The organism is uncultured Duncaniella sp., from assembly GCF_910577345.1.
GTDB lineage: Bacteria > Bacteroidota > Bacteroidia > Bacteroidales > Muribaculaceae > Duncaniella.
The window spans coordinates 1-42,690 of the sequence record NZ_CAJTMT010000028.1; the positions used below are offsets into that span (position 1 = coordinate 1).

Annotated in this window: 29 protein-coding genes, 2 rRNA genes and 1 pseudogene; 18 read left to right on the forward strand and 14 right to left on the reverse strand. The window is 53.8% G+C overall.

The genetic code is table 11. The annotated features are described in order from the left end of the window. The first annotated feature begins 384 nt into the window (after positions 1-384). The 11 genes from recJ (at position 385) to QZ310_RS11020 (ending at position 21,221) form a co-directional block, all read left to right on the forward strand. Positions 385-2,106 (forward strand): single-stranded-DNA-specific exonuclease RecJ, encoded by a 1,722-nt coding sequence (recJ, locus tag QZ310_RS10970; protein WP_297072733.1) that lies wholly within the window; start codon positions 385-387, stop codon positions 2,104-2,106. A gap of 32 nt (positions 2,107-2,138) precedes the next feature. Next, positions 2,139-4,037 (forward strand): ATP-dependent DNA helicase RecQ, encoded by a 1,899-nt coding sequence (locus QZ310_RS10975; protein WP_297072735.1) that lies wholly within the window; start codon positions 2,139-2,141, stop codon positions 4,035-4,037. A gap of 1,072 nt (positions 4,038-5,109) precedes the next feature. Next, positions 5,110-8,262, forward strand: a complete 3,153-nt coding sequence (locus tag QZ310_RS10980) for a TonB-dependent receptor (RefSeq protein ID WP_297072736.1) — start codon at positions 5,110-5,112, stop codon at positions 8,260-8,262. A gap of 21 nt (positions 8,263-8,283) precedes the next feature. Continuing rightward, positions 8,284-9,966: a RagB/SusD family nutrient uptake outer membrane protein gene (locus QZ310_RS10985; protein WP_297072738.1), complete on the forward strand. Its 1,683-nt coding sequence runs from the start codon at positions 8,284-8,286 to the stop codon at positions 9,964-9,966. 29 nt (positions 9,967-9,995) lie between these two features. Continuing rightward, a complete protein-coding gene (locus QZ310_RS10990; RefSeq protein WP_297072740.1) occupies positions 9,996-11,444 on the forward strand; it encodes a glycan-binding surface protein in 1,449 nt (482 codons plus the stop codon). A 21-nt stretch (positions 11,445-11,465) separates the two neighbouring features. Next, positions 11,466-13,772, forward strand: coding sequence for an endo-1,4-beta-xylanase (locus QZ310_RS10995; RefSeq protein ID WP_297072743.1), 2,307 nt, complete (start codon positions 11,466-11,468; stop codon positions 13,770-13,772). Positions 13,773-14,061: 289 nt separating this feature from the next. Then, a complete protein-coding gene (locus QZ310_RS11000) occupies positions 14,062-15,762 on the forward strand; it encodes a DUF5597 domain-containing protein (RefSeq protein ID WP_297072745.1) in 1,701 nt (566 codons plus the stop codon). Beyond that, positions 15,755-17,386: a sialate O-acetylesterase gene (locus tag QZ310_RS11005; RefSeq protein WP_297072748.1), complete on the forward strand. Its 1,632-nt coding sequence runs from the start codon at positions 15,755-15,757 to the stop codon at positions 17,384-17,386. The genes QZ310_RS11000 and QZ310_RS11005 overlap by 8 nt, the downstream gene beginning before the upstream one ends. A 52-nt stretch (positions 17,387-17,438) precedes the next feature. After that, a complete protein-coding gene (locus QZ310_RS11010; protein ID WP_297072750.1) occupies positions 17,439-18,851 on the forward strand; it encodes an MFS transporter in 1,413 nt (470 codons plus the stop codon). Positions 18,852-18,893: 42 nt separating this feature from the next. Next, positions 18,894-20,015: an endo-1,4-beta-xylanase gene (locus QZ310_RS11015; RefSeq protein ID WP_297072751.1), complete on the forward strand. Its 1,122-nt coding sequence runs from the start codon at positions 18,894-18,896 to the stop codon at positions 20,013-20,015. A 213-nt stretch (positions 20,016-20,228) separates the two neighbouring features. After that, on the forward strand, positions 20,229-21,221 hold the full coding sequence (locus QZ310_RS11020) for a glycoside hydrolase family 43 protein (RefSeq protein ID WP_297072782.1): 993 nt from the start codon (positions 20,229-20,231) through the stop codon (positions 21,219-21,221). Between the two features lie 168 nt (positions 21,222-21,389). On the opposite strand, the gene QZ310_RS11025 is transcribed toward QZ310_RS11020, so the two are convergent. After that, positions 21,390-21,722, reverse strand: coding sequence for a hypothetical protein (locus tag QZ310_RS11025; RefSeq protein WP_297072753.1), 333 nt, complete (start codon positions 21,720-21,722; stop codon positions 21,390-21,392). A gap of 160 nt (positions 21,723-21,882) precedes the next feature. On the opposite strand from QZ310_RS11025, the gene QZ310_RS11030 reads away from it, so the two are divergent. Both QZ310_RS11030 and QZ310_RS11035 read left to right on the forward strand, forming a co-directional pair. Next, positions 21,883-23,910 carry an alpha-glucuronidase gene (locus QZ310_RS11030; RefSeq protein WP_297072755.1) on the forward strand — a complete coding sequence of 676 codons (2,028 nt, stop codon included), beginning with the start codon at positions 21,883-21,885 and terminating at the stop codon, positions 23,908-23,910. 238 nt (positions 23,911-24,148) lie between these two features. Next, positions 24,149-24,541, forward strand: coding sequence for a GxxExxY protein (locus QZ310_RS11035; protein ID WP_297072757.1), 393 nt, complete (start codon positions 24,149-24,151; stop codon positions 24,539-24,541). A gap of 312 nt (positions 24,542-24,853) precedes the next feature. Here the strand turns inward: QZ310_RS11035 and metF are convergent, their stop codons facing one another. The 4 genes from metF to QZ310_RS11055 all read right to left on the reverse strand — a co-directional run bounded on the left by metF (position 24,854) and on the right by QZ310_RS11055 (position 28,913). Then, entirely contained in the window at positions 24,854-25,807 is a 954-nt protein-coding gene (gene metF, locus QZ310_RS11040) for a methylenetetrahydrofolate reductase [NAD(P)H] (RefSeq protein ID WP_297072759.1), read from the reverse strand. A gap of 101 nt (positions 25,808-25,908) precedes the next feature. Beyond that, positions 25,909-26,559 (reverse strand): WbqC family protein, encoded by a 651-nt coding sequence (locus QZ310_RS11045; protein ID WP_297072760.1) that lies wholly within the window; start codon positions 26,557-26,559, stop codon positions 25,909-25,911. A gap of 38 nt (positions 26,560-26,597) precedes the next feature. Then, positions 26,598-28,034 carry a signal peptidase I gene (gene lepB, locus QZ310_RS11050; protein ID WP_297072784.1) on the reverse strand — a complete coding sequence of 479 codons (1,437 nt, stop codon included), beginning with the start codon at positions 28,032-28,034 and terminating at the stop codon, positions 26,598-26,600. A gap of 87 nt (positions 28,035-28,121) precedes the next feature. Further along, on the reverse strand, positions 28,122-28,913 hold the full coding sequence (locus QZ310_RS11055) for a dihydrodipicolinate reductase C-terminal domain-containing protein (protein WP_297072762.1): 792 nt from the start codon (positions 28,911-28,913) through the stop codon (positions 28,122-28,124). Between the two features lie 209 nt (positions 28,914-29,122). Here QZ310_RS11055 and QZ310_RS11060 point away from each other — a divergent pair, with 209 nt between their 5' ends. The 5 genes from QZ310_RS11060 (at position 29,123) to QZ310_RS11080 (ending at position 33,806) form a co-directional block, all read left to right on the forward strand. Beyond that, complete coding sequence (locus tag QZ310_RS11060) at positions 29,123-29,728, forward strand: SIS domain-containing protein (protein ID WP_297072786.1); 606 nt, start codon at positions 29,123-29,125, stop codon at positions 29,726-29,728. Next, the gene (locus QZ310_RS11065; protein WP_297072764.1) at positions 29,725-30,588 is read left to right on the forward strand and encodes a hypothetical protein; all 864 of its coding nucleotides are present in this window, start codon (positions 29,725-29,727) and stop codon (positions 30,586-30,588) included. The genes QZ310_RS11060 and QZ310_RS11065 overlap by 4 nt, the downstream gene beginning before the upstream one ends. A 60-nt stretch (positions 30,589-30,648) precedes the next feature. Beyond that, positions 30,649-31,665: a hypothetical protein gene (locus QZ310_RS11070; RefSeq protein ID WP_297072766.1), complete on the forward strand. Its 1,017-nt coding sequence runs from the start codon at positions 30,649-30,651 to the stop codon at positions 31,663-31,665. A gap of 147 nt (positions 31,666-31,812) precedes the next feature. Beyond that, positions 31,813-32,292, forward strand: coding sequence for a 6,7-dimethyl-8-ribityllumazine synthase (gene ribH / locus QZ310_RS11075; protein ID WP_297072768.1), 480 nt, complete (start codon positions 31,813-31,815; stop codon positions 32,290-32,292). Positions 32,293-32,525: 233 nt separating this feature from the next. Beyond that, positions 32,526-33,806, forward strand: coding sequence for a DUF2851 family protein (locus QZ310_RS11080; protein WP_297072770.1), 1,281 nt, complete (start codon positions 32,526-32,528; stop codon positions 33,804-33,806). Positions 33,807-34,139: 333 nt separating this feature from the next. Here QZ310_RS11080 and recA read toward each other — a convergent pair. The 9 genes and pseudogenes from recA to QZ310_RS11125 all read right to left on the reverse strand — a co-directional run. Then, positions 34,140-35,177, reverse strand: a pseudogene (gene recA / locus QZ310_RS11085) (recombinase RecA); the annotation flags it as partial. 380 nt (positions 35,178-35,557) lie between these two features. Next, on the reverse strand, positions 35,558-36,508 hold the full coding sequence (locus tag QZ310_RS11090; protein WP_297072772.1) for an aldo/keto reductase: 951 nt from the start codon (positions 36,506-36,508) through the stop codon (positions 35,558-35,560). Beyond that, positions 36,505-37,743, reverse strand: coding sequence for a mechanosensitive ion channel domain-containing protein (locus tag QZ310_RS11095; RefSeq protein ID WP_297072774.1), 1,239 nt, complete (start codon positions 37,741-37,743; stop codon positions 36,505-36,507). Before QZ310_RS11095 ends, QZ310_RS11090 begins: the two co-directional genes overlap by 4 nt. Continuing rightward, complete coding sequence (gene cysS / locus QZ310_RS11100; RefSeq protein WP_297072788.1) at positions 37,728-39,209, reverse strand: cysteine--tRNA ligase; 1,482 nt, start codon at positions 39,207-39,209, stop codon at positions 37,728-37,730. Before cysS ends, QZ310_RS11095 begins: the two co-directional genes overlap by 16 nt. A gap of 147 nt (positions 39,210-39,356) precedes the next feature. Further along, the gene (locus tag QZ310_RS11105) at positions 39,357-39,698 is read right to left on the reverse strand and encodes a DUF3467 domain-containing protein (protein WP_297072776.1); all 342 of its coding nucleotides are present in this window, start codon (positions 39,696-39,698) and stop codon (positions 39,357-39,359) included. A 55-nt stretch (positions 39,699-39,753) separates the two neighbouring features. After that, positions 39,754-40,491: a bifunctional demethylmenaquinone methyltransferase/2-methoxy-6-polyprenyl-1,4-benzoquinol methylase UbiE gene (gene ubiE / locus QZ310_RS11110; protein WP_297072778.1), complete on the reverse strand. Its 738-nt coding sequence runs from the start codon at positions 40,489-40,491 to the stop codon at positions 39,754-39,756. A 153-nt stretch (positions 40,492-40,644) separates the two neighbouring features. Further along, positions 40,645-41,598 carry a phosphoribosylaminoimidazolesuccinocarboxamide synthase gene (locus QZ310_RS11115; RefSeq protein ID WP_297072780.1) on the reverse strand — a complete coding sequence of 318 codons (954 nt, stop codon included), beginning with the start codon at positions 41,596-41,598 and terminating at the stop codon, positions 40,645-40,647. Between the two features lie 152 nt (positions 41,599-41,750). Further along, positions 41,751-41,859 (reverse strand): 5S ribosomal RNA (rrf, locus tag QZ310_RS11120). Positions 41,860-42,083: 224 nt separating this feature from the next. Then, a 23S ribosomal RNA gene (locus QZ310_RS11125) occupies positions 42,084-42,690 on the reverse strand; the annotation flags it as partial.

Sequence of the window (42,690 nt, forward strand, 5' to 3'; positions counted from 1 at the left end):
AACTCAAAACTAAAAAAACTTATGTCCCTTCTGACCTTATGGCTTTATGTGCCCTTCACGACCGTACTTCAGGATGTATTTTGCCATTCCTCGAGTAGGGACATGCTTTTTAAGTTATGATTAAAGGATAAATAACATTTCTTATGGCAATTTATCCAAATTTTCTGCGTACTTTTGCAAATAGTCGGGCAATAGTATTCAGTTGGTAGCAAGTGCAGCCCCAACGCCATGAATCAGGCCCCACACGGTGTGTGGACAACACGAGCCGTGCCCGCCATGTAAACATCACCTCTCCCCTCCAATCAATCACCTCCCCCTATACAGGGTCCGGTCCGAGCACCGACCCGCCCCCGCCTCTTTTGAAATAAAAAAGAAACAACATAAATGACAAGTAAATGGAATTACTGTCCCCTTACATCCGACGAACAAGAAGTGGAGTCCGGTCTGGCCAAGCGCTATGCCGGAGTGCCGCCCATTAGCGAGCTGCTTGTGCAACGGGGCATTTCCTCGGTCGAAGAGGCGGAAAAATTCTTCCACCCATCGCTGAAGGACATGCACGATCCGTTCCTAATGCCCGACATGGACAAAGCCGTCCACAGGCTTAACCGTGCCATGGGGTCGAAGGAGCAGATTATTGTCTACGGTGACTATGACGTGGACGGAACCACTGCGGTGGCCCTCGTCTACAAGTACCTGCGCAATTTCTACTCCCATATCGACTACCTTATCCCGACGCGCAACGAGGACGGATACGGTATCTCGAAGGCCACCATCGACATGGCAGCCAGTCAAGGGGTCAAGCTCTTCATAATCCTTGATTGCGGCATCAAGGCGACTGAGGAGATAGAATATGCCCGCACCCTGGGCATCGACTTTATAATCTGTGACCATCACGTCCCCGACGAGACTCTCCCGCCGGCCGTGGCCATACTCAATCCCAAACTCGAAGGGAGTCCCTATCCCTGCCCGCATCTCTCAGGCTGCGGAGTGGGCTATAAGTTCATGCAGGCCTTCGCCATGTCCAACGGTCTCGGCAGCGCCGACCTGGAGGGTATGCTCGACCTCGTGGCAGTCTCGATCGCAGCCGACATCGTCCCGATGGTCGGCGAGAACCGTATCATGGCTTTCCACGGACTGAAGCGACTCAACTCCAACCCCAACATGGGGCTGCGGGCAATCATCCGCATCTGCGGACTCTCGGGCCGGGAAATCACAATCAGCGACGTAATCTTCAAGATCGGACCGCGCATCAATGCGTCGGGCCGTATGCAGAGCGGCAAAGAGGCAGTGGATCTCCTCGTGTCGCGCGACCTCACGGATGCCTACGCCCGCGCAAAGGAAATCGACCGCTACAATCAGGATCGCAAGGAACTCGACAAGCAGATTACCGAGGAGGCCAATACCATCCTCGAAGAACACCGCGACACACTTTCCGACAAGAAATCCATTGTCATCTACAACAAGAACTGGCACAAGGGAATCATCGGAATCGTGGCCTCGCGCCTGACGGAACTTTACTACAAGCCCTCGGTCGTCCTTACCTTCTCCAACGGTCTTGCCACGGGTTCATCGCGCTCGGTTCAGGGCTTCGATGTCTACCGCGCTGTCGAGTCGGCCCGCGACCTTCTCGAAAACTTCGGAGGCCACACCTACGCTGTCGGCCTCTCGCTGAAAGAGGAGAATATCCCCGAGTTCACGCGGCGCTTCGAAAAGTTTGTCAGCGACAACATCCGTCCCGACCAGCTCACCCCGCAGCTCGACATCGACGCATATCTGACATTCTCGGAAATCACCCCCGAATTCCTCGCGCTTCTGCGCCACTTCAACCCCTTTGGACCGGGCAACAACAAGCCTGTGTTCTGCACACGCGGAGTGACCGACTTCGGAACGTCGAAACTCGTCGGACGACACAACGAGCACATCAAGCTCGACCTCGTTGACCAGACATGCGGCAAGGTCATGAACGGCATCGTGTTCAACAGCGCAGAGAACTTCGAGCACATCCATTCGGGCAAACCGTTCAGCATCTGCTACACGATTGAGGAGAACAAACACAAGGGAGGCTCCGCCATCCAACTCTTTGTCAAAGCCATCCATCTTGACTGAGAGTGTGTGTCCAAAAACAGCTCCCTCCGACGATGCCACTCGACATACTCAGACAATATTGGGGCTATGACGCCTTCCGTCCGCTGCAACGCGAGATAATCGACTCCGTGCTTGCGGGCCACGATACCCTCGGGCTTCTCCCGACGGGTGGCGGAAAGTCCATCACCTTTCAGGTCCCGGCGCTTCTGCTGCCGGGACTTACCATTGTTGTCACTCCGCTTATCTCGCTGATGAAGGACCAGGTGGACAATCTGCGCGAACGCGACATCCGCGCTGTCCACTTCCACTCAGGTCTGACGCGCCGCGAAGCGGAACTGGGGCTTACGCGTTGCCGGCTCGGAAAGGTCAAGCTTGCCTACGTCTCGCCGGAGCGTCTGCAAAACGAGAACTTCATAGCCGAACTGCGTGCAATGGATGTGAGCCTCATCGTCGTCGACGAAGCCCACTGCATCTCCCAGTGGGGCTACGATTTCCGCCCCTCCTACCTGAAAGTGGCACGTCTGCGCGAGATTGTCGGCGAGAATGTCCCGATACTCGCACTGACCGCCTCGGCCACCCCCGAGGTGACAGCCGACATCATGCGCTGTCTCCGCTTCAAGGAGCCTAAGGTCTTTGCCCGCTCCTTCACCCGCGACAACCTCTCATACATCGTGCGCTATGCCGACTTCAAGGAGGACACCCTGCTGCGCGTCCTGCGCGCCACGTCGGGGTGTGCGATTGTCTATGTCCGTTCGCGCCGCCGCTGCCGCGAGATTGCCCAACTGCTGCTCCGCGAAGGGATAAGCGCCGACTACTACCACGCCGGACTCGACCCCGAAGAGAAGGAATTGAGGCAGAACGCATGGAAAAATGACGAAGTGCGCGTCATCGTGGCCACCAACGCCTTCGGCATGGGTATCGACAAACCCGACGTGAGGACAGTCATCCACCACGACCTCCCCTCGTCACTCGAAGAATACTATCAGGAGGCTGGACGCGCCGGACGTGACGGCCGTGAATCATTCGCAGTAGTCATTGCCTCGCAGCGCGACAAAGCCACCCTCTCGCGCCGTCTGAACGAGAGTTTCCCGGAAAAGGATTTCATCAGCCATGTCTACGAGCTTGCGGGCAATTTTCTCAATGTCGCCGTCGGCGACGGTTACGGCCAGCTCTTTGAGTTCAACCCCGATGAATTCTGCCGCACCTATTCCCTGCCGCCGGTACAGACTCGCAGCGCATTGCAACTTCTGAGCCGAGCGGGCTACATGGAGTATATCGAAGAGACCACATCATCCTCACGCATGATGATAATCATGAAAAAGAAGGAGCTTTACAATCTCGAACTCACGCCGGAGGCGGAAGATGTGTTTCAATGCGTCCTCCGCACCTACACCGGTCTCTTCGCCGACTATGTGAAGATAAGCGAACTGAAAATAGCCCGCTCCACAATGCTCTCGACCGAGCAGGTCTATCAGGCCTTGCTCTACCTCAGCCGTCTCCACGCCATCCACTACGTCCCACGCCGTACTACACCTTATATATATTACACAACCTCGCGCGAACTGCCCAAACACGTCGTCATGCCGCTCGAAGTCTACGAGCAGCAGCGCGAACGGATGAGCCGACGGCTCGATGCCATGAAGGATTTTGTCTTCTCCGCCTCCGAATGTAGGGTGCAGGGGATGTTGCGCTATTTCGGCGAGAAAGATGCAAAGGAATGCGGGAAATGCGACGTGTGCCGGGCGCGCAAAAAGGCCTCCGGACAGAAACAGCAGTCGGATGAGCTGCGGAAGACCATCCTCTATCTCGCATCACACCCGCAAGGTACCACCATCCGCGACATCCTCGCAAACATCACAGCCAACCGCACCTCCATAGTCAACGAGATCCGCCACCTCGCAGACGAAGGCCTCATCAACCTCGACGGAGACACCATCACGAAAGTGGAATAGGAAAGAGGACATAACCGCAAAGGAAAGCAAAAAGAACCGCAAAAGCGACAAGCCGAGGAGACATGGAGAGGAATGGGGAATGAGATGGGATGAAATGAGATGGGATGAAATATGGATAAAAGATAGATAAAATATAAAATGAAGTATGGATGGGTGAGATAGAGAGAGGAGGACGGAGCGAGATAGTGAGGGGGACGAGGAGAGATAGAGAGGATGGCGTGAGATAGAGGGAGGGACGGGACAGGCCGGAGATGTCCGCAGGACATCGATTTCTTCGTAACCCTCGACACCAAGCGAAGCGATGGTGTCGGGGGGAAGGCTACTCCCCTCTCACACTTGTGTCCGGTAGGACACAGATTTACGGCTCTGGATAGCAATTCTGCATGGTAAATCGATGTCCTATCGGACATCTTTCCTTTATAAGCAGGACATTGCCCCGCACATCTGCGCTGCGCTCCGATGTACGGGGTTACGAAGAAATCAGTGTCCTATCGGACACTCAATCCTGTCTCTACCACGATTTGATACGTACACTCTACCACAATAGATATAAGCTCCATAAACCATATATGCATAAACTCTCTGTATAGTCACCTCCATAGACACGCAATATTATATAGTACAAGATACAATAAGGATGCTGTTTGGATTACAATAAGCCATCCTTCTTCGTTATGGGCTTAGGCGAGTCTATAAGGCCTACAGAAGCACTTGGATGGGTGTTTCCGGCATTTCCGAGGTCTTTGCCGATGACTTTCACAAGCCACAAAACGCAAAAACAGCATACTCCAAATTTTGCATATTTTAGCAAAAACTTTGCGTATTTAATCCCCGAAAACCGTGTTTTTCCCATTCCGGAGGTTTTCAGTGTTAAAATATCTTTGCCAATTAAAAAATTTCCCTAACTTTGCAATAGACAGACACGACGAATAATTACCCTACGCAAAGTGACAAATTACCCTCTCCTGACACAAACTCACTAAGCAAACCTACAAGCTGCCCCCTTCTACCTTTTACCATTTCAGGAACTATACTTCTTACCTTAATAATCTTTAAAACCATTTTCATTAAAATGAAGTGCACATTAACCCTCCTGAGGTCCATAGTGCTGATGATAGTCTGTATGACTCCGCTATGGGCCTATTCCCAGAACATCACAGTGACGGGAACAGTGCAGGATGAAGCGGGCGATCCGCTCATCGGCGCGACAGTGCAACAAAAAGGCTCGTCAAACGGTATAGCCACCGACATTGACGGCCAATTCAAGCTGAGCGTTCCCAAGAACGCCACCCTCGTGGTGAGCTACGTCGGTTACACCACTCAGAGTGTGGCCGTCGAGGGACGCACAAGCCTCACCATCACCCTCAAAGAAAACTCCGAAGTCCTTGACGAAGTTGTCGTTGTCGGCTACGGACAGATGAAGCGCTCCGACATGACCGGTTCGGTCGTATCGGTAGGCGATGCAGCCATCAAGAAATCCGTCCCGACAAGCATCGACCAGGTGCTCCAGGGCCGTGCGGCAGGTGTGCAGATTCAGGCCAACTCGGGAACGCCGGGTGCATCGACCTCAATCCGCATCCGAGGCATCAACTCGCTCAACGCCACCAACCAGCCGATTTTCGTGATTGACGGTGTTGTCATCGACTCGGCTACCGACGATGAGTCGGCCAACCCGCTGAGCGCCATCAACCCCTCCGACATCGTCAGCATGGACATCCTCAAAGATGCCTCGGCGACAGCCATCTACGGTTCGCGCGCATCCAACGGTGTCATCATGATCACCACCAAACGCGGCTCGGCAGGCAATGCAACCGTCACCTACGACGGCTATGTTGGCTGGCAGGAAATGCCCAAGAAATATGACATGCTCAACCTCCGCGAGTATGCCCGTCACCACAACTATCGCGCCAACGAACTCAACCTTCTCGACCCGTCGAGCGCCTTCGTCAATCCCGACGCCCTCGGCGACGGCACCGACTGGCAGGACGAGCTCTTCAAGAAGGCTTTCATGACAAGCCACAACCTTTCCGTCTCCGGCGGTAATGAAAAGACCACTTACGCCTTCTCCGGCGGTTATCTCAAACAGGACGGTATCGCCCTCGGCTCCGGCTTCCGCCGCCTCTCGCTCCGCTCCAACATCGACTCACAGATTAAATCGTGGCTCCGTGGCGGCATGAACGCCTCCATCTCGGAGACCAAGCAGGAGGTAGGTACGGACAAAAACACCATCATGAGCGCGCTCATGCAGCAACCGACGGTTGCCGTGACATCGCCCGACGGCTCGTTTGACGGACCGGAAGACGTGTGGATGCCCGACAACCCCGTAGGTCTCGCCGAACTCACCACCAACAACAACCGCAAGACCAACTTCCGCTTCAACACCTATCTCGAAGCCACCCTCATCAAGGGTCTCACCCTCAAGACCGAACTGTCAGGCGACTGGAACTACAACAACTATTACTACTACATGCCTGACTATCAGTTCGGCATCAAGACCCAGGACACCCGCACATCAAAGTGGACAAAGACCAACACCAAATACTGGTCGTGGCGCAACATCCTCACCTACAACCGCACATTCAACAAGGTTCACTCCGTCAATGCGATGGTCGGTCAGGAAATGAGCCACTACAACTGGGAAACTCAGGTCGGTACCGCCTCCGGCTTCCTCTCCAACACCACCCCCGACCTCTCGGCAGGCGACATCACCACCTCGACCACCACAGGCCACAAGTTTGCCAACTCACTCCTCTCATATTTCGGCCGCGTCTTCTATTCGTATGACGACCGCTACCTCCTCACCGCCACCATCCGTCGCGACGGTTCCTCGAAGTTCAACAAGGACAAGCGCTGGGGCTGGTTCCCGTCAGTGGCACTCGCATGGCGCGCATCGCAGGAATCATTCCTCCGCGACATCACATGGATGAACAACGCAAAGCTCCGTGCAGGCTGGGGCGCAACCGGTAACCAAAACGTTGACCAGTGGGCCACAATCGCACTCCTCAGCTTCAAGACCACTCCGTGGGGCACCGGCGTCCTCACCGGCAACACCCCCAATACCGACCTCACTTGGGAAACCACCCACTCCTACAACCTTGGTCTCGACCTCGGCTTCCTTGACAACCGCATCGAAGTCGTAGCCGACCTCTACTACAAGAAGACCAAAAACCTCCTCCTCCAGGTGCAGCTCCCCGCCTACATCGGTTCATCCGGTCAGGGCGCAGCCTCCAACCCCTGGCAGAACATCGGTTCACTCGAAAACAAGGGTTTTGAACTCACCGTCAACACCACCAACATCACCAACCGCAACTTCCAGTGGACGACCAATCTCGTGTTCAGCCTTAACCGCAACAAGGTTCTCTCGCTCGACACCGAGACCGCCACACTCGAAAAGTCGTTCCAGCCAAGTTCGACCAACTTCATCGTGACAAAGACAGCCGTCGGTCAGCCCATCGGCCAGTTCTGGGGCTACAAGGTCATCGGACGCTTCGACAAGCCCACCGACTTCTACTATCATGATGCAAACGGCGAGATTAAGCAGGTGGCCATTCCCGAGGGCAACACCATTGCCGAAAGCTCGACATGGCTCGGCGACTACATCTTCGAGGACGTGAACGGCGACGGCAAGATAAACGCCGAAGACTGCACCTATCTCGGAAATCCCGAACCTAAATTCACCTTCGGTCTGGGCAACACATTCTCATGGAAGGGCATCGACCTCACAATCTTCTTCTCCGGAAGCTACGGCAACAAGGCCCTCAACCTCACCCGCTACCGCATCGAGGATCCGCGACAGAACAGCAACATCCTCCGCTCGGCACTCAACTATGCCGTCATCGGCAAGATTGACCCCAACGGCCCGGATGACGACTACCGCAACCTCCACATCGTCAACGCAGGTTCGACCCTCATGCCCGCAGTTCAGCGCTCCGACGCCAACTCCAACTACTCCCGCATCAGCGACCGTCTCATCGAGGACGCATCCTATATCCGCCTTCAGAACATCTCGCTCGGCTACACCTTCCCGAAAGACTGGGTGCGCAAGATCTATCTTGAAAATGTCCGCGTCTACATGAACATCCAGAACCTCCACACATGGACCAAATACAAAGGTCTCGACCCGGAGGTCGGCGCAATGTATGGCGACGCACTCATGACCGGACTTGACTACGGACGTTATCCCACTCCGCGCATCTACACCTTCGGTCTCAACGTATCCTTCTAACCTTCAAATCCGTCAATAAAGATGAAATCACAAATATACGTCTTCGTCGCGCTGGCCGGTATGTTCTCGATGAGCTCCTGCTCCGACTTCCTTGACCAGACCAACACCTACCAGGCGAGTGAAGAGACATTCTTTGACACAAACGAGGCAGTCTCGCAGGCTACCGCGCCGCTCTACAACTATGTGTGGAACTCGTTCAACGGAAAGTTCTACTACAGCGTCGGCGACGGCCGCAGCAACAACCTCACCGCCCGCTGGTCGGACTACATCTACCCCTACACCAACTTCACCGAGAATTCCCTGTCACCCGGTCTTGAGGACGCATGGGGTGCCTTCTACTCGGTAGTGGCGCAGTCCAACAACGTCATCAACAACCTCCGGAGCAAATGCGGCCCCGCTGTCACCGAGGAGGCCAAAATCCAGGGCATAGCCGAAGCCCGCTTTATGCGCGGACTCGCCTACTGGTACATCGGCTCAGTCTGGGGTAAGGCAATCATCTATACCGACACCAAGGCCCAGATAAATTCGCCCGTGGCCTACGCACACCGCATGACCGACGTGATGGAATTCGCCATCCGCGACCTCGAATATGCCGCAGCCAATCTCTCGAAGACCCAGGCCAATCCCGGCCGCGTCACCTGCTACAGTGCCGCCGGCATCCTCTCGCGCGTCTATCTCTCGATGGCCGGTCTGACCACCGACGGACAGTATGACGGCTCTAACATCGCCACTGACTTCAACCGTGGCAGCCGCAACCCCTACTATCTCGAACTCGCCCGCAAGGCCGCCCTGCGCTGCATCGAGGGTCCCTACTCCCTCCTGCCCAACTACGGTGACCTCTTCGCCGTGCAGACATGGAACAACAACTCCGAATCAGTCTTCCAGCTCCAATGGCTCACAGGCTCGACCGATGCTGTAGGTTGGGGAGGCACCAACGCCATCTCGGCATTCTTCAGTTGGTCGACAATGGTGGGCGAAACGAACTGGGGTAATGCTACCTACGCATCATACGACATCGTCCGCACCTACGACCCGACCGACCGCATCCGCCGTCATGCAACAATCGCAACCGTCGGAGAATTCTACCCGCAGCTCAACAGCAAGAACGGCGGCTACACCTACAATGTCACCGAGTCGGGCTATGACAACAAATGTAACGTGGTGAAACACGTCATCGGCAAAATCGACGACAACGGCCAGAGCTATCAGCAGTCATCGGGCGTGAACACCTATATGATGCGTCTCGCCGAGGTCTACCTCAACCTTGCCGAATCCATCCTCGCCAACAACTCATCGACTTCCGACGAGACTGCCCTCCGCTACTTCAACCTCGTGCGTTCACGCGCAGGCATGGCTACCAAGAAGGCCATCACCTACAACGACATCCACTATGAGCGCCGCATCGAGCTTGCCTACGAAGGCCAGTACTGGTACGACCTTCTCCGCCGCAGCTACTATCAGCAGCAGGAAGTGGTCAACTATCTCAACTCCCAGGAGCGCAACGCAGGCTACGAATGGGACGAAAGCGAACCCTGCCAGTATGCCAAGACCTCTGACGGAACAGGCGTGTCAACCGCCCGCGAGAGCCATCTCACCCTCCCCCTCAGCGACGTGGACCTCGCGCGTAACCCCCGCCTGACCGAAGCACCCATCGCCTACGAGTTCGGCGAACGCGAGATTGACGAGGCTACTCTCTTCAACTAATCACCACCACTACAAAAAGGAAGATAAAAATGAAAAATTTCAAATATTTCATGCTCCCGGCCCTGGCGCTCTGTTCAATCGGACTTGCTTCGTGCAACGATGATGATGCCTACTTCGACGAGGACAACCAGGGAGTCCCCATGAGCATAAGCCAGGTCTATCTGGAGGATTACAAATCGTCGGTTCCCGATCGTCCGGTTGAATTCGCGCGTCTCGGCCAGATGCTCCGTCTCGAAGGCAACGGTTTCTTCGGTGTGAAGAAAGTCTACATCAACGGCTACGACACCTACTTCAACCGCGCCTACGTTTCGGACAAATCCATGATAGTGTCCATCAACAAGGATACTCCCGTCAGCGACTGTGACCCCGAGGTGCGCAACACAATCCGTCTGGTCAAGGACAAGACCGAGCTCACCTACGAGTTCCTCATCCGCAACGGCTATTCGATAATCAAGAATATCAGCAACACCCTCCCCCAGCCCGGCGAGACTGTGACCGTGACAGGTTCCTACCTCCACGAGACCGCAAAGGTCACCCTTCCCGGCGGAATCGAGGTGACGGAAGGAATCGTCAATGACGAGGATGGAGAATGGTTCACCTTCGTCATGCCCTCCGGTGTCACCGAAGGTGGCGCGCTGATTTCGGAAAGCCCCAACGGTGTGACCCAGTCGCCCGCCTACTTCAACGAACGCCGAGGTATGCTCCTCGATTTCGACACCGACGGCAAGCAGGGCGCATGGAGCTGGAAAGAGACCGGCTCGATGATAAGCAATGATCCGGCCAACGGTGACCTCGTCAATGACCCCGCCGGGACAGGACGCGGCTACTGCGTGCAGATTGTACCCGACCGTCTGCTCGCCGAAGGAGTCGCATCGGGCAAACCGCGCGTGACCGAATGTCACACCGTCGGCGACGGCGACAAGGATTGGGAGAACTGGGCACGCATGTCGGCCCTCATCCCCGCCGAGACACCCGTGACCGAGATAGCCGTTCAGTTCGACATCTATTGTCCCGAGCCCTGGAGCGGTACAGGTTTCTTCCAGCTTCAGCTCATCAACAACTACAACTTCGCAGGATTCGGCAGCGATGACGACGGCAAGAACAACCTCATCTACTGCTTCGCCCCCTGGCTTGAGACAGGTAAGGGCGGTGCGATTGTCCCCTTCTCGACAAGTGAATGGACAACGATGACCGTGCCTCTGAGCGCAATCAACAAGTATGCCACACTCATCGCTGATGCGGAGAGCGCCACACCGACATTCCAGATGGTCATTGACGACCGCATGGCCGCCACCTATCCCAACTTCGCAATTGGTTTTGTCAACACCGACTTTGACTATGTCAACGCAGCCGGAGAGACCGTCACCTTGAAATCCACTACCTTCACCGGACCCAAAATCTATCTCGACAACTGGCGCATAGTTCCCTACAAGGCTTTCGAACCGTCAGACTACGAAGAACCTGAGGATGAAGAATAATCTCTTAAATCACAGCAAATCATGAAACTAAACAAGATAATATTCCCTCTCGCAGCCGTCTCTATGGTCTTTGCATCCTGTGATGACCAGGTCATGGAATGGCGTGAGCCCGACAAGACCGTCACCGGTTCCGACATCCCGATGGAGCTTGCCGAAAAAATCTCAAAATACGATTTCATCAAGAATTATATGGCCGAGTATCATCCGGGGGTTGACATAACCCTCGGAATGGGACTTGACAACTTCCTTGACGACGAGGCATACCGTCAGGTGGTGCTCGACAACTTCCAGGGTGTCACCTTCGGCAACGCCATGAAGCATCAGTCCATCGTCTCCGCATCCGGAGCCTTCAACTGGGCAAAAGTCGACCAGTTCACCGCCCTGGCGACAGGTCTTAAGCTCCACGGCCACAACCTCATCTGGCACACCCAGCAGCAGCAGACCTACATGAAGTCGCTCATCGCTCCGCAGATGATTATCGAGAGCGACCCCACCAACGACATCTCCAACATGCTCTCAGGCGACAACTCCGATTTCGAGGGTAACGCCAAGGGCGGATGGGGTTCGTGGGGCAATGAATCCGAATCGGGTGTGACATCTCCCGGCCACGACAGCAACTACTGCATGTATCTGCTCAACCCGACCGATGCAAGCGCATGGAACGCACAGTGTGCCTACACCTTCGACAACTTCCTCGAACCCGGCACCTACAAAATCCGCTTCTACGCAAAGGCGACCTCCGCCGCCGGACAGCTCCAGTTCCAGTACCAGAACGGAACCACCTACGGAAGTCAGGGTGGCTACAACACCTTCAACATCGGCACCGACTGGACACTCTGCGAATATGAGTTCGAACTTACATTCGACGACGTCAACCGTATCCTTCTCAACTTCGGTGCTGTCGGAGCCACATATTATGTGGATGACATTGAATTCGGTCTGAAGCAGGAAGTGCCCGCCGACCCGATGGTCAACATCCTCCCCGCCGAAGCAAGCGACTTCAATGACTGCGCCGACGGCTCTACCGGCGGATGGGGTTCATGGGGCAGCGGAAAGAAATCTGCCGCAACCGTGGCTGATGCCGGTAAGGACGGTTCGACCGCCGTTGTCATCGAAAACAACGGTGACGGTAACGCATGGGAGGCACAGTTCGCCTACACATTCGACGAACCTCTCACCAAGGGTCAGCCTTACATCATCCAGTTCGAAGCCAAGTCCTCCACTCCCGCCGGACAGCTCCAGTTCCAGTACCAGAACGGAACATCCTACGGCAGTCAGGGTGGCTACCACACCTTCGATGTCGGCACCGACTGGATGACCCAGGAATATGAATTCACCATTGCCGAATATGACGATGTCAACCGTATCATCCTCAACTTCGGTGCCGTCGGCGGAACATATACCATCGACAACATCAAATTCGGCCCGAAAATCGAAACTCCTGCAGGCGCACCCGTGAAGCGCGCTTCAAGCATCACCTACAAAATCAAGACTCCCGAAGAGAAGAAAGCCATCCTTCTCGAAGCCATGGAGACATGGATTAAGGAAGCTATGACCCATCTGGGCGATGCCTGCACATCGTGGGATGTAATCAACGAACCTATCGGTGACAACGGACGTATCCGTGGTGTCGAAGGGGGTTGGATGGAAGGCGACAGCGAACCTGTCGAGACCACCGATGCAGGCCTCAACCTCAACTGGGCAAACGATGCCGGAAACGGTCACTTCTACTGGGGTTACTACTGCGGCATGGACTATGCTGTCAAAGCGTTCGAATATGCTGCCAAATACAGCCCCAACGGTGCGAAACTCTTCGTCAACGAGTACAATCTTGAGACCTCACCCTCAAAACTCGCCAAGCTGATTGAATTTGTCAACTACATTGACAACAACGGCGCGCATGTCGACGGCATAGGCACACAGATGCATGTCTCCTCATCCATCACCAAGGATAAGGTCGACGCTATGTTCAAGACCCTCGCCTCTACCGGCAAACTCATCCGCATCACCGAACTCGACGTTGCCCTCGGCACAGCCTCACCCTCGGCTGAACAATTGCAGACTCAGAGCGATGTCTACCAGATGATTCTCACCTCATACTTCGAAAACGTGCCCGAATCGCAGCAGTCGGCAATCACCGTCTGGACCCTTTCCGACAACGCCAAGGAGCATGAGTACTGGCTTAAGGACGAATCGCCCAACCTCTTCGATTCAGGCTATGGCCGCAAGGTTGCCTACAAGGGTGTCTGCGATGCAATCGCCGGTTTCGATGTAAGCGCATCGTTCACCAGCCATGACTGGAGCCAGTCGGCCTCCTCATCAAAATAATCCATGATTTGACGTAGGGCTGTATCAAATCTGTTTGATGGATACAGCATCATCCGCTCTAAAATCTCCCGCAGCCGTCGGCCGGCCTATTCGGTCCGGCTGCGGGAGATTTCTCTATCCCCCTCATTCACTCCACCCCTGATTTCTAACCCGGAAAACCGGTGGATGTGACATTTTATTAAGGATAGGTCACAAATCAAAAAGCGTTTTTGCCCGTAAAGCCCTAAATTTGTACCCGTCCACCTTAATTGATTTCCAACACCTGCAAATTTTCAAAGAATCATTGACCATGAAGTTACCGGTGCTGTCACTCACACTCCTGCTGACCGTCCTCGGCTGTTTCGCCCGCACAGAATCGCGGCTTGAACGTCAGGGCACGGCCACGCGGCTAATCGTGGACGAGAAACCTTTCATCATCATCGGCGGCGAGACCGGCAACTCGATGGCTTCTTCAGCCGAGGATGTGACCCGCTGTCTGCAAATCGCCGAAAACCACGGATACAATACGGTGCTTTTCCCTGTCGCATGGGAACTCATCGAACCCCGCAAAGGGGAATTCGATTTCACAAGTGTCGAAGACATCATCCGCCTCGCCGGTGAGCGCGACATCAAGGTCGGACTCCTGTGGTTCGGCGCATGGAAAAACTCCATGAGCTGCTACACTCCCGACTGGTTCAAAAAGGACACCCGACGCTTTCCGCGCGCCCGCACCCGCTCGGGCAAACCTCTTGAAATCGCCTCGGCCTTCTCGCAGGAGGTCTTCAATGCCGATGCTTCGGCTTTCACCCGTCTCCTTGACCACATAGCCCGGACCGACACCGCCGGGACGGTCATCATCATGCAGATAGAGAACGAAATCGGGATGCTTGAAGATGCACGCGACCATTCACCGGCTGCACGGAAGGAGTATGACAAAGGCGTACCCTCCGACCTCATCTCCCACCTTAATAAAAACAAGAAATCACTTCATCCGCAGCTCCTCGCAAAGTGGCAGGAAGCGGGCATGAAGCAGAAGGGAAGCTGGACGGAAGTGTTCGGCGACGACATCCATACCGATGAAATCTTCATGGCATGGAACTATGCCCGCTACGTCGAAGGACTCGCACAGAAAGCGCGTGAAATCTTCCCTACAATGCCACTTTACGTCAACGCGGCCATGAACTCGCGGGGACGTCAACCGGGCGAATATCCCTCAGCAGGACCTCTCGCCCATCTCAAGGATGTGTGGCACGCCGCCGCTCCGACAATCGACTTCCTATCCCCCGACCTCTACGACAACGGTTTCAAGGACTGGGTCGGCAAATATGCCCTCCCCGACAATCCGCTCTTCATACCGGAAATCAAATGTGACCAACCCAACGCCGCACAGCTCCACTATGTGGTGGGCCATCACAACGCCATCGGACTCTGTCCATTCGCTTTCAACAACCGCAAGGATGCAGCCTACCAGAAAAAAGGGACCGCGCAGTTGCGCAGCCTCATTCCCCTCATCGGTGAACATCTCGGCAAAGGGAGCATGGAGGGCTTCTATTTCGATGCGGATTCGACTGTCAGCATCACCGACCGCGACGGTCTGCGCATCACGGCCAAACACTTTTTCACCCTCCCCTGGGATCCGCGCGCGACTGACGGCTCTCAGTGGCCTGCAGCGGGAGGCATCATGCTACGGCTGTCGCCGATGGAATATATCGTGGCAGGCTCGGGCTTGGTCGTGACCTTCGAACCGTCCGATGCAAAGGCGCAGACTGAAAAAGCCCTCGGTGAAGACGGTTTCCTCGCTTCCGGCTCCGACCGGCAGTCGCAAGCCGACGGAAAATGGCAGGGGAAGCGCATCGGCCTCGCATCCGTGAAGCAAGTTGCGGTCAACGACGACGGCAGCCTCCGGACAATACGCACCCTCAACGGCGACGAGACCCATCAGGGTCGCCACGTCCGCATCGGTGTCGATGATTTTGAAATTTTACATGTCAGACTATATGAATATGAATAGACTCATACTCCTCTGCTCAGCCCTCATTCCGGGCTTCCTCGCAGTGCAGGCAGAGGTGAAACTTCCACAGATTATCTCCGACGGGATGGTGGTGCAACGTGACCGTCCACTCACACTTTGGGGCACCGCCGACCCGGGCGAGGAGATTGACATAAAGGTTGCCAAAGGGAAGAAGACCACCGTGACTGCCGGTCCCGACGGAACATGGCGCGCGGAGTTGCCCGCTTTAAAGACCGGCAAGACCTATACAATTGAGATTGGCGACAAGACTGTCACCGACGTTGCCGTAGGCGATGTGCTCCTCTGCTCCGGACAGTCCAACATGGAACTCCCCGTCAACCGCGTCACCGACATGTTTGCCGAAGAGATTGCTTCCTACCGCAACCCGTCCATCCGTCACTTCGTGGTTCCCAAAGAGTTTGAATTCGGAGCAGGACGCACCGATGTCAGCCCCACCCGTTGGAAATCCGTCGACGAGGATGCGATGAACTTCTCAGCCCTCGCCTACTTCACCGCCAAGGCAATGAACGAGAAGACCGGACTTCCGGTCGGCATAATCAACGCCTCGTGGGGTGGAACACCCGTAGAGGCATGGATAAGTGAAGAAAAAATCGCAGCCTTCCCCCGCGCACTCAACGAAATGCGCCTCTATACCGACGAGGGCTACCGCAACCGCATCAAGGCTCTCGAAGGGGAGAACTACGGACACTGGAACGCTACTCTATGGACAGCCGACCCCGGTCTGCACGGCGACCGCAAATGGTTCGATCCGAATCTGGATGATTCGTCGTGGGCAGTCACCGACCTCATCAGCGGAAAATTCACCGACGGCACCGTGACCGGCAACGACCGCTGGAGCAACGACGGCCTCAACCCCGTCAACGGTTCCCATTGGTTCCGCAAAAACATCGACCTCCCCGCCTCAATGGCCGGAAAAGAGGGCATCATCCGCATGGGCTGCATTGTCGATGCTGATTCCGTCTATGTCAACGGCACATTTGTCGGCACTACCGGCTACCAATATCCTCCGCGCATCTACAAAATACCCGCCGGTGTCCTCCGCGAAGGCAAGAACAATGTGACAGTCCGCCTCATCAGCCAGAACGGCAACCCGCATTTCGTGGCTGAAAAGCCCTACAAAATCATTGTCGGCGACGAGACCGTCAGTCTGGAAGGGGAATGGCGTTATAAGCTTGGAGCCGCCATGCCTCACGGGCCGGGGATGATGTTTTACTGCTACGTCCCGACCGTGCTCTACAAAGGTATGATTTCCCCTGTCATCAACTATCCCGTCCGCGGAACAGTGTGGTATCAGGGTGAATCCAACGTCAGCCGGCGCAACGAATATGCCCCACTCCTTAAGACCATGATAGCCAACTGGCGCGAGGCTTCGGGCGATGCACAGATGCCCTTCTACATCGTCGAACTCGCCGACTTCCTCCATCCCTCCGACAAGGGTGGACGTGCGGCATGGGCTGAAATGCGCAAGGTGCAGGCTCAGGTGGCCGATGAGACCGACAACGCCGTCCTCATCCGCAACTCCGACCTCGGCGAATGGAACGACATCCACCCTCTCGACAAAAAGACCCTCGGCAACCGCGTGGCCGAAGCTGTCCTCAAATAATACCAATCACATCCTATAAAACCAATCCCATCTTACCTTCATAATTCCAACCATGGAAGCAAGCATCAACATAACGAAATCCCAGGAAGCCAAGGGCTTCTACAAACTGTCCATGCTGCAGTGCATAGGCTTCGGTTCGGGCGACCTCGCGCAGAACCTCATCTATCAGACAATCAGCATGTATCTGCTGTTCTTCTACACCAACGTCTACGGTCTCGCTCCGGCCGTGGCAGCGGTGATGTTTCTGATAGTCAGAATCGTCGATGTCATCTGGGACCCGCTCGTCGGCACCTTCGTCGACAAGCATAATCCTCGCCTCGGAAAATACCGTGCCTACCTCGTCCTCGGCGGCATTCCCCTCACCGGTTTCGCCCTCCTCTGCTTCTGGAACGGATTTTCCGGTTCGCTGCTCTACGCATACATAACCTACGTCGGACTTTCGATGTGCTACACCCTCGTCAACGTCCCCTACGGTGCGCTCAACGCATCGCTCACCCGCGACACCGCCGAGATTACCAAACTCACATCGGTGCGCATGTTCATGGCCAATGTCGGCGGTCTCGCAGTCGGCATGGGTATCCCCTTTGTGCTTCGCATGTTCGACCCGACAGAGTCAACCGACATGTCGATGAACGACAGCGCCTGGTTTGCCACAATGGCCATCTACGGCTGTGTGGGCCTCGCCCTGCTTCTCTTCTGCTTCTCGCAGTGCCGCGAACGTGTGGTCATGGACTCAAAGGAGACCGAAAATGTCAAGGTGGCCGACCTCTGGATGGAATTTGTCCACAACCGCCCCCTCCGCATCCTTGCCTTCTTTTTCGTGACAGCATTCGCAATGATGGCCATAGGCAACGCCGCCGGAGCCTACTATATCCAATATAACCTCGGTGGTTCAGCAGCCGAACTCTCCGTCTTCATGGGTCTCGGCTCAATTCCCGCCTTCATCTTCATGCCGATGATTCCTGCCATCAAGAAGATGGTCGGCAAGAAGGGGATGTTCTACATCTTCCTCATCGTGGCAATCATTGGCATGGCTATGCTCTACGCCATCTCCATGATAGAGGCCCTTAAGCAGTATATGATTCTCGTCTACATCGCCCAGTTCATCAAATCGACCGGTGTCATCGTAGCTACCGGTTACATGTGGGCGCTCGTTCCGGAAGTAATCTCCTACGGCGAGTACACCCACGGGCGACGCATTTCCGGAATTGTCAACGCCCTCACCGGCATATTCTACAAGGCCGGTATGGCCCTCGGCGGCGTGGTCCCCGGACTCGTCCTCGCCTTCGTGGGCTTCGAGAAGGAAGCTCTCACGCAGACACCCTTCGCGCAGCAGGGCATCCTCTGGCTCGTTGCCGTAATTCCCGCGCTGCTCCTCGGACTTGCCATGTTCATCATCTCGCGCTATGAACTTGACGATGACGTGATTGACCGTATCAACCGCGAAATCGAATCGAGAAACTAACCATACACCGAGAAACTAACCATACACCCGAAATTACCAATCATGAAACTGTCACTTCTCCCCCTGTCGGTGGCCTCATTGCTAACCCTTGCATCCTGCACCACCGAAAAGCAGACCCCAACGCTCAAAGACCACTTCGCCGACGACTTCCTCATCGGTGCGGCAATCAACATGAACCATGTCAAAGGACTTGACCCCGCTTCCGACTCCATCGTGCGCCGTCACTTCAATTCCATCGTGGCCGAGAATTGCATGAAGTGCGAGGAAATCCACCCCGCCGAGGGGACCTACTTCTGGGATGATGCGGACGCTTTCGTGGACTACGGAGTAAGGAACAACATGGCCATCATCGGCCACACCCTGATATGGCACTCGCAGCTTGCACCCTGGTTTCCGGTGGACTCCACAGGCGCATACGTCAGTGCGGACGTGCTGAAAGAACGTATGCGTGACCACATCACCACAGTCATGACCCGCTACAAGGGCAAAATCAAGGGTTGGGACGTGGTCAACGAAGCCATCGAGGGGGACGGAAGCTACCGCAAGTCACCCTTCTATGAAATTCTCGGCGAAGAGTTCATTCCCCTCGCTTTCCAATACGCCCATGAGGCCGATCCGGACGCCGAACTGTATATCAACGACTACGGCATGAACATGCCTGCCAAGCGTGAGGCCTACGTCAGACTCGTAAACGACATGAAGTCAAAAGGTCTGCGCGTTGATGCCATCGGTATGCAGAGCCACATGGGCATGGACTACCCCGATTTCAAGGAATTCGAGGAGTCAATCGAAGCCTTTGCCTCGACAGGCTGCAATGTGATGATAACCGAATGGGACATGAGTGCGCTCCCGACAATCAGCCACAGCGCCAATGTGTCGGACAGCGTTGTCTACAACACCCTCTTCAATCCCTATCCTGACGGACTGCCCGCCGACATAGCCGACCGCTGGAACAGCCGCATGGACTCTGTCACCGACATCTTCCTCCGTCACAAGGACGTGATAACCCGCGTGACAGCCTGGGGCACACACGACGGCATGTCGTGGAAAAACGATTTCCCGATGAAGGGCCGCGTGGAATATCCCCTCCTCTTCGACCGCGACTGCAACCTGAAACCCTTCATGCAGAACCGCCTCGACAACGCTTCCGATAGGCAAATCTGAACTTTTTAGATACAAAAGGACAAAAGAGAACATAAGGAACAAAAGATTATTTCAGATGGAAAATTCAGTCATTTTCCATACCGTCTACAAAAATAACTTCTGTTACTTCCTTCCGGCATCTCTGAAAATATAACTTCTGTCACTTCTGAACTTATGTTCTTCTGTATCTCCTAATATTTCCGTCTAACCAACCAATCAAGATAAATGAAACCCCTGAATCCCGAAAAACGTTATCTCTTCCCCGATGACTATATGGCCGACCCGAGTGTGCATGTGTTCAACGGCCGCATCTATATCTACCCCTCCCACGACTGGGAATGTGAGAATGTCGAGAACGACAATGGCGACCAGTATGTCATGAAGGACATGCACGTCCTCTCCATCGACGGTGATCCCATGACAGGTAAGGTCACCGACCACGGCAAGGCTCTCGACATCGCCGACATTCCCTGGGCAGGCCGTCAGCTCTGGGACTGCGACTGCACCGAAAAGGATGGCAAATATTACCTCTATTTCCCCCTGAAGGACAAGAACGACATCTTCCGCATAGGCGTGGCCGTGGCCGACCGTCCAGAAGGCCCCTTCATCCCCCAGCCCGACCCCATCCGAGGGTCCTACTCGATGGACATCTGTGTTCTGCCAGACAATGGCGAATACTATCTCTACTTCGGTGGTCTGTGGGGCGGACAGCTCCAGCGCTACAAGGACAACAAGGCCCTCGAATCGGCCTATCTGCCCGAAGGCGACGAACCCGCCCTTCCCTCGCGCTGCGTGCGTCTGAGCAAGGACATGCTCCAGTTTGCCGAGGAACCGCGCCCAATCGTCATTCTCGATGCCGAGGGCAATCCGCTAAAGGCAAATGACCCTCACCGCTTCTTCGAGGCTTCGTGGGTGCATAAGTACAATGGCAAGTATTATCTCTCCTATTCCACCGGTGACAGCCATCTGCTCTGCTACGCCGTCGGCGACAACCCCTACGGACCCTTCGTCTATGGCGGTGAAATCCTTACTCCGGTCGTAGGCTGGACCACCCACCACTGCATCATTGAATACGGTGGCAAGTGGTATCTCTTCCATCACGACAGTGTCCCCTCCGGCGGCAAGTCGTGGCTCCGCAGCCTGAAGGTATGCGAACTCACCTACGATGACGAGGGCCGCATCCTCACCATCGACGGTGGCGGCGATGCTTTTGACGAAAAGGCTTAGGCAGCCCGTTTTTGACACAAAAAAAGTGCATAAGAAACAAAAGATATATTTCTACAAAATAGATAGTTACATCTATATGATATATTATAAAATTCTTTTGTCTCTTATGCTCTTTTGTGCTTTTTGAACTTTTGTTCTTTTATATCTCCCATGATGGGAGATAAACTATCAATCGTCGTCCCAATGATGGCGGCTGTGACGTTTATGGTGCTTGTAGACCTCCTTGTAGTATTTCTTCTGGGCCTTGCGATATTCCTTATATCTCTTCTTCAGCTTCTTGCTGTGGTGCTTGCCATAGTGATGCGAGGGGCCATCCCAACCGTAGTCAACATAATGGACTACACGTCGAGGAGGAGGGGGCGGCGGGCGATGCCCTGTCGAGTGATTCACGCTGACTCCTGCACCTCCAAGGTCCATCCAAAACGACACGTTAGTCTGTCCGACCATTAAGGTCGAACCGGCTATTGCTGCTGAAAGTGCTATTGCTGCTATTCGTTTCATGACTTTTCTGTTTGGTGGTTGATGTTACTCTTAAACCGATAGGGAGGTCAAAAGGTTGGCTCAGTAACTATTTCGACCAATAAATTTGCCAAATCAGCTATATAATCCATCAATTAATCCATCTTTCAATCCTCTCACTCTTTAAATTTCCACCTTGACCATGCGACATATAAAGTTTCTATATATCATATTCCTGCTGTCACTCATCTCCTGCGGTTCAGCCGACACAGGCAACGCCGCAAAAGGGACGATAAGCTGGCTGCCATACGCCTCCACCGATAAGGGACAGGTCTGCGTTGACGAGGGTATTTCCTCACCGACCATCGACATAGCCTGCCGTGAACTGCGTGGCCACTGGGATGGCGCGCCGGTCAACATCCACCGTACAACCGATGGAGATGCCATCGGCAAAAACGGCTTTGCCATCAGTCAGAGCGACTCGCAGGTTGACATCTACGCTCCCGATGACCTCGGCATACTCTACGGTGTCTACGCCCTTCTCCGGAACCCTGAACTCGGTCGCGACGGGAGGGTTGAAGAGAGTCCTTTCTATGATTTGCGCCTCCTCAATCATTGGGACAACCTCAACGGTACAATCGAGCGAGGCTATGCGGGAAAATCGTTGTGGAAATGGGAAGAGCTCCCCGACAGCGTCTCGCCACGCTACGAGGAATATGCCCGCGCCAATGCGGCAATCGGAATCAACGGTGCGGTGCTCAACAATGTCAACGCTTCACCGAAAATCCTTTCGGAAGAGTATCTGAAAAAGGTCGCAGTCCTTGCCGACATCTTCCGTCCGTATGGAATAAAGGTTTATCTTTCCGTCAACTTTGCATCGCCAATGGTTCTCGACTCACTCCCTACCGCCGACCCGCTCAATCCGGAGGTGGTCAAATGGTGGACCGGCAAGGCTGATGAAATCTACAGCCTCATCCCCGATTTCGGAGGTTTCCTTGTCAAGGCCAACTCGGAGGGTCAACCCGGCCCGATGGATTTCGGACGCACACATGCCGACGGTGCGAATATGCTTGCGGAAGCATTGAAGCCTCACGACGGCGTGGTGATGTGGCGCGCGTTCGTCTATTCGCCCGCTGATGCCGACCGCGCGAAGCAGGCTTATCTCGAATTCCAGCCCCTCGACGGGAAGTTTGCCGACAATGTCATAATCCAGATAAAGAACGGCCCGGTGGATTTCCAACCGCGCGAACCATATTCACCGCTTTTCAGCGCAATGGCGCAGACCGATGTGATGGCTGAATTCCAGATTACACAGGAATACCTCGGCCATGCCAACCATCTCGCGTATCTCGCCCCGATGTGGACGGAATTTTTCGACTATGTGCAACCGTTTGATGCCATTGCCGGAGTTGCCAACATCGGCGATGATGACAACTGGACCGGCCATCCTCTAGCGCAGGCCAACTGGTATGCCTTCGGACGTCTCGCGTGGAATCCACAACTGACATCGACACAGATTGCCGACGAATGGCTTTCGATGGCGCTCGTGGACAAGGCCCGGACTCCGGAGGATGTGTATGAATCACTCCTCGGCATGTTCGACACAAGCCGTGAGGCTGTGGTTGACTATATGATGCCCCTCGGCCTTCACCACCTCTTCGCTTTCGGCCATCATTACGGGCCGGAACCGTGGTGCGACGTTGAAGGTGCACGTCCTGACTGGCTTCCGAAATACTATCACCGCGCCGACAGCATCGGTCTCGGCTTCGACCGTTCGCCTTCGGGAAGCAATGCGGTGGGACAATACCCTGAACCGCTCCGCTCTCAACTCGCGTCGGTGGAGACTTGCCCTGAGGAGTTCCTGCTGTGGTTCCACCATGTTCCCTGGAGTCACAGGATGAAATCAGGCAATACCTTATGGGAAGAACTGTGCATAGCCTATCAGAGAGGTGTTGAAAAGGTTGAGGAGTATCAGCAGACATGGGAAAAGGCAGAGCCTTACATCTCTCCCGAACTGTATGCCGATGTTGAAACACGTCTGGCAACCCAGCTAAAGGATGCGAAATGGTGGCGCGACGCTTGTCTGCAATACTTCGCACAGTATTCCAAAATGCCAATTCCTGCCGAGATTGCTTCAGAGATGCGTCCCCTCGAAGAGCTCATGAAAATCCACCTCCCCATCACCAACTACAAATCCCCCACCCCCGCCCTCCTCGACTCCCTCCGATAAAACAGTCCTGGATGGAAAGGTACATAGGTTCTTGCTGGAAAGGCACATAAAGACAGAAGGTCAGAAGAGACATAAGGTTTTTATTCAGCTGATATTCTGATTTAGTTTTTGAGCAGGCATTGTACAATTAACAACAATTACCGGATAACAATAATTACCGGATAATATAATTAATAATCAGGCGATGAATATAGGGCCGATGAATAATATGGAGCCGATGAATAATATCAAGAACAACATGAGACTGAATAATCAGGAAATTGAGGCTATTATTAAGACAATTATTGATTGTGCTGTGGTGGTCAAGAGGACGCTTGGTGTCGGCTACTTGGAAATGGTCTACCTTAATGCCTTGATGGTAGAAATGAGTTCGAAAGGTCTGAAAGCTGAAAAGGAAAAGCCTGTTGAAGTCTATTATCGTGGCATCTGCGTAGGACATTATCGTGCCGATATATTAGTAAACGATAGTGTGATTATTGAATTGAAAGTCGCAGAGTCGATTGATAAGTCCCATGAGATGCAATTGGTCAATTATCTGCAAACCACCGGAATCAACAATGGGCTAATCATTAATTTCGGCTCAGAAAGAATAGAAATCAAACGCAAATACCGTCTTTTTCAGAGACAGTAAAATCCTTTGGATGGAAGGGCACATAGACTCTGGCTGGAAGGGCACATAAAGACAGAAGGTCAGAAGGGACATAAGATATTATTTATCAAGCAATTTCACATTAATAGACAGTATTCATATTAATTGATAGGATAATATTAATTGATAATAATCATATTAATTAAACAATCATATTAATTAATAGCATAATTAATTGACAATAAAAAAACTTATGTCCCTTCTGACCTTCTGTCTTTATGTACCCTTCCATCCAGAGCCTATGTACCCTTCCTTCAAGAACTTATGTACCTTTCCAGAGAGAATGCCTTAGGGTCAGTAGATGGCTTGGGCGATGCGGCGGACGGAGTCGGAGGCCATTAGGGTGTAGAAGTGGATGCTGGGAACGCCGTGGGAAATGAGGTCGCGGCACTGGTTGATACACCATTCCACACCAACCTCCTTCACCTCTGCATCGTTGGCACATTTGCGCAACTCAGAGGCAAAAGGCTCGGGGATGTCGGAACGGAACACCCTCGGAAGCACATTAAGCTGATTCTTGAACACCACAGGTTTTATGCCCGGAACAATGGGGACTGTGATTCCGGCCTGACGGCAACGATCGACAAAGGCATAGTATTTCTCATTGTCAAAAAACATCTGCGTCACGAGATAATCGGCTCCCGCTTCCACTTTCTGCTTGGCATAGTAGAGGTCAGATTCCATATTCGGAGCCTCTTCATGTTTTTCAGGATAGCAGGCCATGCCGTAGCTGAAGGGGGTGGCGTTGGCCTCAAAGCGTTCACCGTCGGCATAGATACCACGGTTGAAATCATTGACCTGCGACTGAAGGTCAGTTGCATGGAGATTGATTTTCGCAGGGTCATCGGACTTCTCGGGGCCCTTGGTGTCGCCACGCAGCAGCAACAAGTCATGCACACCAAGGAAATTGAGATCAATCAAGGCATATTCGGTCTCCTCGCGTGTGAAACCCTTGCAGATGATATGAGGGACGGCGATTATGCCATACTTGTTCTGTATGGCCGAGGCTATGGCCACCGATCCCGGGCGTTTGCGCAGTTTCTGCGGACGGTAGCTACCATCAGGCATCTCCTTGAATATCATTTCGCTGCGGTGGGATGTGATGTTGATATACTTCGGATCAAACTCACGCAGTTTGTCGATGATATTATAGACTTTTTCAATACTGTTGCCCTTCAGAGGGGGAAGAATCTCGAAAGAGAAGGCCGTAGAGCCGGTATTGGCTGTGAGATAATCAATGACTCTCATAATGTTTTATGTTCTGACGTTATTTTTTGATATTCTGACGTTAAAGATTTTTCAAACCGGCCGGAAATTTCAGCACTGACGTGAAACTGATTTCATCCTCCTCATCGGGATAGCCGGTCGAGATAGAGGACAGCCTCGGGACCGAGATTGAAAATGAGATCGAGGACTGATAGGCCGGAAATGAAACCGAGTTTATCGGCCCTGACCTGCCAATACGGAGGCAAGTCAACCGGAAGTTGACCGGCCTCATCGATGCAGGAGGCAGAATGTGGTTGACTACGCTCTTGAATGCATCCATCGGCCAGCTCATCCTGCTGCAAAGGTGCAGGAAGGAGGAGGAGCGAACGTATCCAACCGTCCCAGGCATCCGAGAGGTCGCGGAGAAGCGGGAAACGCTCCTCCACTCCGGGAGTGAGCATCGGCAGGAGCTTGTCGAAATAGAATTCAAAGAAGGGTGTGCGCCCGTAGGCACTCTCAAGCGCCACGCGGTGGACATCCCACCACTTTCCATGGTCGGAGATGCGGACATCGCCCCACGAGCAACGGCTGCTCTCGGGCTTGGCAACGGGGACGGTCAGTTCAAGCCTCCCACGGGTGTCGGCTATGGCAAAACGGTGAGTGTCCTTGAAACGCTTGTCAAACCTGCGTCCCCAGTCAATCACTGTCGCGTCCGATGACCGGACATGCAGATAATGCCCGATCGACCCGCAGAACAGAGGCGGAATCACCGTTATATCCTTCTCGAAATTCATCAGCCCTTCTCTATACTCTATACTTTACCCTCTATACTTTAATACTCATCCACGTTGGCGCTGCGGAATATACGGTCCCAGCGGACACCGCCGTTGAAGAGCGAACGATCCTTGTCGAAGGAGATAAGCACACGTTCGGGACGGCCCACGATGTGGTCCTCGGGCACGAAGCCCCAGTAGCGCGAGTCGAGCGAATTGTCGCGGTTGTCGCCCATCATGAAGTAGTAGTCCATCTTGAAAGTATAGCTGTCCTGCGGTTGACCGTTGATATAGAGCTTGCCGTCGCGGAATTCGGCATCGGAATTACCCTCATAGTCCTTGATTACACGGCCATAAATCTGCCATGCGCGCGGACCCATCTTAAGGCTCACACCCTTCTTGGGAATCCACAGCTCACCGTAATCCGAACGTGTCCAGTCCTCGCTGACCACGTCGGGATAGAGAGGCTCACCCTTCGGTGCGGGCATCTTCATCAGTTTGGCAAGGTTGGGATCGGCTTCGAGAGCCTTGACCATGGCGGGAGTGAGGGGTGATGCGTAGATTGAAGGCACCGAGCCGTCAGGGTTCACGATGAACCCGAGCGAACTGATGCCGGGAAGATCTTCTGTTGTGACCGGAACCTCATGGCGGTCGTCAAGCGAGACACCGAGCTCATCCCATGCGGCCTCGGTCATGCCACCCTGCTTGAGCTGGAAATAATAGTTGTACTGGACATTCTCGGGCTGCTTGATAGCCTCACCGTTGATGTAGATAATGCCGTCGACAATCTTGATGCGCTCACCTGGAAGTCCCACGGCGCGCTTCACATAGTTCTCCCTGCGGTCGACGGGACGGTAGATGACCTCGCCGAAAGTCTGGGGATTATTGTAGATGGCATCGCGGCCATACATCTTCACGAGCGTGTAGTAGTCGGGATTCTGCACCTTTACAGCCACAGTGTCGCCGGCAGGGAAGTTGAACACGACGATGTCGCCACGCTTCACATCGCCAAGCCCTTTGAGTCGCTTGTAGCTCCACTGGGGAGTTTCCAGATATGACTTGGTGTTGATGATGGGGAAGGTGTTCTGCACGAGGGGGAAATGGACAGGTGTCATGGGGACACGGGGTCCGTAGGCCATCTTGTTGACCCACAGATAGTCACCCACGAGCAGCGACTTCTCCAGCGAGGAGGACGGAATCTGATAGTTCTGCCCGACGAAGGTAAAGACGAAGTAGACGAGAATCAGCGCGTAGACAATCGCGTCGACCCAGCTCATCACACCGCGCACGGCAGCGCTCTTCGACTTCTTCCACCATGTCAGGGGAATGTAGCCGGTGATGTAGATGTCGAAAAGCAGGAACCAGAAAAGTGCCACCCACCAGCTACCGAGCCATGCCACCCAGAGGAAAAAGATGAGCGACACGAGGCCGAAACGTATCCAGCGGCTTGTGCGGTTGGCTTTCACACGGCAGATGAAATCCTCGGTGAAATTCATGGATTCTTTCTGTGAATCGTTTGTGTTGGTCATTGTCAATGTGTATGGTTTCGAGGAGATGATAAGGATTGATTTGAGAGAATGCTATCAGAGGAGTTCAGCCATCATTTCGTCGATGGTGAAGATGCCCTTGCGTCCGGCGATCCATTCGGCGGCCATGACAGCTCCGAGGGCGAATCCGTCGCGGCTCTTGGCGCGGTGGGTAATCGAGATGCAATCGACGGGCGAGTCCCAGTCGACGGTATGTGTGCCGGGGACCTCACCCTCGCGGAAACTGAGCACAGGAAGAGCGTCAGGCTCCATGGCGGGTTTCTCGATTGAAGCCTCTATCTCCTGCGGAGTCTTGGAGGCGTTGGTCTCGTCGATCCACACCATGCCTTCGTCAGCCCAGGAGTTCACGCGCTCATTCTCGGCGATGATTCCTTCGGCAAGGGTAATTGCCGTGCCTGAAGGATGGTCGAGCTTGTGGACGTGGTGAGTCTCATACATGTGGGGCATATACTGGGGAAGATGGCTCATGAGGGCCGCAAGTTTGCGGTTGATGATGTTGAAAACGTTTACACCGATTGAAAAGTTGCTCGATGCGAGGAGAGCACCTTCAACTTCGCTGACGCGTTTCTCGACCTCATCGCGGCGCGCGGCCCATCCGGTGGAACCGCAGACGACCGGCACACCGGCGGCGGCGGCGCGCATCACATTGTCGGGGGCGGTGGCGGGAGTGGTGAACTCGATTGCGGCATCAGCCGAGGCGAAAGCCTCACCCTCGATGTCGGCGTTGTTGTTGACATCGATGACCGACACTATCTCGTGGCCGCGTTCACGGGCGATGCGCTCGATGGCGTGGCCCATCTTTCCATATCCTATAAGAGCGATTTTCATAATTTTATCGTTTGCTTAAAGTGCAAAATTACAAAAAAATCCGTTTAGTTTGTAGGGTTAGGTTAAAATCCGTACATTTGCAAGGAGAAGAGCGACGATTCCTAACGTCAGAACCGCTCTTTCCCGATACTGTTTCCAATAAAAACACAACATACTAAGTTAGATTAAGATTCGAATAAGGTAACTCAAAAGTCATGCATCAACTCACCATAGAGGAGTCGATGAGGCAGGTAATAGAGGCAGAGGCCCGTGCGCTTCAAGCGATTCCATACAGCGACGCCTATGACAAGGCCGTCGGTCTAATCATAGAGCATGTACACCGCCGCGGTGGTAAGCTCGTCGCTTCGGGGATGGGCAAGGCAGGGCAGATAGCCCTCAACATCGCGACCAAGTTTTCGTCGACAGGCACCCCTGCAGTCAGCCTCCACCCCTCGGAAGCGCAGCACGGCGACATCGGTGTCCTCCAGCCCGACGATGTGATGCTGCTCGTCTCCAATTCAGGCTCGACCCGCGAGGTCCTCGAACTGGTGGCAATCGCCAGACGGCTCTATCCGCATATCCCCATCATAGCGATTACGGGAAATGCAGAGAGTGAACTTACACGATTGGCAGACGTTACACTCTTGACAGGGGGTGCCGAAGAGGTGTGTCCCCTCGGCCTGACCCCGACCACATCCACAACCGTCATGAGCGTGATGGGCGATGTGCTTGTGGTCAACGTCACACGTTTAACAGACTTTACAGCCGAAGGCTATGCCAAACGTCACCACGGAGGCTACCTCGGGCATAAATCACGAAAGGAAGCAGATAAATGAACAAGGCTATCTACATCGGAGAACTGGCACTCAACGTCTCGCTGTGTGCCGACGGCCATGCCGAGACCGGCGTGGGCGACTGGGCTGTCAATGCAGCCGTGATTGACGGACGCATGGAACTCCCGACCATCTGGGTCGGCGAGGCCGCAGCCGGAACAGTGGGCGACCATATCCTCAAATATCTTGAGGACGCCAATGTCGGCACCGAGTCGGTCGACCGTTTCACCGAAGGAGTAAGCCCCGTGAGAGTGTTTGCCGGAGGTGACCCCTCGACAACCGTGGACCACAGCAACTATCCCGAAGAGCCGGTCAATGCCGTCTGGCCCCGCGTAGAGGAGGGTGATATAGTCATCTACGGATCCTATATGACACTCGAAGAGCGGGACCACGCACGTGTGCTCGACCTGCTCAAACATGCCAAGGCCCGCAAGGCATACCTCGTCTACCTCCCCTACTTCGAGGCCCATCAGGTGCCGCGCATCACACGAGTGATGCCGTCGGTGTTTGACTGTCTCGAACTGGCCGACCTCGTTGTCGGACGTGATGCCGACATCCGCGCCATCTTCCCGGAGACCGACATGGAAGCGATATTCAAGGACCACATACTTTTCTACTGCCGCCGTTTCCTCCACCTCGACCCCAAATCGAAAGTGATGCGATTCTTCGACGGTGACAAGTCTTGGACACTCGAATGTCACCCGACCACCAACACTGAATTCCAATGGAGCGCCGGTGCGCTTGCCGGAATCGTCCGCGCTCTCACAGAGGGCCGACGCGATGCCGACGACATCATGGCCTACGGCAACGAGACCGCCCACAGCGAACTTGCCACGTCAATCAGCCATCCCTGCACCCGCTGAGACCGGCCCACCACTACTGCCGGATAAAACGAATCAGGATAATATAATAAATCTGCATACATGAAAGCAATTTCACTTGAAGGCGTGTTTTCCAAGCCGACCACCGATATATCAGCACTGCGCTCCCTCGTTAAGCGCAACCGTGCGATGTCGGAAATCCGCCATGCCATCGGCGAGGTGGAGTTTGATACCGCTTACGATTTTCTCCGTTCGACGGCAATCGAAATGGTTGAGCGCGGCGAAATCGATAAGGCTATCCAGGGGTTGGAGGAAATCGACGCACTCATCACCCGCTCGGGTGAGGAAGACCACCATCTTCTCGACATCCATGCGGCACTGATGCAGATACTGACGGCCCTCTTCATCGAAAAGGAGGATATGGAATCGGCAATGGCTTCGGCTGCGTCTACCCTGACACTGCTTTCCCAAGAGGCCAAGCGCAAGGATGAGCCTTTCCTCCAGATACTCGGCGCACTCCTCTATGACATCGCTTTCCTCCACACCCAACGCAAGGAGTACAAGCAGGCTGAACGTGAGCTGTCCAAGGCACTGAAGATTTTCGAGCGTCTTGCAAAGACGAATCCGGAGCGTTATGCCAGCCCTCATCTCATGGCTGTCAACGCTGTCACCGCTACTTACCGCAACCGCGTGAAGCAGGCCGAACTTCTCGCCCACTATCAGGTGGCGACCTCCACATATCTCCATCAGGTCAATGAGGGGGTCAGCGAAGCCACAGGCCGTCTTGTCGATTCGATAACTTCTGAGGGGGATACCCTTGCACAGATGGGACGGCACCGCGAGGCAATGCAATACTACACCCGCGCACTCAAGTATCTCACCAAAATCGAGCCTGAGTTCACACTGCGTCAATTGCGTTTGTCGATTTCGCTCGGCGAGGCTATGCTCAAGGTGAATGCGATGAAGGATAAGGGCATACATCTGCTCAACACCATGCTCCATAAGGCGACCAAGATAAACGCGACCGAGGAGCACCGCAGGATTGTCGACATCCTGTTCAATGCCAAGAGCTCGTCGCTTGACATTTTGGGTATCTGGCACAAGATTTTCCCGAAATGACGGTGTGACAGGAATTTGAACAATGATATTTGGAGTTCATCGGGCATACGCGCTACAGCGCGTCCCTACAATGCCGGGTGAATCCCTCAATATACGATTACAAAGAATCAAAACGTACAAAAAAAATCATCAACCTTATTGATAACTATGTCACAGTTTACACCCCAAAGCGCTCTCCCGAAACTTGAAGATGTAAGAATCGCAATCGCTGTTGCCGAATGGAACGGCCACATCACCGGTGCTCTCCGCGACGGTGCGGTGGAACTTCTGCGTGCCAACGGCCTTTCGGACGATGATATTGCAGTCGTAAGCGTTCCCGGAGCTGTGGAGCTGACTTTCGCTGCCTCGAAACTCATTGAATCAGGCAATTTTGATGCCATCATCATAATCGGCTGTGTCATCAAAGGCGACACTCCGCATTTCGATTATGTTTGTCAGAGTGTCACCCAGGGCATGACCCAGCTCAATGCCGACTGCGACATCCCCGTCATTTTCGGAGTGCTGACCGTCAACGAAGAGCAGCAGGCCCTCGACCGTGCCGGTGGCAAACTCGGAAACAAGGGCACCGAAGCCGCCGAAACAGCCCTCAAGATGGTTGCTTTCAATAGAATCGCCGACGAGCTTTAAAGAAAGGGATAAGGGTGATAGGGGTGATAGGATTAATAAGCCTAATAGGCCTAATAGGCCCAATAGGGCAAATAAGCCCAATAGACCTTGGATAAAATATTGATTATTAGGCTTATTTGACTTATTTGACTTATCTATTTTTCCTATCTGACTTATCTATTTCCCCTATTAGGCTTATCTAATTCCCCCTTCCCAACTTCATTATTAACCTCCTCAAAATCCTCTCTCAAACCATGGAGCGACTGATGCAATATGTGTGGCAACATCGGCTGCTTGTGCAGACTGATTTAGTCACTGTGGACGGTCGCAAGGTATCTGTCATAGACCCCGGTCGGCTCAACACCGATGCGGGGCCTGACTTTTTCAACGCCAAAGTAAAAATCGGGGAGCATCTTTGGGTCGGCGACGTGGAGGTGCATGTCCGTGCAAGCGACTGGCACCGTCATCACCACGATGGTGACAAGGCTTACGATTCAGTCGTCTTGCATGTTGTCGACAAAGATGACTCACAGATATGCCGCTCGAACGGCGAGGTAATTCCGCAGATGCAGATGGCCTGTTCGCCGGAGTTCCATATCCGCTATCACGAACTGGTTGACCGCGCGGACATAGACCTCCCTTGCGCGCGGGAACTGCCGTCGCTCACGCCCCTGCATCTGACCGACTGGCTGACTTCCCTGGCCTACGAACGCATATATTCCAAAGCTGACCATATCGAGGAGCTGATGAAGCAATATGCCGGTGACTGGGAACAGACCTGCTACGTCATCCTCGCCCGCGCACTCGGCTTCGGCACAAATTCCGAGCCGATGGAGAGGCTGGCAATGTCGCTTCCACTTCACTTCCTGCGTAAACACAGCGATTCGGAAGCAGCGATAGAAGCTCTGCTGTTCGGTCAAGGTGGATTTCTGGAGAAGGCTCCAAAGTGCGACCCCTACGTCGAACTACTCGAACGTGAGCATAAGTTTTTCGCCCATAAATTCTCTCTGAAACCTCTCCAGCCTCTCGGATGGAAAATGGCCCGGATGCGCCCTCACAATTTCCCACACAGACGCATAGCACTCCTCGCCCGGCTCGTGGCCACCGATTCCCGTCTGGTCCGAAGGATTGTGGAGGCAGAAAACATCGAGGAACTAAGGGCGATATTCTCCGAACCGCTTACGGGCTACTGGGCCACGCATTTCACTTTCGGTCCCGGAAGCGAACGTACCTACGAATGTCTCAGCCGAAGCTCGGTGGACATTCTGCTGATAAATGTGGCTGTTCCACTAATGATGGCCTACGGAACCATGCACGGCGATGAAGCCCTCTGCGGCCGTGCCGTAGAGCTGCTGCATGAGATTCCGGCCGAGAGCAATTCAATCGTGACACTGTTCATGAATGCGGGTATTCCTTGCAAGAATGCGTTCACATCACAAGCTCTCATCCATCTACGCCGCAACTATTGCCAGACGCGCAAATGCCTCTACTGCCGCCTCGGACACCGCCTCCTCGCCATCAGAGCGAGAAGATGAAATGCAAATGCTGGAGAAAGGTACATAAAGACATAAGGGCAAAAGAAACAGAAGATTTTAAGTTATCAGACATATTTTTATGTATATCTGAATTATAAAATCTTCTGTTTCTTTTGCCCTTATGTCTTTATGTGCCCTTCCCGCTATATTTATCAGGGGAGAGGACTTTTATCAGATGTCTTCTTCGATTGAGAAGTCGTCGGGGAGGTCTTCGTCGTCGAAGAGGGAATCGTCGACGGCCTTGATGTCGTCGGCTGTAGGTTCGTCGGCATCGGCGGGAGCAGCCTCCTCCTTCTTCTTGGGAGCCTCCTTCTTGCTGCCGGGACGGGAGTCCTTGCTCTTGAGGGCGTCCATGATGAGACCTTCGAGTTCATCGGCGAGTTCGGGATTGTCCTGGATGACACGCTTGGCTGCATCGCGTCCCTGAGCGAGTTTAGAATCATTGTAGGAGAACCATGAACCGCTCTTCTTGATGATACCAAGCTCAACGCCGAGGTCAACGATCTCACCGCTGCGCGAGATACCTTCGCCAAACATGATGTCGAACTCGGCACGCTTGAAGGGGGGCGCAACCTTGTTTTTCACAACCTTTACCTTGGTGAGCTTGCCAAGAACGTCGTCACCGTCCTTGATGGCTGTGCTGGGGCGGATGTCGATACGGACAGAGGCGTAGAACTTAAGTGCGTTACCACCGGTGGTTGTCTCGGACGGACCGAACATCACACCGATTTTTTCACGGAGCTGGTTGATGAAGATACAAGTGGTGTTGGTGCGTGAGATGGTGCCGGTGAGCTTACGCATTGCCTGCGACATGAGTCGTGCCTGAACGCCTACGTTCTTGTCGCCCATATCACCGTCAATCTCACTCTTGGGAGTAAGCGCCGCAACAGAGTCGATGACGAGGATGTCGATGGCCGACGAACGGATGAGCTGTTCGGCAATCTCAAGGGCCTGCTCGCCATTGTCGGGCTGGGCCATGAGGAGGTTGTTGACATCCACACCGAGTTTCTCGGCATAGAAACGGTCAAAGGCATGTTCGGCGTCAATGATGGCGGCGATACCTCCGGCCTTCTGTGCCTCGGCGATGGCATGGATGGCAAGAGTGGTCTTACCTGACGATTCCGGACCGTAGATTTCAATGATTCGTCCCTTGGGGTAGCCACCCACTCCGAGAGCGTGGTTGAGACCTATCGAGCCGGTCGGGATGACCTCCACATTCTCGATGTTCTCGTCACCGAGTTTCATGATGGCTCCACGGCCAAAATTCTTCTCGATGTTGCCGAGAGCCTGGGCGAGAGCGTTGAGCTTCGCCTTTGCGGGATCGGTTTCCTTCTCCTTGGCTCCCTTTATAGTTGCTTCTTTCTTTGCCATAGTTTATGTCGTTATTTATTATATTCCATAGATTTAACATTGCAAAGATAGTGCCACACATGGGCAACAATGACGCACAGGCATCGGAAACAATGTTAAAACGTCGGTTTCAAGTGAAATTTTTCGGATTGCTAAATTAGCTATTTTTCGGGGAGTTGACAACAATTTTAAAATAAAATAAATATTTTTTCATTTTGCCGAGAACCATTCGGGTCGTCGCACGTTTTATAAGTACATAGCAAAATTACTTTTTCCATTGCAAGAAATGTGATAATGATTGGTTTATTATCTAAGCGAGAAGACGATGTGATATCATCTTCTCGTTTGTTTTTTTGCATAATGGTGGAGTCAACGCCCCTGCCGATATAGCACGGAGGCAATCAACAGATGATTTTTGCTATTTCCTTAAGTTCTTCCGAATTGAACTCCGGCCCATCGAGAGCTCCGAGATTATTTTCAAGCTGACGCACGGATGATGCACCGATTATCACGGATGTCACACGGGCATCGGCAAGCAGCCACGATATGGCCATCTGCGCAAGGCTCTGACCACGCGAGGCGGCAATCCCGTTGAGACGGCGCGCAGCATCGACCTTTTCGGGAGTGATATCCGTGGCTTTGAGGAAACCGCCTTTGGCAACACGGCTGTCGGCAGGGATACCGTTGAGATACCTGTCGGTCAGCAATCCCTGCGCGAGAGGCGAAAAACAGATGATTCCGCTGCCATTGGCGGCTGCGGGTCCGAAGTTCTCATCAATGGCCTTGCGGTCAAACATCGAAGCGCGATATTGGCTCAGAAGACATGGCACCTTTGCGTCGCGGAGGATGTCGTAGGCGCGCTGCTGCTCGGCGGGGGGATATTTGGAAATCCCGACATAGAGAGCCTTTCCGGCACGGACAATATCAATCAATGCCTGCATCGTTTCCTCCACGGGGGTGACACCGTCGTAGCGATGGGAGTAGAACACATCAAAATACTCCAGACCGGTCCGGCGGAGGCTCGCATCGCACGATGCAATGAGATTCTTGCGCGAGGAGCCTGTTCCGTAGACTCCAGGCCACATATCATGACCTGCTTTTGAGGAGATGAACAGCTCGTCGCGGTGCGAGGCAAGGTCCTCGCGCAGAACGCGCCCGAAGGTGATTTCGGCGCTGCCGGGAGGGGGACCGTAGTTGTTGGCGAGGTCGAAATGGCAGACTCCGCGCTCAAAAGCGGTCAGAATCATGCGGCGCGCCTCGTCAAAATCATCGGTGCCACCGAAATTATGCCACAATCCGAGCGAGATTTCAGGCAGGAAAACCCCGCTGTGGCCACATTTACGATATTTCATAGTGTTTCAGACAAACGTTTGGGATAAGTGTTGGCAAGCATGGCAATGTCTCGTCCGGAAGGAGCCTGATAGACACGCAGCCCGAAGCGGTGGACCGATGCGAGCACATGGTCGATGACAGCCGCCTGAAAGTGCTCGTAGGGCTTCCATGAGGTCAAGGAGGTGAACAGATACAGCTCCAGCGGAATGCCCTGCGGAGTCGGAGCAAGCTCGCGCACCATATAGACCATCGACGGGTCGGTCTTCAAGTCGGGGAGCTGCGATATGTAGTGCTCAAGATAGGCCCGGAAGAGGGTCAGGTTGACATGGCGCACATCTGCATCAAGCGCACCCCACCACTCCTCGCGACGGAATTCCTCGATTTTTTCCGGAGGACAGAAATCAACACTGTCGACATCGATAGTCACCGCGCGGTTGACACGGCGACCGCGCGCATCGGTCATGCCCCGCCAGTTCTGGAACGATTCGCTCACGAGCGAATAGGGCGGGACGGTGACAATCGTCATGTCGAAATTCTGCACCTTGACGGTCGTCAATCCAACTTCGAGGACGGTACCGTTGATGTTGCGGGCAGGGACTGTAATCCAGTCGCCGGGGCGGAGCATGTCGTTGAGCGTGAGCTGCACTCCGGCCACGACACCCATGATGGAATCCTTGAAGACCAACATCAGCACTGTCGCGGCTGCACCGAGACCGGTGATGACCGTCAGAGGATTCTTTTCGGCAAGGATGGATATGATGATTATCACACCTACCGACACCGCAATCACCTGAAGCATCTGGCGTATGCCCTTCAGCGAAGATGTGCGCCCCGAAGAGGTGTGCTCGACAAGCTCATAGAGCGCGATGAGAAAACGGTTGATGAGATGGACACCTACGCAGACTATAAGAATCTTGAATGTCAGCACGGCCACGCTCTGGAGCGTCGCATAGTATTCAAGAGCGGGCGGAACCGTGGCTTGCATGAGCAACACGGAAGCGAGTTCGGCCACAACGCGGAGCAGACGCTCATTGAAAAGCACATCGTCCCAACGCGCCTCGGTGAAACTGACAAGCTTCAGCACTCCGGGAATCACATAGCGTGTCAGCACGAAGTAGAGTAGCCATCCGAGCAGCAGACCTCCACCAGCTATCAATAGAGTAGCACAGGTGTGGAGCAGGCTTTCGCCCACTCCCCACCTGTCAAAAGTTTCAACGGCCCAGTTAAGGTAGCCGGTTATCAACTTAGCTTCCACTCGGCACCGTCTTTGGTATCCTTGACTGTGAATCCGATAGAGGCCATGCGGTCACGGATAAGGTCGGAGGTTGCCCAATCCTTGGCGGCCTTGGCTTTGGCACGCATTTCAAGGAGAAGGTCGACCGCCTCCTCGAAGGGACGCAGAGCCTCGGAATTGTCACCGCTTCCGGCCATTTCTGTGCGCACACCGAGGATGTCGACGAGGAAGGTATCGAATACGGATTTCAGTTCGTCGATGTCGGCCAGTGTGGCTGTGGCGTGACCATCCTTTACCTGATTGACCAGACGGAGGGCATCGAAAAGATTGGCAATCACCATCGGGGTGTTCAGGTCGTCGTCCATAGCCTCGTAGCATTTGCGGCGGATGTCGCTGACATCGATGGTCGACTCTGCGGAGGGGGTCAGTTCCTGCAGACGGCGGTAGCCTTCAAGCATACGTCCGAGTGCCTTCTCGGAAGCCTTGAGGGCTTCGTTGGAGAAGTCTACAGTGCCACGGTAGTGAGCCTGAAGGATAAAGAAGCGTATGGTCATCGGCGAATAGGGCTGTTCGAGCAGCGGGTGTGTGCCGTTGAAGAACTCGTCAAGGGTGATGAAATTACCCAGCGACTTGCCCATCTTCTTGCCGTTGATGGTAATCATGTTGTTGTGCATCCAGTAGTGGACGGTGTCATGGCCGTTGTGGGCCACAGACTGCGCGATCTCACATTCGTGGTGGGGGAACATGAGGTCCATGCCTCCGCCGTGAATGTCAAAGGTCTCGCCGAGGTATTTCTCGCCCATTGTCGAACATTCGAGATGCCATCCGGGGAAGCCTTCGCTCCAGGGAGAGGGCCAGTGCATGATATGTTCGGGTGCAGCCTTCTTCCAGAGCGCGAAATCGGCGGGATGACGCTTCTGGTCCTGACCGTCAAGAGTGCGGGTGTTGGCATAAAGCTCGTCGATGTTGCGGCCCGAAAGCTTGCCGTAGGGATGCTCCTTATTGTATTTGGGTACGTCGAAGTAGACCGAACCGTCGGAAATGTAGGCATAACCGCTGTCAAGGATTTTCTTGATGTATTCGATCTGCTCGATGATGTGGCCCGAAGCATGAGGCTCGATTGAGGGAGGAAGCACGTTGAGGGCATCCATAGCCTTATGGTAGCGGGTCAGATAGTGCTGCACCACTTCCATCGGTTCGAGCTGTTCGAGACGTGCTTTCTTTGCAATCTTGTCCTCACCGTCGTCAGCATCGTGTTCGAGGTGACCCACATCGGTGATGTTGCGCACATAACGCACTTTGTAGCCGAGATGACGCAGATAGCGGAAGAGGATGTCGAAGGTGATGGCAGGACGCGCATGGCCAAGATGACCGTCGCCATAGACGGTCGGGCCGCAGACATACATGCCCACCCGGCCCTCATGCAGGGGCTTGAAAAGCTCCTTGGTGCGCGTCAGGGTGTTATAGATGGTAAAATTGTTGTCTATCATAAGTTTTCTTTAATTCATGATTCATGATGCATAATTCATAACGGCAATATAGCCCGGATAGTTAAAAATAGGCATGGAACAAGAGCTGAATTCAAGTTTTCCATGCCTATTATGAATTATAAATTATGCATCAAGCATAAGTTATCAAGCCTTGCCACCCATGATGAAGGGGTTGGGGATTTCGCCGTTTCCGCCATTGTTGCCACCCATGTTGACGGGGCGTTTGGGACGGATTTCGCCGAAAGTGGCTTCGTATTTCTTCACGTTCTCCATGAGGGCGCCGAGGAGGTTCTTGGCATTCTCGGGAGTCATGATGATGCGTGACTGTACCTTTGCCTGGGGCATGTTGGGAGCCATGGTGATGAAGTCCATGAAGAACTCGTTGCCGCCGTGTGAGATTACAGCGAGGTTGGAGTAGATGCCACGGGCAACTTCGGGAGAGAGTTCAATCTTTATTTCATTAGCGTTGTTATTGTTGTTTGCCATGAGATTTATGGGTTTTATTAGGGTTAGAATTATAATTGTTTCGTTTTAGATAAATTCATCGTGCTTTGGCCGTGTAGATGGTGCATGTCCCGAATGTGAGGGGGATGTAGCGGCAATTGGTCAGACCGGCATCGCGCATCACCCGACACATCTCCTCGCGCTGCGGGACGGCGGCGATGGATTCGGGGAGGTAGCTATAGGCCCTTGTATCCTTCGAGACCATGCGCCCTACGGTCGGTATCAGGAAGCGCGTGTAGAGGCTGTAGAACGGCTTCACAACCGGCGACGGAGGTGTGGACAGTTCCAGCACCACAAGCAGGCCTCCGGGGCGCAGGACGCGCTCCATTTCCTTATATCCCGCTGCGAGATTCTCGAAGTTCCTGACACCGTAGGCACAGGTGATGCAATCGAAGGAATTGTCGGGGAAAGGGAGAGCGAGGCAGTCGCCGGTGGTGAGGCTTATACGGCCGTCCAGACCTCTCTCGGCAACCTTTCGCCGTCCGATTTCAATCATCCCTTCTGAAAGATCGACTCCGGTGACGTGTGAGCCGTCGAGCCGCTCTGCCATGAGGATTGCAAGATCACCCGTTCCGGTGGCGATGTCGAGGACATCGCCATGAGGGATGTCGCGCATCAGCCTCACCGCACGTCTGCGCCACAGACGGTCAATGCCGAAAGTCATTGCACGGTTCATGAAATCGTAGGCCGGTGCAATGGCATCGAACATCTCACGAACCTGCTCGGACTTATGGCGGGAATCGCCGGTGTAGGGGTTAATCTTTTCAACCTGCATTTTTTTCAGGGGATGGAAGGGCGGATGGAATTATAGGGCGGATAGGGCGGATAGGGCAAATAGGACTAATAGGGCTAATACGTATAAGTGTCTATTAGGCTTATTAGGCTTATTAGACCTATTAGGCTTATTAGACTTAAAGCCTAATAAGTTTTACTTGCCTAACTGATTAAGGCAATCAAGCACATTCTTTGCTATTCTGTCGGCAAGATGCTCTTCGGGAGCTTTGACGAATTTCTCGCCGGTGATGTGCTCGTAAAGTTCGATATAGCGCTCTGAGACTTCCTCGCAGAACTCATCGGTCATCTCGGGCACTGTCTGGCCTTCCTTGCCCATGAAATCGTGGGCCATGAGCCATTCGCGCACAAATTCCTTCGAGAGCTGACGCTGGGGTTCACCCTTGGCAAGACGCTCCTCGTAGCCGTCGGCATAGAAGTAGCGCGACGAGTCGGGAGTATGGATTTCGTCGATGAGGATGACCTTGCCTTCGCGGAGGCCGAATTCATATTTGGTGTCGACGAGGATGAGGCCCTTCTTGGCTGCCATCTCTGTGCCCTTCTTGAAGAGCGCGCGGGTATATGCAGCCATTGTGTCGAACTGCTCTTCAGTGACGATACCCTGAGCGATAGCTTCCTCGCGGGAAATATTTTCATCATGACCGGCATCAGCCTTGGTGGTGGGAGTGATGATAGGCTCGGGGAATGCCTGGTTCTCAACCATGCCTTCGGGGAGCTTCACGCCACAGATTTCACGCATTCCGTTCTTATAGTCGCGCCAGGCGCTGCCGGCGAGATAGCCACGGATAATCATTTCAAGACGGAGACCTTCGCAGCGATAGCCCACGGTGACCATGGGATCGGGAACAGCGAGCTTCCAGTTGGGGACGATGTCGGCGGTGGCATCGAGAAACGATGCGGCAATCTGATTGAGAGCCTGTCCCTTGTAAGGAATACCCTTGGGAAGAATAACGTCGAAAGCCGAGATACGGTCAGTGGCAACCATCACGAGGATGTCGTCATTGATGGTATATACGTCGCGCACTTTGCCGTGATAGACTGCTGTCTGTCCGGGGAAATGAAAATCGGTGTTAACCAAAGTTGTAGCCATTGTGTTGTCGTTTGCTATTGATGAGGTTATATACTGAGGCAAAATTACAAAAAATCCTCCTAAGCATCAAAACGGCAATGGCCGAATTTGCAAATATAGACACAAAAAAGACCGGAGCTGATATGCTTTCGCATTTCAGCTCCGGTCGGTAGAGGGGGCGGTTATCTACTTTCCCACTTTCGCAGTATCATCGACGTGGTGAGGTTTAACTTCTCTGTTCGGAATGGGAAGAGGTGGAGCCCTCACGCTATTGCCACCTTAGTAAGGTTTTCGGAAGCGGCTGTCAGACAGTCGCACCGTGTAAGGTAAAAAAGAGGCTTGTAGAAGCGAAGTGAATCGTGCGTTCACTTGTAAATCAGTCTTTCCATCGAGTCACTGACGGATTTCCAGAGGCTTTGTCAACGTTTGCCGTGGATGTTGCGATTCAGCGTTTGAAGCGGCAGGTGTAGTCTTTGTTTCATCCTGCCTGTTTGTTTGGGATTGCTCCCAAGAAAGGGTTTGGGCGATTAGTATCGCTCGGCTATGCACGTTACCGTGCCTGCACCTGCGACCTATCAACGTCTTCGTCTTAAACGGCCCTTGTGTGGAGATCTTATCTTGAGGGGGGCTTCGTGCTTAGATGCTTTCAGCACTTATCCTTACCCGACGCGGCTACCCGGCGGTGCTCCTGGCGGAACAACCGGTAAACCGGAGGTCGGTCCAACACGGTCCTCTCGTACTAGTGTCGGGGCCTCGCAAATCTCCTGCGCCCACAACAGATAGAGACCGAACTGTCTCACGACGTTCTGAACCCAGCTCGCGTGCCACTTTAATAGGCGAACAGCCTAACCCTTGGGACCTTCTCCAGCCCCGGGATGTGACGAGCCGACATCGAGGTGCCAAACCACTCCGTCGATATGAGCTCTTGGGAGGGATCAGCCTGTTATCCCCGGAGTACCTTTTATCCTTTGAGCGATGGCCCTTCCATGCGGAACCACCGGATCACTATGCTCTAGTTTCCTACCTGTTCGACTTGTTAGTCTCTCAGTCAAGCGCGCTTGTGCCATTACACTCTGCGGCCGGTTACCAATCGGCCTGAGCGCACCTTTAGAA

Coding starts and splice junctions, on each gene's coding strand:
- QZ310_RS10995 (WP_297072743.1), top strand. CDS start 11,466: ATGAAACTAAACAAGATAATATTCCCTCTCGCAGCCGTCTCTATGGTC.
- ribH (WP_297072768.1), top strand. CDS start 31,813: ATGTCACAGTTTACACCCCAAAGCGCTCTCCCGAAACTTGAAGATGTA.
- QZ310_RS11080 (WP_297072770.1), top strand. CDS start 32,526: ATGGAGCGACTGATGCAATATGTGTGGCAACATCGGCTGCTTGTGCAG.
- QZ310_RS11045 (WP_297072760.1), bottom strand. CDS start 26,559: ATGAATTTCGAGAAGGATATAACGGTGATTCCGCCTCTGTTCTGCGGG.
- QZ310_RS11065 (WP_297072764.1), top strand. CDS start 29,725: ATGAACAAGGCTATCTACATCGGAGAACTGGCACTCAACGTCTCGCTG.
- QZ310_RS11070 (WP_297072766.1), top strand. CDS start 30,649: ATGAAAGCAATTTCACTTGAAGGCGTGTTTTCCAAGCCGACCACCGAT.
- QZ310_RS11015 (WP_297072751.1), top strand. CDS start 18,894: ATGAAACTGTCACTTCTCCCCCTGTCGGTGGCCTCATTGCTAACCCTT.
- QZ310_RS11105 (WP_297072776.1), bottom strand. CDS start 39,698: ATGGCAAACAACAATAACAACGCTAATGAAATAAAGATTGAACTCTCT.
- QZ310_RS11035 (WP_297072757.1), top strand. CDS start 24,149: ATGAGACTGAATAATCAGGAAATTGAGGCTATTATTAAGACAATTATT.
- ubiE (WP_297072778.1), bottom strand. CDS start 40,491: ATGCAGGTTGAAAAGATTAACCCCTACACCGGCGATTCCCGCCATAAG.
- QZ310_RS11090 (WP_297072772.1), bottom strand. CDS start 36,508: ATGAAATATCGTAAATGTGGCCACAGCGGGGTTTTCCTGCCTGAAATC.
- QZ310_RS11025 (WP_297072753.1), bottom strand. CDS start 21,722: ATGAAACGAATAGCAGCAATAGCACTTTCAGCAGCAATAGCCGGTTCG.
- QZ310_RS10985 (WP_297072738.1), top strand. CDS start 8,284: ATGAAATCACAAATATACGTCTTCGTCGCGCTGGCCGGTATGTTCTCG.
- QZ310_RS11010 (WP_297072750.1), top strand. CDS start 17,439: ATGGAAGCAAGCATCAACATAACGAAATCCCAGGAAGCCAAGGGCTTC.
- QZ310_RS10975 (WP_297072735.1), top strand. CDS start 2,139: ATGCCACTCGACATACTCAGACAATATTGGGGCTATGACGCCTTCCGT.
- QZ310_RS11000 (WP_297072745.1), top strand. CDS start 14,062: ATGAAGTTACCGGTGCTGTCACTCACACTCCTGCTGACCGTCCTCGGC.
- recJ (WP_297072733.1), top strand. CDS start 385: ATGACAAGTAAATGGAATTACTGTCCCCTTACATCCGACGAACAAGAA.
- QZ310_RS11030 (WP_297072755.1), top strand. CDS start 21,883: ATGCGACATATAAAGTTTCTATATATCATATTCCTGCTGTCACTCATC.
- QZ310_RS11115 (WP_297072780.1), bottom strand. CDS start 41,598: ATGGCTACAACTTTGGTTAACACCGATTTTCATTTCCCCGGACAGACA.
- QZ310_RS11055 (WP_297072762.1), bottom strand. CDS start 28,913: ATGAAAATCGCTCTTATAGGATATGGAAAGATGGGCCACGCCATCGAG.
- lepB (WP_297072784.1), bottom strand. CDS start 28,034: ATGAATTTCACCGAGGATTTCATCTGCCGTGTGAAAGCCAACCGCACA.
- metF (WP_297072759.1), bottom strand. CDS start 25,807: ATGAGAGTCATTGATTATCTCACAGCCAATACCGGCTCTACGGCCTTC.
- QZ310_RS10990 (WP_297072740.1), top strand. CDS start 9,996: ATGAAAAATTTCAAATATTTCATGCTCCCGGCCCTGGCGCTCTGTTCA.
- QZ310_RS10980 (WP_297072736.1), top strand. CDS start 5,110: ATGAAGTGCACATTAACCCTCCTGAGGTCCATAGTGCTGATGATAGTC.
- QZ310_RS11005 (WP_297072748.1), top strand. CDS start 15,755: ATGAATAGACTCATACTCCTCTGCTCAGCCCTCATTCCGGGCTTCCTC.